Annotated in this window: 50 protein-coding genes, 1 tRNA gene and 1 pseudogene (1 of these 52 running past the window's edge); 26 read left to right on the top strand and 26 right to left on the bottom strand. The window is 40.4% G+C overall.

Translation table 11 applies throughout. The annotated features are described in order from the left end of the window. From PR800_RS17210 to PR800_RS17190, 5 genes are all read right to left on the bottom strand, one after another. On the bottom strand, nt 1-784 hold the 5' portion of the coding sequence (locus PR800_RS17210; RefSeq protein WP_102140595.1) for an outer membrane usher protein. It extends 1748 nt beyond the left edge of the window; 784 of the gene's 2532 nt are visible here — the first part of the coding sequence; its start codon is at nt 782-784; its stop codon lies off the left edge, out of view. A 29-nt stretch (nt 785-813) separates the two neighbouring features. After that, nucleotides 814-1341, bottom strand: a complete 528-nt coding sequence (locus PR800_RS17205) for a fimbrial protein (RefSeq protein WP_229597500.1) — start codon at nt 1339-1341, stop codon at nt 814-816. 84 nt (nt 1342-1425) lie between these two features. After that, nucleotides 1426-1989, bottom strand: a complete 564-nt coding sequence (locus PR800_RS17200; protein ID WP_102140594.1) for a fimbrial protein — start codon at nt 1987-1989, stop codon at nt 1426-1428. An 82-nt stretch (nt 1990-2071) separates the two neighbouring features. Then, nucleotides 2072-2461 (bottom strand): helix-turn-helix domain-containing protein, encoded by a 390-nt coding sequence (locus PR800_RS17195; RefSeq protein WP_102140593.1) that lies wholly within the window; start codon nt 2459-2461, stop codon nt 2072-2074. Between the two features lie 940 nt (nt 2462-3401). Next, the gene (locus PR800_RS17190) at nt 3402-3959 is read right to left on the bottom strand and encodes a tyrosine-type DNA invertase (protein ID WP_102140592.1); all 558 of its coding nucleotides are present in this window, start codon (nt 3957-3959) and stop codon (nt 3402-3404) included. A 336-nt stretch (nt 3960-4295) separates the two neighbouring features. Between PR800_RS17190 and PR800_RS17185 the strand changes: the two genes are divergently transcribed. Continuing rightward, nucleotides 4296-4658 carry a YibL family ribosome-associated protein gene (locus PR800_RS17185; protein WP_102140591.1) on the top strand — a complete coding sequence of 121 codons (363 nt, stop codon included), beginning with the start codon at nt 4296-4298 and terminating at the stop codon, nt 4656-4658. Between the two features lie 231 nt (nt 4659-4889). On the opposite strand, the pseudogene PR800_RS17180 reads toward PR800_RS17185, so the two are convergent. Then, a pseudogene (locus PR800_RS17180) lies at nt 4890-5935 on the bottom strand (alpha/beta hydrolase). Nucleotides 5936-6071: 136 nt separating this feature from the next. Next, the gene (locus PR800_RS17175) at nt 6072-7223 is read right to left on the bottom strand and encodes an MFS transporter (RefSeq protein ID WP_272531186.1); all 1152 of its coding nucleotides are present in this window, start codon (nt 7221-7223) and stop codon (nt 6072-6074) included. A 111-nt stretch (nt 7224-7334) separates the two neighbouring features. Here PR800_RS17175 and PR800_RS17170 point away from each other — a divergent pair, with 111 nt between their 5' ends. After that, nucleotides 7335-8249 (top strand): LysR family transcriptional regulator, encoded by a 915-nt coding sequence (locus tag PR800_RS17170; RefSeq protein WP_206277024.1) that lies wholly within the window; start codon nt 7335-7337, stop codon nt 8247-8249. Nucleotides 8250-8625: 376 nt separating this feature from the next. Here the strand turns inward: PR800_RS17170 and PR800_RS17165 are convergent, their stop codons facing one another. From PR800_RS17165 to PR800_RS17150, 4 genes are all read right to left on the bottom strand, one after another. Continuing rightward, nucleotides 8626-9660, bottom strand: coding sequence for a virulence RhuM family protein (locus PR800_RS17165; protein WP_195697994.1), 1035 nt, complete (start codon nt 9658-9660; stop codon nt 8626-8628). Nucleotides 9661-9818: 158 nt separating this feature from the next. Beyond that, nucleotides 9819-10622 carry a nucleotidyl transferase AbiEii/AbiGii toxin family protein gene (locus PR800_RS17160; protein ID WP_229597499.1) on the bottom strand — a complete coding sequence of 268 codons (804 nt, stop codon included), beginning with the start codon at nt 10620-10622 and terminating at the stop codon, nt 9819-9821. After that, nucleotides 10591-11010, bottom strand: a complete 420-nt coding sequence (locus tag PR800_RS17155; protein ID WP_166266154.1) for a DUF6088 family protein — start codon at nt 11008-11010, stop codon at nt 10591-10593. Before PR800_RS17155 ends, PR800_RS17160 begins: the two co-directional genes overlap by 32 nt. Before the next feature lie 513 nt (nt 11011-11523). Beyond that, nucleotides 11524-11618: transfer RNA gene (locus PR800_RS17150), tRNA-Sec, on the bottom strand. Nucleotides 11619-11927: 309 nt separating this feature from the next. On the opposite strand from PR800_RS17150, the gene prlC reads away from it, so the two are divergent. Both prlC and rsmJ read left to right on the top strand, forming a co-directional pair. Beyond that, nucleotides 11928-13970, top strand: coding sequence for an oligopeptidase A (prlC, locus tag PR800_RS17145; protein WP_272531185.1), 2043 nt, complete (start codon nt 11928-11930; stop codon nt 13968-13970). Continuing rightward, nucleotides 13963-14733, top strand: coding sequence for a 16S rRNA (guanine(1516)-N(2))-methyltransferase RsmJ (rsmJ, locus tag PR800_RS17140; RefSeq protein ID WP_102140154.1), 771 nt, complete (start codon nt 13963-13965; stop codon nt 14731-14733). The genes prlC and rsmJ overlap by 8 nt, the downstream gene beginning before the upstream one ends. 83 nt (nt 14734-14816) lie before the next feature. Here rsmJ and gdhA read toward each other — a convergent pair whose 3' ends face one another. Both gdhA and uspA read right to left on the bottom strand, forming a co-directional pair. Next, nucleotides 14817-16151: an NADP-specific glutamate dehydrogenase gene (gene gdhA / locus PR800_RS17135; RefSeq protein ID WP_004263145.1), complete on the bottom strand. Its 1335-nt coding sequence runs from the start codon at nt 16149-16151 to the stop codon at nt 14817-14819. A 267-nt stretch (nt 16152-16418) separates the two neighbouring features. Then, nucleotides 16419-16853 (bottom strand): universal stress protein UspA, encoded by a 435-nt coding sequence (gene uspA / locus PR800_RS17130; protein ID WP_004263149.1) that lies wholly within the window; start codon nt 16851-16853, stop codon nt 16419-16421. A gap of 451 nt (nt 16854-17304) precedes the next feature. Between uspA and uspB the strand changes: the two genes are divergently transcribed. Continuing rightward, complete coding sequence (gene uspB / locus PR800_RS17125; RefSeq protein WP_102140153.1) at nt 17305-17640, top strand: universal stress protein UspB; 336 nt, start codon at nt 17305-17307, stop codon at nt 17638-17640. Nucleotides 17641-17772: 132 nt separating this feature from the next. Here uspB and pitA read toward each other — a convergent pair whose 3' ends face one another. Then, a complete protein-coding gene (gene pitA, locus PR800_RS17120) occupies nt 17773-19263 on the bottom strand; it encodes an inorganic phosphate transporter PitA (RefSeq protein WP_102140160.1) in 1491 nt (496 codons plus the stop codon). A 375-nt stretch (nt 19264-19638) separates the two neighbouring features. On the opposite strand from pitA, the gene PR800_RS17115 reads away from it, so the two are divergent. Next, nucleotides 19639-20838 (top strand): NAD(P)/FAD-dependent oxidoreductase, encoded by a 1200-nt coding sequence (locus tag PR800_RS17115; protein ID WP_102140152.1) that lies wholly within the window; start codon nt 19639-19641, stop codon nt 20836-20838. A gap of 504 nt (nt 20839-21342) precedes the next feature. After that, nucleotides 21343-22041: a pirin family protein gene (locus PR800_RS17110; protein WP_166268263.1), complete on the top strand. Its 699-nt coding sequence runs from the start codon at nt 21343-21345 to the stop codon at nt 22039-22041. A gap of 68 nt (nt 22042-22109) precedes the next feature. On the opposite strand, the gene pckA is transcribed toward PR800_RS17110, so the two are convergent. From pckA to PR800_RS17090, 4 genes are all read right to left on the bottom strand, one after another. Beyond that, on the bottom strand, nt 22110-23729 hold the full coding sequence (gene pckA / locus PR800_RS17105) for a phosphoenolpyruvate carboxykinase (ATP) (RefSeq protein WP_272531184.1): 1620 nt from the start codon (nt 23727-23729) through the stop codon (nt 22110-22112). Between the two features lie 203 nt (nt 23730-23932). Beyond that, nucleotides 23933-24805 (bottom strand): Hsp33 family molecular chaperone HslO, encoded by an 873-nt coding sequence (hslO, locus tag PR800_RS17100; RefSeq protein ID WP_102140149.1) that lies wholly within the window; start codon nt 24803-24805, stop codon nt 23933-23935. 39 nt (nt 24806-24844) lie between these two features. Beyond that, the gene (hslR, locus tag PR800_RS17095) at nt 24845-25255 is read right to left on the bottom strand and encodes a ribosome-associated heat shock protein Hsp15 (protein ID WP_272531183.1); all 411 of its coding nucleotides are present in this window, start codon (nt 25253-25255) and stop codon (nt 24845-24847) included. Between the two features lie 64 nt (nt 25256-25319). Further along, the gene (locus PR800_RS17090) at nt 25320-27413 is read right to left on the bottom strand and encodes an IgaA/UmoB family intracellular growth attenuator (protein ID WP_272531182.1); all 2094 of its coding nucleotides are present in this window, start codon (nt 27411-27413) and stop codon (nt 25320-25322) included. Between the two features lie 325 nt (nt 27414-27738). Between PR800_RS17090 and nudE the strand changes: the two genes are divergently transcribed. Next, entirely contained in the window at nt 27739-28290 is a 552-nt protein-coding gene (gene nudE, locus PR800_RS17085; RefSeq protein ID WP_102140146.1) for an ADP compounds hydrolase NudE, read from the top strand. Between the two features lie 156 nt (nt 28291-28446). Here the strand turns inward: nudE and mrcA are convergent, their stop codons facing one another. Next, nucleotides 28447-30960: a peptidoglycan glycosyltransferase/peptidoglycan DD-transpeptidase MrcA gene (mrcA, locus tag PR800_RS17080; protein ID WP_166268257.1), complete on the bottom strand. Its 2514-nt coding sequence runs from the start codon at nt 30958-30960 to the stop codon at nt 28447-28449. 116 nt (nt 30961-31076) lie between these two features. Between mrcA and PR800_RS17075 the strand changes: the two genes are divergently transcribed. From PR800_RS17075 to PR800_RS17020, 12 genes are all read left to right on the top strand, one after another. After that, complete coding sequence (locus PR800_RS17075) at nt 31077-31916, top strand: pilus assembly protein PilM (protein WP_102140144.1); 840 nt, start codon at nt 31077-31079, stop codon at nt 31914-31916. 3 nt (nt 31917-31919) lie between these two features. Continuing rightward, nucleotides 31920-32465: a PilN domain-containing protein gene (locus PR800_RS17070; RefSeq protein WP_102140143.1), complete on the top strand. Its 546-nt coding sequence runs from the start codon at nt 31920-31922 to the stop codon at nt 32463-32465. After that, on the top strand, nt 32458-33006 hold the full coding sequence (locus PR800_RS17065) for a hypothetical protein (protein ID WP_272531181.1): 549 nt from the start codon (nt 32458-32460) through the stop codon (nt 33004-33006). The genes PR800_RS17070 and PR800_RS17065 overlap by 8 nt, the downstream gene beginning before the upstream one ends. Further along, nucleotides 32999-34063 carry a secretin N-terminal domain-containing protein gene (locus tag PR800_RS17060; RefSeq protein WP_231068892.1) on the top strand — a complete coding sequence of 355 codons (1065 nt, stop codon included), beginning with the start codon at nt 32999-33001 and terminating at the stop codon, nt 34061-34063. Before PR800_RS17065 ends, PR800_RS17060 begins: the two co-directional genes overlap by 8 nt. A 507-nt stretch (nt 34064-34570) precedes the next feature. Next, entirely contained in the window at nt 34571-35092 is a 522-nt protein-coding gene (gene aroK, locus PR800_RS17055) for a shikimate kinase AroK (RefSeq protein WP_004906592.1), read from the top strand. A 48-nt stretch (nt 35093-35140) separates the two neighbouring features. After that, nucleotides 35141-36229 (top strand): 3-dehydroquinate synthase, encoded by a 1089-nt coding sequence (gene aroB, locus PR800_RS17050; protein WP_166268251.1) that lies wholly within the window; start codon nt 35141-35143, stop codon nt 36227-36229. A gap of 263 nt (nt 36230-36492) precedes the next feature. Continuing rightward, the gene (locus PR800_RS17045; RefSeq protein ID WP_166268249.1) at nt 36493-37401 is read left to right on the top strand and encodes an SPOR domain-containing protein; all 909 of its coding nucleotides are present in this window, start codon (nt 36493-36495) and stop codon (nt 37399-37401) included. An 82-nt stretch (nt 37402-37483) separates the two neighbouring features. Continuing rightward, on the top strand, nt 37484-38386 hold the full coding sequence (dam, locus tag PR800_RS17040) for an adenine-specific DNA-methyltransferase (RefSeq protein WP_102140138.1): 903 nt from the start codon (nt 37484-37486) through the stop codon (nt 38384-38386). Between the two features lie 15 nt (nt 38387-38401). Next, entirely contained in the window at nt 38402-39076 is a 675-nt protein-coding gene (rpe, locus tag PR800_RS17035; protein WP_102140137.1) for a ribulose-phosphate 3-epimerase, read from the top strand. Continuing rightward, on the top strand, nt 39073-39765 hold the full coding sequence (locus PR800_RS17030; RefSeq protein ID WP_195697986.1) for a phosphoglycolate phosphatase: 693 nt from the start codon (nt 39073-39075) through the stop codon (nt 39763-39765). Before rpe ends, PR800_RS17030 begins: the two co-directional genes overlap by 4 nt. A 16-nt stretch (nt 39766-39781) precedes the next feature. Beyond that, entirely contained in the window at nt 39782-40825 is a 1044-nt protein-coding gene (gene trpS, locus PR800_RS17025; protein ID WP_102140135.1) for a tryptophan--tRNA ligase, read from the top strand. A 166-nt stretch (nt 40826-40991) separates the two neighbouring features. After that, entirely contained in the window at nt 40992-41729 is a 738-nt protein-coding gene (locus PR800_RS17020) for a 3-oxoacyl-ACP reductase family protein (protein WP_102140134.1), read from the top strand. 72 nt (nt 41730-41801) lie between these two features. On the opposite strand, the gene PR800_RS17015 is transcribed toward PR800_RS17020, so the two are convergent. The 3 genes from PR800_RS17015 to PR800_RS17005 form a co-directional block, all read right to left on the bottom strand. Further along, nucleotides 41802-43007, bottom strand: a complete 1206-nt coding sequence (locus PR800_RS17015; protein WP_102140133.1) for a lactate oxidase — start codon at nt 43005-43007, stop codon at nt 41802-41804. Between the two features lie 37 nt (nt 43008-43044). Then, nucleotides 43045-43611: a YceI family protein gene (locus PR800_RS17010; protein WP_102140132.1), complete on the bottom strand. Its 567-nt coding sequence runs from the start codon at nt 43609-43611 to the stop codon at nt 43045-43047. 100 nt (nt 43612-43711) lie between these two features. Continuing rightward, the gene (locus PR800_RS17005; protein WP_102140131.1) at nt 43712-44389 is read right to left on the bottom strand and encodes a hydrolase; all 678 of its coding nucleotides are present in this window, start codon (nt 44387-44389) and stop codon (nt 43712-43714) included. A 265-nt stretch (nt 44390-44654) separates the two neighbouring features. Here PR800_RS17005 and PR800_RS17000 point away from each other — a divergent pair, with 265 nt between their 5' ends. Next, nucleotides 44655-45530 carry a pirin family protein gene (locus PR800_RS17000; protein WP_272531180.1) on the top strand — a complete coding sequence of 292 codons (876 nt, stop codon included), beginning with the start codon at nt 44655-44657 and terminating at the stop codon, nt 45528-45530. A 44-nt stretch (nt 45531-45574) separates the two neighbouring features. Here PR800_RS17000 and PR800_RS16995 read toward each other — a convergent pair whose 3' ends face one another. Further along, the gene (locus tag PR800_RS16995; protein ID WP_195697984.1) at nt 45575-46480 is read right to left on the bottom strand and encodes a LysR substrate-binding domain-containing protein; all 906 of its coding nucleotides are present in this window, start codon (nt 46478-46480) and stop codon (nt 45575-45577) included. Between the two features lie 187 nt (nt 46481-46667). Between PR800_RS16995 and PR800_RS16990 the strand changes: the two genes are divergently transcribed. Further along, on the top strand, nt 46668-48353 hold the full coding sequence (locus PR800_RS16990) for an ABC transporter ATP-binding protein (protein WP_272531179.1): 1686 nt from the start codon (nt 46668-46670) through the stop codon (nt 48351-48353). Next, a complete protein-coding gene (locus PR800_RS16985) occupies nt 48346-49980 on the top strand; it encodes an ATP-binding cassette domain-containing protein (RefSeq protein WP_272531178.1) in 1635 nt (544 codons plus the stop codon). Before PR800_RS16990 ends, PR800_RS16985 begins: the two co-directional genes overlap by 8 nt. A 91-nt stretch (nt 49981-50071) precedes the next feature. On the opposite strand, the gene yiiM is transcribed toward PR800_RS16985, so the two are convergent. Further along, the gene (yiiM, locus tag PR800_RS16980) at nt 50072-50749 is read right to left on the bottom strand and encodes a 6-hydroxyaminopurine reductase (protein WP_231068889.1); all 678 of its coding nucleotides are present in this window, start codon (nt 50747-50749) and stop codon (nt 50072-50074) included. 137 nt (nt 50750-50886) lie between these two features. After that, on the bottom strand, nt 50887-51513 hold the full coding sequence (sodA, locus tag PR800_RS16975; RefSeq protein WP_102140159.1) for a superoxide dismutase [Mn]: 627 nt from the start codon (nt 51511-51513) through the stop codon (nt 50887-50889). Between the two features lie 417 nt (nt 51514-51930). On the opposite strand from sodA, the gene acs reads away from it, so the two are divergent. The 3 genes from acs (at nt 51931) to actP (ending at nt 55973) form a co-directional block, all read left to right on the top strand. After that, nucleotides 51931-53886, top strand: coding sequence for an acetate--CoA ligase (gene acs / locus PR800_RS16970; RefSeq protein ID WP_210844453.1), 1956 nt, complete (start codon nt 51931-51933; stop codon nt 53884-53886). 129 nt (nt 53887-54015) lie between these two features. Then, complete coding sequence (locus PR800_RS16965; RefSeq protein WP_004906633.1) at nt 54016-54327, top strand: DUF485 domain-containing protein; 312 nt, start codon at nt 54016-54018, stop codon at nt 54325-54327. Continuing rightward, on the top strand, nt 54324-55973 hold the full coding sequence (gene actP / locus PR800_RS16960; RefSeq protein ID WP_102140124.1) for a cation/acetate symporter ActP: 1650 nt from the start codon (nt 54324-54326) through the stop codon (nt 55971-55973). Before PR800_RS16965 ends, actP begins: the two co-directional genes overlap by 4 nt. Before the next feature lie 267 nt (nt 55974-56240). Here the strand turns inward: actP and PR800_RS16955 are convergent, their stop codons facing one another. Further along, entirely contained in the window at nt 56241-56669 is a 429-nt protein-coding gene (locus PR800_RS16955) for a hypothetical protein (RefSeq protein WP_272531177.1), read from the bottom strand. Nucleotides 56670-57671 lie beyond the last annotated feature (1002 nt).

The raw sequence follows: 57671 nt of genomic DNA, 5'->3' as shown, positions 1-57671 counted from the left end.
ATAAATCGGTGTTAAAATAGTCCTCACCCAAGGTCAATTTTGCTTTAATACTGGTTAACGCTTTGTAGGCGTATAACCGGCTCCATTGAAAGTCATGCTCATTTTTACTATTCGAGCCAGTTTCTCGTTGAGCACGCCCCTGCCAATCCCCCCTAAAGCGCCATGCACCAAGGTTCACACCTGCGACACCATTTGCTGTCACATTATAGTTACTATTGTTATCATGAGGCTTATTCGCTCTTGCGTTGATATTGTAGTCTAAAATAGCCCCTGAGATTCCTTCATCCCACAGAGAAGGCGGATCCCAGTTAGCTGTTCTATATTCAAGGTAGGCTTGAGGTATACTCAGATACAACGTTGAGTCCGATAAATCCCCTCGTGCTTGAAAGCCGGGTAAGCTGCGTAAATCAAGGCACTCATTATTATGCCACCACGTAATTTGCTTCAACGAACTGGCTGTTAATCCTAGCTGCTGGACTTGCTCTGGTGTGATACAAACGAGGCTATCTTCAGGGTCATTTTCTGGCGCATAGAATGAAAACCGTTGCTCAGGTAAAGTTTCTTTATTTACTTGTACTTTAAGAGGATAAGTGCCAGGCATAATATAGCCTGCCCGTGAGAATTGTTTAATATCAATGTTTTTTTTGTCTTCTAAATCAAATAATGCCGTATTAAATTGTATGGTATCGGCAGCATATAACTGAGCGGATAATGCCCCAAATGTAATCATTATCGTTGTCGTTATTATATTTATTTTGTGTTGTTTAAAAAACATAAAAAACATCCCTAAAACACCAATATAATTTCTTAGAATTAATAATAATCGACCTTGAACCTTAATAAGGTTTGGTAATTACCCGCTTTAACAGGATGATAATTGGTGACTAATTGCATTTGATATTTCAGGATCATTGTCCCTGGTGTAATTCCTAATGCAGGTAATGGCTTTCCTGGTGTAATGGAATATCCCGATATATCATGCAATGCCAATTGCACTCCTTTTGCTTCACCCGAGAGTGTGAAAAAATCACCTTCTGATGGACCATCAAAAGTGACTTCGAGTGAATTCCATTCGTTATTATCTTTCGAATATTTTTCCCAACGACAATCAATGAGCTTAATATCGAATTCTTTTATGGGGCCTTTCCCAACTTCACGAATATAGCTTGTTGGAAGTACCCCCATATTAATGGTCTGATCCCTAGACCCAATATCTATTGCGCAGGCAGTATCGACTATTTCGCCATTCATCGTGACTTTTCCCCATCCATGAGATGATGCAGCCATTTGTGGCGAAAGAAATAATGTTAGAAGAAATAGGGAAGATACTTTTCTTCGCAAATAGATAAATCCTTTCACTTTAACCTCTGACTTAATTTGGTGATTAATAGAGGAACACAAAGGTATTCCTCTTAAACTAATCAATTAGTTATAAGTTAAGGTAAAGTTAGTTACGCCTTCGAATTTACCTAATGGAATTTTATCAACCGCAACGTTTGCACCTTGTACATAAGCGCTATAACGTAATGTATTATCACCCGCTTGTAATTGATGTTCTTGAGCTGTTGCAACTCCCATATCTAACGCTGCGCCATTAGTATCCGTTAATTGAATACCCACGTTGCCAGCAATAGTTGTATCTGTTGCGTCTAAGCCTGTTACTCCAAGTAATTTAGAGTTGAAAGCAGCGCTAGAACCAGAGAATGTGATACTCACTTTATCGTTGTACACTTTATCATCTGCATCTTTCGGGAATACACAGTCTTCCAATTCAATATTGAATTGCTTCGCGCTAGAAGTACCGCCATTCGCTAAAACAGAGTTAGCGATTTGGCCTAACCATACTGTTTGGTCAATAGAATCTGAACTAATTGAGCAAGGTGCATCGATGATTTCACCTTTAAATGTGACTTTACCATGCCCTTGATCAGCGAGTGCTGGAGATGCAATAGCGGCAGAAACTAGTGCGGCTAAAAATACTTTTTTCATTTGAACCTCATTTATATATAACAACGTGATGATTACCCAACATAATGTAGGGCATAGTTAGAATTTATTATTTTTAAAATAACTATTTGCTGTATAAAGAATTTAAAATAATTTCTGTTTGTCGATTAAAAATATAATGGTAGTTATCCTTTTCATCGGATAAACATGCACTATTATGAATAAATGAATTAGCACTAGGGTTTTTTTCATTTATTTTCAATGATACACTGTCAAAAAATGCACTTGGGCTAATTTCTAGATAGAATAAAATTGAAAATAGCATTCCACAGTTAATGCTACATATTCCTCTTTCATAACGAGATATTTGTTGTTGTGATATATTTAATTTTTTAGCTAGATCACTACCACTAAGTCCTTTCTCTTTTCTAAGATGCGATAATTCCATGCCAATTTGTTCAGTTAGTATTTTCTGAAAGCTATCTATACTGGTCTTTAATTTATTACTTTTCATATCTCACCAATAAAGCCTTATGTAATGTGGCAAAACAATCAGAACCGCTCGCAAAATAAACAATTTATTTTTTGAAATGCAAAAAAAAACGCAACAAAATAAATCAAAATGTTGCGTTAAATGAGTTTTAGGTAAATTGTTTTATATATAAGAATCGTCAGGATTAAAATCTTTAATTTATACTTTATACTGGATAAATTAGATAATTTAACTAGTGGGTTTTATTTCAAAAAAAATCATAAATGATAACTTTTTGTTGTTAATGACAAATTTTTACATTAATTAATAATTACCTCTAAAATGCATTGCAGCAACAGAGTTTTATGCTGTTTGATTTTAGTTAGTCTGATAATTATACTTATTAGGTAATTTGAACATTTTGATTTATTATGTTGCATTATGCATTGATTTTCATAGGTATTTTATTTATCCAATTGATTATTATTGATAATTGATTAATTTTTTTGTTATATTTTATATTGCTGTATTTTAAAACATCAATTAAAGGTTTTTAACTTACAAAAACCAAAAATATGAATTTATCATCTAAATGATTTCACTTACATCGTGCCGTTTCACAGAGCGGCTTTATTGGATAATCAAAAATAGACTATTATTGTGAAGAAAATGATTAAAATATGATAATAATTAGTTAACCACGAAAGTGATTTGCTGACACTCTTAATTTGAGTAATTAAATCATGATAATTCAAAAAAAAAGAATAAATAAAATTATTAACTAATTTTGTTTTTAGTGACTGGAAAATAAATTATTTGAGTATGCTATTTATGGGTTTAAAAATAATCATTGCCCTTAATATGCATAAGAATACCTCAGTTTTATAAAATCAATCACCTAAATAACCGAGGTATTCTTGATGTTTAGTTCATATTATTATGTTTAGCGTTAGCTTTATGTTGACACAACTCATTAAATTACTTATTGATTCGACCAAATACCACTAAATCTTTTTTCATTACTAGCAGTATAAATTACAGTATGGGCGATATTTCGATGTCCTAAATAATCTTGGATTAATCGAGTGTCCCTACCCAAATCAGCTAAAGCATAGCCGCATGCATGCCTTAGCATATGAGGATGAAGCTTTACAGGAAGCCCTGCAATTTTCCCATACTGCTCAAATAAGCGATAAATTTGATAACGAGAAATTTGGCTTCCCTTTTGTGAAATGAATAAACAATCTGACCCTGCTGTTTTCCAAGAATCTCTTTCAACTAGCCATTTTTCAATCGCATTAAACTCTTCGGGGATTATAGGCTGTACGGTAGACAGCCCTCCTTTTAGTCTCCTAATAAATATCACTTTCTGCGCCAAATCAATATCAGCCATTGTGATATGAGTGAGCTCACTAACTCTTAATCCATGCAGAAAGCTCATTAATAACAAGCAATAGTCTCGATTAGGATAGCGACCTTGCTTTGTAGCATCCAATAAAGAATTAACTTCTGTACGTGTAATAAATTTACGTTTAGTCATTATGATCTCATCTATACCTCATTATATTTCGCTATATACCAACGATAAATTAACTAAAAATAATAATTTTCCAGAAAATTAAATATAATATGTCAGAAAAGTCAGTGATGATACCGAAATGCAACAACTTAATCATGATGTCACTAGGATATAAAAAACGAAATATGATGAATAGTTGAGTGGAAATTGATTTATAAGGTAGTTATATTGTTTTCATTGCATGAACGATGAACGATAAAGGTAACCTCACATGGGCATTAGCCTGTATCCCTTTTCCCCCCTTATCTAGAATAGTGTATACTTGCCAGCAAGAAATTTATCCACGGTTAATGAACAATGAAAGAAATTGAAAAAACACAAATTAAACTTCTTAGCGACCGTTTAGACCTTATTCGTCACCAGATGGCAAGTATGCAGCTGACGAGTGAAGTAGAAAAACATTCAGAGCTAGAGAAAGAAAAAGCGACACTGGAAATTGAAATCGCTCGCCTGAAAGCGCTGCGTAACAAAAAACTAAGCAAAGAAGCGCAAAAGCTTGTAGATATGCCATTCAAGCGCCCCATCACTAAGAAAGAACAAGCCGACCTTGGCAAACTGAAAAAGTCAGTGCGAGGCTTAATAATCGTCCATCCAATGACGGCATTAGGCCGTGAAATGGAACTGGATGTTATGACGGGTTTTGCTAAAACTGATTTTTAGTTAAAAATCATCCCAATTAAAGTCTGCAATACCTAACGAATACTGGAAGGTTCTTAATACACTTTTCGTGATTATGAACCGCTAGCCAGTAATTCAACCGTTAATCATCCCCCCTTTGATCAGATACTGTTTCTGTATTACCTACTGGCGAAATTGAGTGCCACCAACAGATCGAACGCGGTAACTGACAGCAAGCACATTATTTTACTAAAAAATAATGCGCTACTATATTTATAAATTCTGTTGAAAGAAAACAGTGAGTTTATCGAAAGGGATCTTGCTTGGATTATCATATAAATCAACATGATCAGCATTTGGAATAATCAAGAGTTCTTTAGGTTCTGAAGCCACTTTGTACACATCTTCTGAATAATAACGAGAATGTGCATTTTCCCCCGCAATCAGCAAAATTGGTTTTGGTGATATCATTTCAATATTGGTATGCATTGGAAAATTAAAAAAAGATATAGGCGTTGTTGCTGTCCACGCGGTTGTTGAATTAATTGAACGAGGATGAAAACCTCGAGGAGTACGGTAATAATCAAAAAATGCGGCTAATACAGGCGGTGCATTCTCTGGCAAAGTCTCCGGTAAAACACGTTGCCCCTCGATAATATTGCCATCCTCATCGAATGGCACCTCATGGTAACCTAAAGCATAGTGTCCATTTTTGCATCTTTCCAGCGCCGCTGGCTAAGATAATCAATCACTTTATGTCGTTCTTCAATGGTGTAACTATCTTGGTACCCGCGGCTAATACTGCGAGACATATCGTACATTGATGCCGTCGCTACGGCTTTAATACGTGAATCGCTACTCGCTGCGGTTAAAGCCATACCACTTAATCCACAAATAGCTAGCACCCCAATACGATTACGGTCAACATTTGGCTGTAGACCTAAAAAATCAACAGCCGCACTAAAATCTTCCGTATTGATATCCGCAGAAGCAACATTTCGAGGCTCACCACCACTTTCCCCCGTAAAAGAGGGATCAAATGCGAGAGTAATAAAACCACGCTCTGCTAATGTTTGCGCATACAACCCCGAAGACTGCTCTTTTACTGCGCCAAATGGACCACTCAATACAATCGCAGAAAATAATCCACCACTATGTTTAGGTTGATATAAATCTCCGACTAAGGCTAAACCATAACGATTTTTGAATGTGACTTTTTTATGTTCAACCTTATCACTTTTTACAAAGGTTTTATCCCATAGCTCACTGAAATTTGTACTTGGTTGCGCTAATACTGGCGCTGTAATTATCGATGCCATACCTGCAACAGCAATACTTGCCCCCGTTAATTTCAATAAATCTCTACGTTCATGATCCATAATGTACATCCTCTTTTAGTCATTTCTTTGGAAAAGCTCTATCACCACTTGTTTTGGTAATATTCCAGCCCATGGGTTATGTTTCCTTTTCAGCCTTTGCTGTGCACTGAACAAGTATTGCTGCAACTACAAGAAATAACGCACTGATTGCAAAAGTACTTTCATAGCCCATCAAATCAAATACTATGCCTCCCACCGAAGCACCTGAGGCAATGGAAAGTTGGATCACTGCGACCATCAACCCCCCTCCTGCTTCTGTGTTATTTGAAAATATTCGAGGTATCCAGCTCCACCAACCAACAGGCGCGGCAGTCGCGATAAACCCCCAAAGACTCAATAATACGGTGGCAGCAAGAGTGGAATAGCCAAAGAAAATAAGTGATACAGCAATACTGGCCATCAATAATGGAATCGTGATTAATATTTGATAGAACCCTATTTTTAATACACGATTAATCAGTAAAGTTCCGATAAATCCAGTAATACCAATAAGTAACAAGATAAATGTCACCATCGAGATATCGACTTTTACCACGGTCTCAAGAAAAGGGCGCACATAGGTAAATAAGGTAAATTGCCCCATAAAAAATAGACCGATAGCAAGCATACCCAGTGTGACAACCCGGTATTTAAAAAAGCTAAAAATACTGAGAATCTGAGGCGTATTTTGATGACTATTCGGAGCAGTTGGCATTGAGGGTAAACTCACCCATAACCACACAATAGTTGAGCCTAAATAAGCCCCTAAAGGTGCAGCAATAACCGTTGCTAGTGCATTGCCGCTATTGAAAATAGCCAGTGCCTTAGGAACTTGATCTATCGGTACAAGGCGCATTGCTATCGCGGCAGACATAGACCAAAAACCGCCAACAACAACACCGATTAGCGCACGGCCAACCATATAAACATAATAATTAGGAGCCAAAGCAATCATTGCACCTGACAGCCCCATTAAGAACGCGAGCCCGAGCAATAAAGTTTTACGATTTAAATGACGAGTCAGCGCAGAAATAAATAAACTCGTTATGACAGCAAATATTCCTGAGATCGTAATACCTTGTCCTGCCATGCCTTCAGTTACCTGAAAATCAAGCGCTAACGGCGTTAACAAGCTCACTGGCATAAATTCTGAGGCAATCAATACAAAAACACATAGCGTCATGGCAAAAACTGCACTCCAATTCGCTCTTTCAGGAAAATTTCGCTTTTGAAAAATGACATTATCCATCAGTTATATTCGCCTATGTACCTACGATATTTAATGGACATCATCATGTCATACAGGTAATAATTTAATTAGTGGGTATAATCTTTATGAACTTATGAGAAAAATTCATTAATGATGAAAGGTAAAATGAATGACTTGCACGCTTTTCTTATCATTGCTCAAGAGCAAAGTTTTACAAAAGCGGCCGCAAGACTGGGTGTGACGCCTTCGGCATTGAGCCATACAATACGACTTTTGGAAGAACGCTTAGGGATCCGGCTTCTCGCAAGAACAACCCGAAATGTTTCAGTGACAGAGGCTGGCGCACAGCTAATGAATGCCATCCACCCATTATTTGAACAGATTGATATTGAACTTAATGCATTAAGTGAGTTACGAGACAGCCCTAGAGGAACTATTCGCTTAAGTTGTACCGATGACCAAATAGAAATTTATATTCGACCAATATTGAATAATTTTTTACAAAAATATCCTGATATCACAATAGAAATATATGTGGACTATGGTTTTACAAACATTGTTGAAGAGCGTTTCGATGCAGGAATTCGAATTGGCGATGATATCAATAAAGACATGATAGCAGTTCGCATTGGGCCAGATTGGCGCTTAATTGCTGTCGCTTCACCGGACTATTTTAAACAGCACCCTAAGCCTTTATTTCCTAACGACTTATCTGAACATCAATGTATCAATATTCGCCATCGTGCTGCGGGGGCTATTTATGCATGGGAATTTAAACAAGATGGCCGTACAACGAGTATAAAAGTGGATGGGCAACTCGTTTTCAATAGTACACTACACCAGTTAAATGCAGCACTTGATGGAATGGGAATAGCCTATATTCCTGAACATTTAGCAGAGCCTTATATTGCCGACGGTAAGTTACAGGCTGTATTAATCGATTATAGCCCTTACTTTGAAGGTTTCCATCTGTATTACCCAAACCGTCGCCAATCCTCACCCGCTTTTATGGCTTTTGTAGAAGCAATAAGGTATCGGAACAAAGGAGTCGCACTATGTGGGTAATGGCGTTGATATTAAATGAGTTTATGGAGTTGGCTAAATAGCAGTACCCCCATTAATGCCCCCAGATTGGCTTTTGAGTGATAGGTTTTTAGAAACAATCATTTCTTTCCTCTATTCTTCTGTACATCACTATTCTTTTTTTAGTTAAAAAATCGATCCTTTTAGGGAGTCCTGAGTTGAGGCAATCAATAACAAAAATACTGCCAAACTTGGTTCACAATCGAAAATATGAGTTGCCCTTGTTTCATATTTTTGTTCTTCCAACAGCTTGAATGATTCATAAGCTTGTGTGTGACTTACCCACTTCAACCCCTTAGTTATCCTGATAAAAGACTAGGGAGCAAAACATTACGCAAAAACTAGCAAGCGGCTTCTTTTATTTACTTTTTTTCAATAAGTCTTTCAACGCCGCAATATTCGCCCTTGCCCCTTCAGCTTCTTTTAATTGGCGACGCTTTTGAGCATAAATATCAAACATTTCTTTGGCTTTTTCGTCAGCAATTTTCTTACTAATCCCACCAGCACCCTGCAAAACTTCACGCTCATTGAAACTTAAAAACTGATCCAGCTTGGTATCCCAATCCTGTAAGAAAACCTGCTTACGGCGCAGTGCTTGGTCTTCGGCAAAGTCGAGCCACATATTGACGATACGGTTTAATTCTTTGAGCTCATTTTCACGTAGATAATTCTTCGCAATCGTCACATCCGTTTTACGAACTTCGTCCGACTTATAGCTGGTTAAGCCCATATCCGGCTGGCTAGCATCTGCACGACTGGCTATAAGCTCAGCAGCAGTCATGCCAGTACAAGCAAAATGCAGTTTGTTTTGAATGGTTTGGAAGAAACGATTGGTTTCTTTATTGGAAGGCTCGTAATCCGCTGCCATAGTGAATATATCTTTCACCCGTAAATACACACGTCGCTCACTGGCGCGAATATCACGGATGCGTTCGAGCATCTCATCAAAGTAATCAGGCACGACTGACTGACCGACAGGCGGGTTCTTCAGTCGTTCATCATCCATCACAAACCCTTTGACCAGATACTGCTCCAGTGTTTGCGTTGCCCATTGACGAAACTGTGTGCCGCGAACCGAACGGACACGGTAACCGACAGCAAGAATGGCAGGTAAGCTATAATGGTCGATCTCTCTGGAGACCTGACGATTTCCCTCTAATCGAACTATCCGGAATTTCCGGATGGTTGCGTTTTGAGCAAGTTCCCCTTCAGAAAAAATATTAACAAGATGTTCGTTAATTGTACGAACATCTTTTCCATACAGTTCAGCAATGGATGCCTGAGATAACCACAGCGTATCAGACTCAAAGCGGCATTCAACGTGAGTTTGGCCATCTTCACTGCGGAACAAAACAAATTCGCCCTGTGGTGCTTCAGGAAGATTGTCGCTCATCAAATTGCCTCCGCTCTCTATACGTTATGCATAAACTATGTCTATACGTTATGCATAAAATATGAACAACAATATAGCATATTTAACAAAAAAATAAGGCCACCAGCAAATAGGTAGCAAGCACATTATTTTATGAAAAAACAATATACTACTATTATCTATATTCTTTCTTTGCAAGAAAAATATTCATGCATTTTTTCAGTCATTACCCACGGCGCTTTATTCAGTTTAATATCATCACAATACATTGCAAATCGTCTTAAAAGTGATAACACTTTTTCAGCAAGCGTTTCTGCAATATTAATACACTCGATATCAAAATCAGGGTAATTATTGCCTTTTATTAATTGCTGATAGAGATAATTAATCTTTAATTTTTTAGTCTCTAAATTAATGGGGCGATTTATCAGTTCAACCTTAATGCAGCTACGCAAAGGGTTAGCTCCCCCGCTACTGAAGTGCCCTTTATAGCTTAAATCAACATTATAATGGCGATGTTTATCATTAATTTCTGGATTTCCACCAGCTTTATCTGTGAGGTAGAAGCCAAGAACCTCAAGGTTTTTAGTAAGTTGATGATGGATATCTTTTAGCCGTGCTTTATCTGAAGGGAATTCTCTTTTTAATTTATAATTAGAAGGGACTTCTTGAAGAATAACTTTTATATCAATATCTTCTGACATTCGGTTAATTAAATTATAAGCCTTCGATAAGCAAGTACCACCAGCGAAAACAAACCTAACTGGTAAATCAATATTGATGGGTTCATTTGGTACTTTCTTACTTCTAGGATCAAATCCTTTCAACTGAGCTTCATGTACAATATGCAAGCTTGCCAAAACACGCAGAGCATCTGTTACATGGACATCTTTTTCTGCAACAAATGCAGGTAGCCCATTCAATAACCCTGCAGCCTCTGCATCTTGAATATCAGCAATTTGGTCTTCCGTAATTTTTTTCATATTGAACATTTCTACCTGAAACAGTGATGTTTCGAGATATTTTCCTTCCTGGAGTTCGAATTTGTAGCTGCATTGGGATTTGAGTCGTTTTACCTGCGTTATAATCCTTTAAAGCCTGTCCTTGAGTTACTTGAACATTAAGCTTTTGAAAGGTTTCCTCCACAACTGACTCAAATGGTGCTGCTACCGTCCTTTTACCTGCAAACCGATTAAAACGAGTTTTCGCATAAACACCTAAACTCACTCGAATGATAATACCCTCTTCAACAAGTGCCGCTAGCACTTTGCCAATTTGTGATTTACTGCCTAGATGCTCTAATTCTGAACGTAAAATCACAGTACCTTTTCTGTTGGCAATGGAGCGCAACAGCTTCTGTTTTAAAAACATAGTCGACTCCTTTTAAAAATAGGTAAACATAGTTTTATGTTAGCAAGTTTTTCATTAAAAACAATACATTATTTTTATATAATAAGATAATAAATGAGCCTTAATATCCATGTATTTATCAGTTAGCTAGTCAGCGTCTTATCTGATTTTATTCAGCAAAAATACAACTGCTTAAGGCACCTTTCGGTTGTAGTGGTCAACAAAAATTGGTCACCGTTTTAGAGTTTTCCCAATATAATCGTTCTGATCCATTGGTGTTAACCTCGAGATATAACCCCCCTCCATCGGTCATTTTATAGGGGGTTACCATTGGCCTTGAGGCCGCTACCTGGCGGGCGTAAGACTTCATTGTGGGGGCATCCAAAAAATAGGGAAAAATTATGCCCCCAATTTTGCCCCCAAACAGGGGTATAAACCAGTAAACATGGGGAGAATCAGACAGACTCCGAGATGATTAATCTTATTGATTTAAAAGGAAAATATAGACTTTGAGAGAAATTCAGAAACTGCGTTTGGCGGAAGATCACAGGAGTCGAACCTGCCCGGGACTGCTGGCAGCCCCAACTGGATTTGAAATCCAGCCGCCTCACCGGAGACGACGATCTTCCTCTATAGGTTGGAAAACGATTATAGACTGAATTCATTATTTTCCAAAGCATTGAAACTACAACTATTGCCTTTATTGATAAAAGCCAATAAAAACCCCATTTATTGATAAGCGTTAATAAGAAAAAACGTTAGATTGATATTGAGGTTTGTACATTTGCCCCCATATACTTTCTTATATTCGCAATGGCGTGCTAGTTCTATCACCCATAACATTGACCATATTTGGGTTTAAGTTCGCCATTTAACTTTTATTGTCAACACAGTAAGCCTTGGCCTACGAGCACAAGCCTGCAATCACAGGATGTTTTATGACAAATTCATTATTAGCCGATTCCGCACTACCCCGTTTTTCTACTATAGAGCCCGCGGATATTTTCCCCGCAGTCCAACACGTACTCAATGAATATCGCCAAACAGTAGAAAACCTGCTGAGCGCAGCGGATCAATATACTTGGGACAACCTGTGCCAACCTTTAGAAGAAGCCAGTGATAAGCTTTCTCGTGTTTGGTCGCCAGTCAGCCATTTACACTCCGTGAAAAACAGTCCAGAACTGCGCGAAGAGTATGAAAAATGTTTGCCATTACTGTCCGAGTTCAGTACTTGGATGGGGCAACATGAGCCTTTATATCAAGCATATAAATCATTAAAAGAAGGGGCTGAATTTAATTCCCTTAACCAGGCCCAACGTAAATCCATCGAAAATACTTTACGTGATTTTGAATTATCTGGAATTGGCCTACCTGCTGAAAAACAGCAACGTTATGGTGAAATTGTTGCACGTTTGTCGGAAATAGCGTCTAAGTTTAGCAATAACGTCCTTGATGCGACTATGGGTTGGAGTAAGCTCATTAAAGACGAAAAAGAATTAGCAGGCATGCCAGAAAGTGCAATTGCCGCAGCAAAAGCCATGGCTGAGTCAAAAGGTGAAGAAGGCTACTTACTCACCCTCGATATGCCAAGCTACTTACCTGTTATGACCTATGCTGATAACGCAGAATTGCGTCGTGAGATGAGCCATGCATATAGCACCCGTGCGTCTGACCAAGGCCCAAATGCAGGTAAATGGGATAACAGCGAATTAATTGATGAACTGATGGCGTTACGCCACGAACTGGCGCAATTATTAGGTTTTAAAAACTACGCAGAGAAATCCCTTGCCACCAAAATGGCCGAATCACCAGAACAAGTGCTGAATTTCCTCAATGATTTAGCTGACCGAGCTCATCAGCAAGGGGAAAATGAGCTGGCTGAACTGACGGCTTTTGCTAAAGAGCATTATGGTGTCGATACGCTTGAATCATGGGATTTAGCCTATTACAGCGAAAAACAAAAACAGCATAAATTCTCATTAAATGATGAACAATTGCGTCCATATTTCCCTGAACAACGTGTCCTAAATGGGTTATTCGAAGTTGTTCATCGTATCTATGGTTTAACCGCCAAAGAACGCAATGATGTAGAAACATGGCATAAAGATGTGCGTTTCTTCGAACTCTATGACGAAACCAACACTCTGCGTGGTAGCTTCTACCTAGACCTCTACGCCCGCGAACACAAACGCGGCGGTGCTTGGATGGATGACTGTGTTGGCCGCATGGTGCATAAAGACGGTTCATTACAAAATCCTGTAGCCTACTTAACCTGTAACTTCAATAAACCACTTGGCGATAAACCCGCACTGTTTACTCATAATGAAGTCACGACCTTATTCCACGAATTTGGTCACGGCTTACACCATATGTTAACGCAAATTGATGTTGCTGATGTTGCTGGGATTAACGGTGTACCATGGGATGCCGTCGAATTGCCAAGTCAGTTTATGGAAAACTGGTGCTGGGAGCCTGAAGCCCTCGAATTTATTTCTGGCCATTATGAGACAGGCGAACCATTACCAACAGAAATGCTCAATAGCATGTTAGCAGCAAAAAACTACCAATCAGCCATGTTTGTTCTGCGCCAGTTGGAGTTTGGCCTGTTTGATTTCACCTTGCATGCTGAATATGACCCAGCGAAAGGCGCGCAAGTCATGCCAACGTTATATGCAATTAAAGATAAAGTCGCTGTGGTCCCTTCACCAACATGGTCTCGCTTCCCACATGCTTTTAGCCATATTTTCGCAGGTGGCTATGCCGCTGGCTATTACAGCTACTTATGGGCAGATGTGCTTGCGGCAGATGCATACTCACGTTTCAGTGAAGAAGGCATCTTTAACCGCCAAACAGGCCAGTCTTTCCTCGACAATATCTTAAGTCGTGGTGGCTCAGAAGAGCCAATGGCACTGTTTGAGCGTTTCCGTGGTCGCAAACCAGAATTAGATGCCATGTTGAAGAGCTATGGTATTCATGGCTAATCGTATTGAGATCCAATTGATCTGTGAAGAGGGTGCCGATCCCGGCACTCTTTCTCAACTTTCTGAAAAATGGCAGCTTTCTCACACCCCTGATGCCGTTATGGCTGTTGTACTTACGCCTGAAAACTTACAACTACGTAAGCTAGATGAGCCTAAGTTAGGGGGGATCTTTGTCGACTTCGTCTCTGGGGCGATGGCCCATCGTCGTAAATTTGGTGGAGGCCGCGGTGAAGCTGTTGCCAAAGCTGTCGGGATCAAAAAAGATTACCTTCCCGATGTGATTGATGCCACTGCTGGCCTAGGGCGTGATGCCTTTGTTCTAGCCGCTCTCGGTTGCCATGTCCGTATGTTGGAGCGCCACCCTGTGGTTGCTGCCCTATTGGATGATGGTTTACAACGAGGCTACCAAGATGCAGAAATTGGCCCATGGTTACAAGAGCGAATGTCATTGATTCATGCATCCAGTATTACAGCACTGAGCGAGATAACCCACGCGCCTGATGTTATCTATCTTGACCCGATGTACCCTCATCGGCAAAAAAGTGCTTTAGTGAAGAAAGAAATGCGAGTATTTCAGTCATTAGTGGGAGCAGATGATGATGCAGATTCATTGTTAGCCCCTGCGATTGCTTTGGCTAAACGTAGAGTGGTTGTTAAGCGCCCTGATTACGCAGAGCCCCTTGCGGGACAAAAAGCGCCATCAGCGGTTACCACTAAAAACCATCGGTTTGATATCTATCCATGCATTAAAAGTAGCGAATAAACGTAACGGCGAAGGGCGTATGTACAGGTGAAATTATCAGTATGATACAGCCGCCCTTTCGCGTACGTTTTGAGGTCAGAGAATTACAACACACCCTGCCCAAGCATTGCATCAGCGACTTTTACAAAGCCTGCGATGTTAGCACCTTGAACATAGTTTGTTTGTTTCTCTTCGCCACCGAATTCCACACAGTGCTGGTGGATATCCAACATGATGTGGTGCAGACGAGCGTCAACTTTCTCTGCTTTCCAACCTAGGCGAGCCGCATTCTGTGCCATTTCTAGACCAGAGGTCGCAACACCACCTGCGTTAGCCGCTTTACCTGGTGCAAACAGCACTCCCGCTTCAAGGAACAGCTCCGTTGCAGGAATAGTTGTTGGCATATTAGCCCCTTCAGCCACCGCTTTAACACCATTTTTGATTAACACTTTTGCTGCATCCACATCCAGCTCATTTTGTGTTGCACATGGCAGAGCGATATCGACAGGCACATTCCATGGTTGCTGGCCTGCTAAGTAAGTCAAGCCAAACTCTTTTGCATACTCTTCAATGCGACCATAGTTGTTTTTGATCTCTTCCAAACGTGCGAGTTTTTCTGTTGTAAAACCATCTTCATCAACGACAGTACCGCTTGAATCAGATGCAGTAACCACTTTCGCACCTAGTTCCATACATTTTTCAATGGTGTACTGTGCAACGTTACCTGAACCAGAAACTGCGACACGCATTCCTTCAAAACCTAGGCCATGGCGTTTTAACATCGCATTGGTGAAATAAACCAAACCGTAACCAGTTGCTTCAGGGCGAATTAAACTGCCACCAAAGGACAATCCTTTACCAGTAAATACACAAGAAGTGTCATTAGACAGTTTTTTCATCATACCCGTCATAAAGCCCACTTCACGGCCACCCACACCAATATCCCCTGCTGGGACGTCAGTATTAGAACCAATATGGCGATAAAGCTCAGTCATCAATGCTTGGCAGAAACGCATCACTTCACCATGACTTTTACCTTTAGGATCAAAGTCAGAGCCACCTTTACCACCACCCATTGGTAATGTGGTCAGGGCATTTTTCAGTGTTTGTTCGAAGCCTAAGAATTTCAGAATGGATAAATTCACAGACGGATGAAAACGCATACCACCTTTGAATGGACCGATTGCAGAGCTAAATTGTACACGCCATGCGCGGTTGACTTGAACTTTACCTTGGTCGTCTACCCAACACACACGGAATTGAATTACACGCTCAGGTTCAACAAAACGTTCAAGTAATGCTTGGTCACGATACTTAGCATTTTGCTCTAAGAACGGCCAAAGGGAAGTGAATACTTCACGCACCGCTTGTAGAAATTCAGGTTGAGAAGGGTCTCTTTTTTGGACAGACTCCAAGAACGAAGATAGTGATTGTGTCATCTATGTCTTCCTTTTTAACATTGTAGTTGTTGTGATGTGCCTCACTCTTTCTTTTCATTATTTTTAGGAAATGTGAGGTTGATTTGCGTTTGCCTATTGAATATATCATTAGTTTGTATTCTAAATTCAAGGTTTTTTTTCACTCAATAGCAAAATAAATTGCTTGACCTGCCAATAACTCCCTCAAGATACATATTTTGAAACAAAAAAAACGCCTGCATAAGCAAGCGTTTTTAGTGAATAATATTTCAAATATAGTGATATGGATTATTCTTCATCATCATTTAGTGGCACAATCAACATATCCACATGAACGGTATTGATTAACTGGCGAGCAGAAGACATGAGCTTGCTCCAGAAATCTTGGTGGTGTCCACAGACGACTAAATCCATATTGTATTTTTTAATGGCATCGACCAGTACTTGGCCTAGGTCACCACTGCCACTGAGTGTTTCTTGAATTTCATAACCTGCACCCGCAGACAAATCCTTCAGAGCATTACGTGTTTCATCAGTAATACGTTGCTGCATGTCTCCAAGATTGACATCAATAAGACCGGTATAGAGGTCTGAATAGTTAACATCAACATGGATCATAGATACTTTGGCCCCGTAAGGTTTTGCCATAGAGACAGCCTTATCCAGTAATACTTTACTTTCAGGTGATAAATCTACCGCAACAAGAATATGTTTGTAAGCCATAAGTAAACTCCTTCCGAATGCTGATTATCTGGTGGTTATGCCTTCACCACATCTTTATGAATACTATACCTGCTAATTGTGATTATTAAGTGTTGCTTTGATCACATCTAAGCAGATTAACCTTAAAATCATCACTACATATAACATTTTATAAAACAATAACATCATTCATACAATATTAATATATTGCCCTAAAAAATTCGAGTTATGGGAAATATTTTAGCTTAGAAAAACAACAAAGTTGCACCGCAAACTGTGATACTAAAGTTCAACCATTCAGTTTTATTTTCTTCAATGAAAACAAAAAGTCATCACAAATTTGCGCTAACTGCACTTTTTTTAAACAGTAATTTATCCTACAATAAAATAACTGAGTATAAGTACAATTTTTCTGCTGTATTTCCTTTGCGACAATTGCTGTGAGCTTGAGCTAGGTTCTAAGGAGAGGATTATGTTCAGTATGATTGCATTGTTTTGGGCATTATGCATTTTGTGCATCTTAAATATGATGCGGTATTTTTCTTCCGTTCGTGTTTTATTGTCTATTTTAAGGGATTCAGACCCTCTGCTTTATCAATCCGTTGATGGTAATGGCTTTTTTACTACACACGGTCAACTGAACAAACAACTACGGTTAGTTCGATACATAAATAACAAACAGTACCTTGAACATTATGACCCTGAAGTTATTTTGCGTTGTGAGCGGATCCGCAAGCAATTCATGATGATAAGCAGGCTCAGCATTCTTGTTGTCGTGAGTTTAGTCTATTTATTGATAACGGGTTAATTGTAATTAGTGACTGACTAATGAAAAAATAGTGATGACCTTACGATCATCACTATTTTGTATATGTAGATTACTGTGTTCATGTAACTGTTAAAGGCTCCATACTCATGTATGAAGCCCAAATTAGTGCGACTAGATAAACAGCAGCGATAGCCAGTACAAACCACCCGATAACACAATGGACACTGGTAAAGTTAATAACCATGCTAACGCAATGCTTTTAATGGTTTTTGTTTGTACACCGCCACCATCGACAACCATCGTCCCCGCAACGGCAGAAGATAAAACCTGCGTTGTTGAAACGGGCATACCAGTATAACTTGCCACGCCGATAGACACCGCTGCAGTCACCTGAGCAGATACGCCTTGCGCATAAGTCATACCTTTCTTACCAATTTTCTCACCAATGGTCACAGCAACACGCTGCCAACCAAACATGGTGCCTAATGATAATGCTAAAGCAACCGCAATAATGATCCACAGAGGTGCATATTCAACGGTATACAGCAAATCATTACTGAGTTTTTTCAGTAAGCTGGCATCTTTCGAGCTTGTTTCTGGTAATTTCGCAACCGCATTAGCAGTATCAGAGATACACATCAGCAAACGGCGTGCGTGGTTACGTTGGTCTGGCGTCAGCTCTTCATAGCTTTGAATGCCATTTAGCATCGTTTGAGCTTGATTTAAAATAGCGCCAGTACGCGTGCTATCACAATGGAATTCGCCACCTGGTTCATCACTACTTTCTGCAACGACAGGCGCATTTTCTATTGCATGGTTTAACGCTGGTTTATGTGTTTCATAGTATTGTTGCAGGTGGACAACCGCATCATGCGTTTTTGCGATGTCATAACCGTTAGAATTCATATTCATAACGAAACCTGCTGGAGCAACACCAATTAGCACTAACATGATAAGACCGATGCCTTTCTGGCCATCGTTCGCACCATGGGAGAAACTTACCCCAACTGCTGACAAAATCAATGCAGTACGGGTCCAGAATGGTGGCTTACGCTTACCATCTTTTTTCTCACGTTCCGCTGGTGTTAAGTGAATGCGTCGACGTTTCTTTGTGCCACTCCAATAACGGCGCAAAAAGAAAATCATCAAACCGGCAATCACAAAACCGATAGCGGGAGACAAAATTAATGACATGAAAATACTGATCATTTTCGGTATATTCAAGGCATCAACGACAGACGAATCAGTCACAATCGCGTTGGTTAAACCCACCCCGATTATCGCCCCGATCAGCGTGTGCGAACTGGAAGCAGGAATACCGAAGTACCAAGTTCCAAGGTTCCAAATAATTGCAGCCAAGAGCAATGAAAAAACCATTGCAAGGCCGTGAGCTGAGCTCACATTAAGCAAGAGGTCTGTTGGTAAGAGATGGACAATTGCATATGCGACGCTCAACCCTCCCAGCAAGACACCAAAAAAGTTAAAAACCCCTGCCATGACAACTGCGAACTGAGCCCGCATTGCTCTGGTATAAATAACCGTAGCTACCGCGTTAGCGGTGTCATGGAAGCCATTTATAGCCTCATAGACCAGCACAAATAACAGTGCCAGAACTAATAATAGACCTGTATGAAATTCTAAACCTGTAAAAAGATGTAGCATAGACGTTAAGCCATTATATGTTGGACATGAACGCGGCGCATTATCAGTGACAAACGCTGGCGGTGGAAGCAAAATCTAACCTTTTTTTGATTTAACTACTCATCAAAAAAGTACCTCATGGCAATTACCCCATATTTTTCAATAAATTAAAGCAATCAAACTTATTCTGAATTTTTGAAACTTTTTAACGATATTTCCAGAAAATAATCGTTGTTTGCTTTTTTTAGACGAATTTCTCTAATTATAATACGTCCTGTATAGTTTTCATCAGTTCTTCCTCAAAGCTTTACATTACAATCCCGATGAGATGACGTAAAATATCCCGGTCATCAATGTAATTATGCTAAAAATCAAACATATATAGAGATACTTACTGTGAAAAATTTCGACGTTATTATTTTAGGTGCTGGCGCTGCGGGTTTATTTTGTGCCTCACACTCTGGCAAACGCGGTTTAAAGACGCTAGTAGTTGATAACGGGAAAAAATTAGGCAGAAAAATATTGATGTCCGGTGGTGGGCGCTGTAATTTCACTAATATGTACGCAGAACACAGCAATTACATTTCAACAAATCCACACTTTTGTAAGTCAGCACTTGCTCGCTATACACAGTGGGATTTTATCGCCTTAGTCGCTAAATATAATATTCCATACCATGAAAAAACCCTAGGGCAGCTTTTTTGTGATAATAGTGCACAAGATATCGTCGATATGCTGCAAAATGAGTGTAATTTACCGAATATAACAATAAAACTTCGCAGTGAAGTCACTGGTGTCGAAAAAACACCTGAGGGCTTTCTAGTCACGGTGAATGGGAGCCAAGTAAGTGCTCGCTCACTGGTTGTCGCAACGGGTGGGTTATCGATGCCAGGTCTTGGCGCCACACCATTTGGCTACCGCATCGCAGAACAATTTGGCCACTCGATTATTCCAACTCGTGCTGGCCTTGTCCCATTTACACTGCATAAGCCGCTTTTAGAAGCGCTGCAAGTCCTTTCAGGGATCTCGGTCGCGGCAAGCGTGACAGCTGCGGATGGGACGTTGTTTAAAGAAAATATTCTCTTTACCCATCGGGGCCTCTCTGGCCCTGCTATTTTGCAGATTTCTAGCTATTGGAACCCCGGAGAGTATGTGAGCATTAACTTACTTCCTAACCTTTCACTGAGCGACTTTTTAGCGGTAGAAAAGCAAAATCACCCAAATCAATCCTTAAAAAATACCCTTGCAAAATTATTGCCTAAACGACTAATTGAAATCATGCAAGCGCAAGGGCAAATCCCTGAGTGTGCCCTAAAGCAATTGAACCATCCGCAAATTGAAGCACTGCATAGCACGTTACATGCTTGGCAAGTTCAACCCAACGGGACAGAAGGCTACCGCACCGCAGAGGTGACTTTAGGGGGTGTTGATACCCATGAGATATCATCGAAAACAATGGGGTCACTGAAAACTGAGGGGCTATATTTTATTGGTGAAGTCGTCGATGTCACCGGCTGGTTAGGTGGTTATAACTTCCAATGGGCTTGGAGCTCTGCGGCAGCATGTGCAGAAAGCCTGCCTATTAACCCTAATTAATTTAAGGGAATTAATATTCGCGATGCCTTCTTGTTTGCATCCTTTTAACCGAATATCTCTTAATCCATTGAAAAATAATGGTTAATATTTAATTCCATAGAAATCATATAATTGCAGTTTTAATTATAAGATATATTATTTTGGTTAAAAATAATGCTTTACAAACGATAGTGATAACTATTATCATTATCATCACTTCCTCAATACGGTTACTTAGTCACCTATTGTAAGAAGTACGACATTGCTCACATTGCTTCCAGTGTTTACTTTAGCCAGCCTCGCGCTGGCTATTTTTTTATCTGCATCAACGGCTTAATTGGTTAAAATTCCCACATCATCATTTCCTATCCATTTTCTTAACTTATCTCAAACCTACTTATTCAAATTTTTTGGATCCTATGGTTAATGGCAGCTACTTTTCTCTTTTAGCAAAATGGTTAAACTGTCATCAATACATTTAGAGCGAGTTCAACCAAGGTTGGAATCCGTACAGGAGAGAACACGATGATCTATTTACGCAAAGCAAACGAACGTGGTCATGCAAACCATGGATGGCTCGACAGTTGGCATACCTTTTCATTCTCTAGCTACTATGACGAGCAATTTATGGGCTTTTCTGCGCTGAGAGTGATTAACGAAGACTTTATTGCTGCAGGCCAAGGGTTTGGAACACATCCCCATAAAGATATGGAGATATTGACCTATGTGCTCAATGGAGCTGTTGAACATAAAGACAGCATGGGCAATATGGAGCAAATCCCTGCGGGTGAATTCCAAATCATGAGTGCAGGTACGGGTATTCGTCATTCTGAATACAACCCAAGCAATGAAGAAGAGCTACATCTGTACCAAATTTGGATCATTCCTGAAAGAACAGGTATTGAGCCACGTTATGAGCAAAAACGGTTCGATTCCAAAGATGGCAAGCAATTGGTGCTATCACCGGATGCGCGTGATGGCGCATTGAAAGTTTATCAAGATATGGAACTGTGGCGCTGGGCATTGCCTGCTAATAAAACACACACTCATAGGATTGCGGATAAACGTGTCGTGTGGATCCAAGTCGTTAAAGGGGATGTTGAAGTGAATGGCCAAAAAGCAACCACCAGCGATGGTTTAGCCATTTGGCAGGAAACTGAACTCTCCATCAAAGCGAGTGAAGATAGCGAAATTCTATTGTTTGACTTACCAGCCGCAGAATAATCATTTTCACAACAAAAAAGGCTCTACCAACGTAGAGCCTTTCTGCTACTACCTACTCACAAAACCAATTACAGTTTTGGCCCTGCTTTCACCAGTGCCGCGCCTGCTGGAGTGTCCGTGTACTTATCAAAGTTGTTCACGAAACGTTCCGCTAAGTCTTGCGCTTTTTCATCCCACTGTGCTTTGTCTGCATAAGTATTACGTGGGTCAAGGATATTGGTATCCACACCCGGTAATGCTGTTGGGACTTCTAAATCGAATACCGGTAGTTTAATCATGTCTGCTTTTTCGATATCGCCACTTAAGATAGCATCGATGATGGCACGTGTATCTTTGATAGAAATACGTTTACCTGTACCATTCCAACCTGTATTCACTAAGTAAGCTTTCGCGCCCACTGCTTCCATACGCTTAACTAATACTTCAGCGTATTGTGTTGGGTGCAGTGATAAGAATGCAGCACCAAAACATGCAGAGAATGTTGGAGTCGGCTCCGTCACACCACGCTCTGTACCGGCTAATTTCGCAGTAAAGCCCGACAGGAAGTGGTACTGAGTTTGCTCAGGCGTTAAACGAGAAACAGGCGGTAACACACCAAATGCATCTGCGGTTAAGAAGATAACTTTTGTTGCATGGCCTGCTTTAGAAACAGGTTTTACAATGTTGTCAATGTGGTAGATTGGGTAAGAAACACGAGTGTTTTCTGTTTTTGAACCATCATTGAAATCGACTGAACCATCAGCCAATACCACCACGTTTTCCAATAACGCATCACGTTTGATAGCGCCATAGATGTCTGGCTCAGCTTCTTTAGATAGGTTGATCGTTTTTGCGTAGCAACCGCCTTCAAAGTTGAATACGCCGTCATCATCCCAACCGTGTTCATCGTCACCAATTAACTTACGTTTTGGATCGGTAGAAAGCGTGGTTTTACCTGTTCCAGATAAACCAAAGAAAATAGCTACATCGCCTTTCTCACCGACGTTAGCGGAACAGTGCATAGATGCAATGCCTTTTAATGGCAACAGGTAGTTCATCATAGAGAACATACCTTTCTTCATTTCGCCGCCGTACCAAGAGCCACCGATCAGTTGCATGCGTTCTGTTAAGTTGAACGCAACAAAGTTTTCTGAATTCAAACCTTGTGCTTTCCAATTCGGGTTAGTGCATTTCGCACCATTCATAACGATGAAATCAGGTTCAAAACCCACTAACTCTTCATCAGATGGGCGAATGAACATGTTTTTAACGAAATGCGCCTGCCATGCAACTTCAGTGATAAAACGTACTTTTAGACGCGTGTCAGCGTTCGCACCACAGAATGCATCAATGATAAACAAACGTTTACCTGACAGTTGTTCCGTCACTAAATGTTTGAGATCCGCCCAAACTTCTTGTGACATAGGTTTGTTGTCATTTTTACCTTTACCTTGGTCTGCCCACCAAACTGTATCGCGAGTCACGTCATCACGTACAATATATTTATCTTTTGGTGAACGGCCAGTAAAGATACCAGTATCAACCGCAACAGCACCTAAAGTGGTCACTGTTCCACGTTCATAACCTTCAAGTCCTGGCTTAGTTTCTTCCGTGAATAATAGCTCGTAACTTGGGTTATAAACCACTTCAGCTACATCATGAATACCGTACTTTTCAAGTTCCTTCAGGGTAATGCTTTTAGCGCTCATTATATTGCTCCTGGTAAACATAACTAATCTGCGGATGATCATAATTCTTTACGACTAATTAACAGCGATTGCTATCAAAGAATTGAAAATGTATAATTTTTTTTAATTCATAATGAGACTTAGAGCACGTAATAATGCTTTAAAATTATAAAAAAAAGGTGCAGAATTGCACCCTTGTCACATAATTAGGTTGCTAAATCGTATCAGTGAAGTTGCTGATTTAGCTCATTATTTAACCCTTGAAGATCAGATTCAATAAATACGTAGTGTGAGCCACAAAATTCACATTCCATATCAATTTTCCCATCTTTGTGCAAAATATCGATAACATCTTCCTTAGGTAAGGTGGCTAATGTACTTTCACAACGCTCCCTTGAACAAGTACAACGAAACTCGACAGATTGTGGGTCATATAGCGTGACATCTTCTTCATGATAAAGACGATGTAAAACCTCTTTCACATCCAATGTACTCAGTTCTTGGCCCTTAATCGTGGCCGTCAGTTGCACTAAGTGGTCAAAAAAGTCATGGCTTGTGTCATTTGCTGCTGGCAAAACTTGCAACAACATGCCACCTGCACTTGGTTTCCCATCCACTTCACCCACACGGATGAATAAACGGGTTGGTAATTGCTCTGATTGGCGGAAATAGGCATCAATGCTTTCTTCGATAGAATCCCCTTCGATCGCTACAATCCCTTGATAACGTTCACCTTGACTCGGTGTAATAGTAATCACTATAAAGCCGTTACCAACCATCTGTTTCAGGGTGCTACCTGCAACAACCGGGCCATCTACACGTGCAACACCACGCATCTGTTGTAAATTATTACCGTTGATAACCGCCAAATTAACAGGGCCATCACCTTGAATTTGGACAGTAATATCGCCATCGAACTTCAACGTTGCCGTTAATAAACTGGTTGCAACAAGCAACTCTCCTAGCAAACCTTTTACCGCTGTTGGGTAGTCATGGTTTTCTAAAATATGTTCAAAAGTTTCATCAACACTAATCATTTCTCCACGAACGGAATGTTGTTCAAATAAAAAACGGTGGAGTGAGTCTTGGTTTGCCATAATATCTCTCTATTGCTCTGACTGTTGCTCAGGCCGTCATTAAGACGACTCATGAGAATTTGTTTGTTTAAACTTTAACAGAGTACGCCGTTCTTTCTTATCTGGACGTCGCTCTGGATGTGGCATCGTAAGTGCGTTCATCTTACGTGCTTGTGCCATTTTCTCTCGTTGCTCAATACTTTCTACGGTTTCACTGTACAGGGACTGTGCTTCCGGTGCACCTTTGCGCTGGCTGCTGATCTGCATGATTTCAACCGTACGTTCATCATTACCTTGCCGAAGTTTAACGACCCCATGCAGCTCAACAATTTTCCCAGGCTTAGTTCTTTGCCCATTGTAATGGACTTTACCGCCTTCAATCATTTCACGGGCGACGGCACGCGTTTTATAGAATCGCGCAGCCCACAGCCATTTATCAAGGCGAACAGGTTCTATAGTGGATTGATTCATGGGGCCTCCTCGACATAAGTCTGAATCAAACTAAGAAGAGGCTCCCTCTATTTTCGGGATGATACTATCGACGATAGGGAGGGGGATTAGCCTCAAAGCATTTATCATAATATTCTGTGATATTACGCAAACGCTTCTTATTATTCAAAACACGTAGCACAATCAACGAACCATTTAACAGCGCACACACCAACAAAAACAGTATAAAAAGCGCACTACATATATACTGAGATACCACTTTTGCATTGGGTTCTTCATGCAACACAATCTGCAATGTGCCATTGGCATCTACGGATAAACGAGTAATAACCCCTTCAATATTGAACGGTGTATTGATCAGAAGATTTGATAACCTTTGCAGCTCTTGCCAGCGCTGTAATGGCGATTGCTCATTAAAAGAAATTCCCGGTATCGAATCGACTAAAGGCTTATTTTCATCACTAATTAATAAAACACCGCCAGGGGGCGGACTATTAATCTTGCGCACTTCTCTGTCTATTTCTGTACTGATAAAATCATATATGGTGTCTTCCACGATGTTTTCCAAGGCCTCAGCACTGCCTGCACGTAATAAAACATGAGCCCCTTTTAATTTCCCCGCGGACGCTTTTTTTACTAAAGTAGGCCAATCCTCTGTACTTCCTAGGTTAGTCAGCGCATTTTTTAGTTTTAGGCAGTTATCAGAATTATGGCACAGTTGCTCTGTTCCCATAATAATAGCTGAAAAATCAAAGATAATATTCATCCCTGATTTCATAATATCGCGCTGTAATCTTGGGTTAACGCCTACCGAGTTTTTATCTGGATGCAACTGGCTTTTGACGGTATCAAGCAATGTTATTGAGCGCTCAACAACTTCCGATTGAGGCTCGGTCAATAAACTAACATCATTCCAATAAATACCTGAGCAATCAAACGGCACAAATTGTGCTTGGTTTTCTTTATTCAAATTTGGAGGGCGGTAACACATCCCTTTCCCTTGGGCAACTAATGTATCCCCAATTTTTATTGGCCGAGAAACAAGATCATTAGGGCTATCAACCTTAATTTTCTCTGTGCCACCTAACCAAGCAAAACCGAGTTTTATCGGTAACCCCATCAGTTGATAGGCAAATATCAGAGTCATCGTTAACAATGCCCCAACTAACATCAATACATTCTTTTTGAACCGCTTGTATGGGTAATAACGTTCTTCTTCATGCAAAGAAAGGTACTTGCCGTGCTTAACTACCTCACCAGTCGTATAAAAATCAATATTAACAGCTTGATTCTCTTCGTATTTTAAATAATTTGCCCAATGACTGGGGTAGTACAAGTCAATACCTGCAATAGACGTATTCGTGGAATATTTTTTATCAAGCTCACCATAGAGTTCCCAGCGCTTTGGCTGACCGTGAATACATTGAATATCTTGATATTTTCGAGGAAACATCCTAGAGCGAAAGAGAACAAGTAACCCAATAACAAACGTAATCATGGTAATCACTAACCCCGATTCCTGTAATAACGGAATTGAAACGAGGGTTAAATAACCAAATAAAAAACTCAGGCAAATAATTGCGGCGCCAAGCCAACCTGTAGAATGGTGTAACCTATGCTCTTCAAGCGTCTCTTTACGAACTTTCAATCGCTCAATACTATGTTCACCACGTTCTTGAATCGCCGCATCAGACCATGTTGAGTCGCTTGGTACACCTGTTTGCCATTCACCACTGAAATCCTTCAACGAATGGCTGTTCATTGAAATGATCAAGGGTAAGTGGTCAGTTTCTACAATCTCCATGACATTTTGGCGTTGCAAAAAAGGTTCAAGCTGCGAAGGGAGCTGAACCTCAATGGTATCAATGAAATAGCGCCAGCTATTCCCCTGTTCTTGACGTAAGTTAAAACGCGTTAATGAATGACAAACCGTGGCAATTATTGAATTTTTTTTGATTTGCCATGGATATTGAGAAGTATTTATTGATATAGCAGCGCAATAATTCAAATACTGGGAGATGGTTTGGTAATCTGAATCAATCATTTTCCTAAATGATGGTGACGCAACAGAAGGTATTTGATAGACGCCAGAACGCCGCCCCCGCCTAAAAAATAGGAAGGAAGCCATTATAGTTAGGCTAATAACAATTATAGCCGTTATAATGACATGGTTCAGCATTGTTTCCCCAATGAAAAATGAATAAGAAAAGCATATCAGCCCTCACACTTCCTAAAAATAAGCCGATTCCTATTCTATTTGTGGTTTTTGTTTTAAATTACAACACCTTGTAAAAAATGTTTTATTTATTTACCCATATTATTTGTTTGAGCCGATTATACTAACAGCATTTTATCTACTCGATAATATCTATCATTTTATTTTGATATAGGTCATAGTTGTATGATGATTTCAAAATACAGACCGAGCTAGATAAACTGTGTCCTGTAAATCAATGAAATAGGCTTTTAGCAATAGATTTTACTCATCCTGTTCGGAAATCGTTATGACAGAGTTAAAAAAACCTAAAATCTTGAATATTCAAGATGTTGCTCAATCAAAATTATTCAGCATTCAATCAGTTGACCTCGAATTTAGCAATGGTGAAAAACGAGTCTATGAAAGAATGCGGCCCGCAAAACGCGAAGCGGTTCTTATCGTTCCTATCATGGGTGATAACCTCATTCTCATTCGCGAATACGCTGTCGGGATTGAAAGCTATGAATTAGGCTTTCCCAAAGGTGCTATCGACCCCGGTGAAATCGCCATTGAAGCAGCCCAGCGTGAACTCAAAGAAGAAATTGGTTATGGCGCTAATCACATTGTTCAGCTCGCCAAACTGACAATGTCACCCTCATACTTTTCGAGTAAAATGAATATTCTTATCGCTCAAGACTTATACAGCGAAAAACTCGAAGGAGATGAGCCTGAGCCTCTACAGCAAGAACTATGGCCAATATCTCGAATGATGGAATTACTAGAACACCCAGATTTCAACGAAGCTCGGAATATTAGCGCACTTTTCTATCTAGAACGTTACTTAAAAAGTATTAAGTAAAAATACGTTTTATTGTATCAGCGGAATGTTATTTCCATAACCCATCATATGTGTGGCTATGTAACCCACTGATATATTAGTTTTCTCTATAGAAAACACCCCATGTTTAAAATCAACAATGGGGTGCTAATGGTGAAAACTTAGCCAACAATAACGTTAAAATAACTCTTGGCTAACCCCACCTTCCGTAGAAATTGTCGTACCCACCTCTTGAACTGCATGTTCTTTCGGTTCAGTTCCTTCAATAAAATACTCACGGCGGGAAGAACCTAATTGACCTGTTCGGCTATCAATGGATACAGAAATAACCCCCTTAGGCGGCTTCATTGTTTTGACTGGCACCCCGGCCAAAATTGACTTCATAAAGTCGTCCCACATTGGTTGTGCGCTTTTCGCGCCAGCTTCACCGCGGCCTAATGTACGCCTATTATCATCAAAACCTATCCATGCAGAAGCAACAACATCTGGGCCATAACCAGAGAACCAAGCATCTTTCGAGCTATTCGTGGTTCCTGTTTTCCCACCAATATCACGCCGACCACCTAAGTCTCTCGCTGCACGCCAACCAGTACCAGACCAACCGGGCTCACCATAGATATTGGTCATCATCGCATCCCTAATTAAGAATGCGAGTGGGGTATTAATCACATGAGGTGCATATTGGTCAGCGGAGCTCCCATTTAGGTCAGCTGCCGTTGTTAGCTCCATTGTTGGCTCTTGTATCACCGTATTGTCGGACTGTGTCACTTCTTCGGTAGAATCATCATCAATACCTTTGCTCGCAATAGTGCGCTCGGTATCCCCATAAATCACAGGAATATCCGTGCAATCAGGGCATGCTATTTTAGGATTGGCTTCGAAAATAACCTCATCATTATGATTTTCGATCTTCGAAATATAGTATGGGTCAATCAAATACCCGCCATTGGCCATGACGGCATACCCACGAACCATTTGCATTGGTGTAAATGATGGTGCACCTAACGCTAATGCCTCTGTACGGTTAATATTTTCCGCTGGGAAGCCAAAACGTGTCAGATAATCAGCGGCATAATCCACGCCCATGGCTCTCATTGCTCGAACCATCACGACGTTTTTTGATTGACCTAAACCTTGGCGCAACCGAATCGGTCCATCATATCGAGGTGGTGAATTTTTAGGACGCCAATCAGAACCAGCGCCCGCATCCCAACGGCTAATCGGCACATCATTAAGTAATGATGACAAAGTCAGGCCTTTATCCATCGCGGCTGTATACAAGAAAGGTTTAATATTCGAACCCACTTGTCGCAATGATTGGGTGACCCGGTTGAATTCACTCATATTGAAGTCAAACCCACCAACAAGTGCAATAATTGCACCGTCATTTGGGTTTAAGGCAACAAATGCCGCATTCACATCAGGTACTTGCCCTAACCACCAGTTATCTTTAACTTTTCTAACCCAAATTTGCTCACCCACCTGCATGACTGCGTTTACAGCTCTTGGCGCGGCACCTTGTTGAGTATCTGAAATAAATTTACGCGCCCAACGCACTCCGGTCATCGTAATAGGGATTTGCGAACCATCAGCTAACATCACTTGTGCTTCTGAAGCGGTGGCAGATGTGACGACAGCTGGCATTAAAGGACCATAGGTAGGCATTTTTTTCAATTTTTCGACAATCTGCTCTGCTGTCCAAGCGGTTTCATTCTGTTTCCATAAAACCTCAGCAGGGCCGCGATAACCATGACGCGTATCGTAGTCGATCAAATTATTACGAACTGCCGTTGTGGCAGCTTCCTGATCTTTACGGATCACCGTAGTGTAGACTTTATATCCATCGGTATAGGCATCTTCGCCATATTTATCAAACAGGGTTTGACGCGCCATTTCAGCTAAATACGGTGCAGAAAAATCGATTTTCGGCGCATGATACGAAGCCACTATTTTTTCATTTTTTGCTTGTTCATACTGGTCTTGAGTAATGTACTTTTCCTCAAACATACGAGAAAGGACCACATTACGACGGCTTACCGCACGATCATAAGAGTACAGCGGGTTAAATGTAGAAGGTGCTTTTGGTAAACCCGCAATCATCGCAATTTCACTGAGGGTCAACTCATCCACTGTCTTACCAAAATAAACGTATGCAGCCGCCCCGACGCCATAAGCACGGTTACCTAAATAAATTTTATTCAGGTACAGCTCCATAATTTCATCTTTAGTAAAAAGCTGCTCAATGCGAATAGCCAAAAATGCCTCTTTAGCTTTACGCATCAAGGTTTTTTCAGGACTTAAATAAAAGTTTCTCGCGAGCTGCTGCGTGATCGTACTCGCCCCCTGGGAGGCGTGACCAGATGATGCCATTACGGTAACTGCACGGAAAATACCAATAGGATCAATCCCATGGTGGTCATAAAAACGGCTATCTTCAGTGGCGATAAACGCTTTTATCATTAAAGGAGGGATTTCGGCCAGCGGCAAAGGAATACGACGTTTTTCCCCATATTGGGCAATCAATTCGTTATCCGCACTGTATACCTGCATTGGAATTTGCAGACGAATGTCCTTCATTGTTGCTACATCAGGTAACTCACCTTCAACATATTTATACATGCCATAAATCGAGGCGGTTCCCAAAAAAATGCAACAGAAAACAAGAATAAAAAAATATTTTACGAACTTCACCGGAAAATTCCCATGCTCGACTAACAAGAGGGTTTAGATATCACTAACACACAGTATAAAGCTTATACAGCACAATAGAAAACGTAATTTATTTGTTAATGATAAGGAAATTAATTATGTATACATCAAAATGGAACATTGGGATCGACCTATATCAAGATAGAATACAGCTAGTCGCTGCAAAGCGGCGCAGACAATATTGGCACTTATGTGAATGTTGGCAACAACAATTACCATTCGAGCTGACGGATAGTTCTAGCCATGAACAATATAAAATTTTACTGAATATTTTATTACAATGGCGTCAGAAATTACCTAAAAAGTGTTCTGTCTCCTTCGCATTACCCGCTGTTCGCACAATAAAACAACAAATTTCATTACCAAGTGAAATCAATTTACCACAGCCAGAACTCGGTTGGTATTTACAATCTCAAGCTGAAAAACGTTTTGCTATGCACGCCCAAGAGCTAGTTATCGACTATCGTGTCATCAAGCAACAAGTTTATTTTAATGGGGCTCGCCAGTCAGATATTACTTTTTGGCAAAACCTACTTACAGAAAGCGGGTTCAACCTGCTGGCTATTGATGTCGCCCCCATAGCTTTACGCTATGTGGCAAGAAATGCGGGTTTACCCGATGAATGTTGGGTTGTTCATTATCGTCAAGGTGAATGGCTTTGGTCAGGGCCAATTAGCCAGCCAGCGAATTATAACCATTTGCAAGATACCGATATCCCAACAATTTCTCATTTACTGCCCTTTCTTGATCAAGAAAACACCTCTCCCGCCTCACCTATCTACCTCATTACAGACCATCAGCATACTCATCGTACTGCTGAGGCAGCTCATCTCTGGGAATTACGCCAAGCTTTTCAACAGAGTAATATTAAATTACCCCAATTGCTGGGAGATTTTGTGATTGCGGCTGGTCTTGCTTTACGTCATGGAGATATTTAACTGATGGAACTATACCAAGTTAATTTTCTCCCTTGGCGCCAACGGCAAATAAAAAAGAAGATCCGAGCGTTTTTACTTTTTTGTTCTGTGATTTGCTGCTCGGTGATTACAGCATGTGTATTTTTATTTATTTTTCAACATATTGAGATAGAAGACCTAAAAAACAGAAAGCATAATAACCAACTGCAATACGAACAGATACAACAATTAACATTGCAAATCACAGATCAACAAACACAAATTAATCGTTTAATGAACCAAAAAAGAAAGATAGATAACATTATGGTAAATAACCAATTTTTACTTGGTCTCTTACAAAATCTTTCAACTATAACTCCCCCCAGAAGCTGGCTAACAAATCTACAGTTAATGAATAACAAAATAGAAATCAAAGCTAACAGCTATGACTTTCAAGATATCAACTCGCTCGGCCTACAACTTAAAAATCATCCTGGTTTGAGTGACATTCAATTGAAAAAAATCAGCCGAGTGAATCAGTTAAACCGTTTACATCTAACAGCCAAATATCAAGGGGGCCTCGATGAGTGAATCAACACATTCTTTTTGGTATCGCCCATTTTGGCAACAAACTCTACCTGTTTGGTTCTTAATTGCGCTTTGTATCTCAATGGGGTATTTTTTACACTGGAAGGAAAATCAAAATAAAATCATGGAATTAGATACTGAAAACCTGAATTTAATTGAAGCCATCGCAAAAGAAACAAAAATCATCTACCGCTCACCTTCATTACAACAGCTTGAAAAACAAGCTCAATTGTTAAAACAATCCGTTAATATTCAAGAAGCGCCTCTTGAATCCCTTGCGCAGTTAAATACCTTACTCTCACATTCATCTGTCACACTTAACCAGTTACAACCAACTGATATCAATACCTATTTCATGGAACTTCAGGGCACTTTCATTCCTATTTATCACGTTATAGAACAGCTTCTTACCCTTCCTCAAACACAAAAATGGCATTTCCATGATATAAAAATATATTTAAAACAAGGGATTATCGTTACCGCCATCTCATTTTCATTATTCAACAACTCTCTCGCTATCAAGGATGATAACCATAATGAATAGTTCACTAATTAACATTCCCAAAGTGATTGTTGTGGGGCTCTTCTTTCTATTTTCATTTTTAGTCTCTGCCGAAGAGATTCGAGATCCCTTTGCACCACTAACGCCACCTTTTACAACAGAAAATCACCTCAACTCAGAGACAGTAGTCGCACCAATAACACCAAATAAAACATCACTAACCGAAAAAATATTTAAATTAGTCTCAATCAATGTCGAAGAAGTTCATCATCTATTAAAGCATTCAGGTACTTCGTTATTATCAAAAAATGCATCTATCCATCACGATATCACGACAAACAGTCTCATTATTAAAGATAGTCCAGAGCGGTTAGCACTGATTGATGAGTGGATAAAACATAAAGATAAGCCGAATAAACAAGTGCAAATCACCGCACATATCATTAGTAGCAGCCGAACTGCATTACAAGAATTGGGTTTAGAGTGGGGAATGATGACAGGGGGAAATCTGACCACTAATCATTTAAATCGCTACAACCGTTACTCTTCAACATCAGGGCAATTTTCCTTCAACGTTCTTAGCCTTAGTGATGGTTTACTTGAAATGAAACTAAAAGCATTAGAAAAAGAAAATCTGCTTTCTATTATTGCAAGTCCTCGCTTAGTTGCTTCACATCAACAAGCCGCAAGTATTCAGCAAGGTACAGAGATCCCCTACGTCACCAGTAGTGAAAAGAAAACTCACGTACAATTTAAAGACGCTGTACTGGGGATGGATGTCACACCTTCCATTGCACGTGATGAAAAAATTGAGTTAATCCTTAAAATTAGCCATAACTCGCCTGATACGGCACTCACGAGCAGTCAACATCATCACTTGGCCATCAATAAGCAAGAAATCGCCACAACCGTCACCATCAAAAATAACGAAACCCTTATTCTTGGGGGGATTTTTCAGCAAAAACAAGAAAAAACAGAGATGGGGTTACCTTTTTTATCCCATATCCCTTTCTTAGGGGCATTATTTACAAATACGGCAGAGCATACAGATAAGCGTGTCCTTATTGTTTTTATAACACCAAAACTTATCAATATTTAATATGGGGAAAATAACACATATACTTCAACTAGTTGAATACGCAATAAGTCAAAGATGACAAAAAAAAATATTTTTTATGCCATAAACCTACCGGATAAATTTGACGCTGGCGTCGTTTTAGCATACAAGGTTATCCATTGAGTGTTCTAACTATCCGTAGATTAAAGAACAAGCTGTCAGTCGCTTATAAAACAGCCACAATTAATGTTGCTCTACACTTAACAGAAATAGCTAGCTAATACTAATAGCTAAAAACTGTTAAAAACCATGATAAACAAGGCATTAGACAACATAGACGGCTCAAATATCGAAACCTGTAATTTGAAATATGGCACTTTGCATGCTTAGTGCCATATTTATATAGTTGCAATTCAGGTTGATGTATTGAGATAATTTTCTTATCTGATCTCACATCATCACTTATGAGGTTTCAGTTTAGGTCCCGCCGCTAATCTGATTGGCGGGGCGGGTAATCATTAACGAATAATCGTAGTAATACCAAAAAACATGGCAGAGAAACGCAATATCTTTCTGGTTGGACCAATGGGTGCTGGCAAAAGTACTATTGGCCGTCAGTTGGCTCAACAGCTTAATATGGAGTTTTTCGACTCTGATCACGAGATAGAAAAACGCACTGGCGCGGATGTAGGCTGGGTATTCGACCTTGAAGGCGAAGAAGGCTTTCGCGATCGCGAAGAAAAAATCATCAATGAGCTTACAGAGAAACAAGGCATTGTATTAGCAACGGGCGGTGGCTCTGTTAAGTCCAAAGAGACTCGTAACCGCTTATCCGCTCGCGGTGTCGTTGTTTATCTTGAGACCACTATTGAGAAACAACTATCTCGTACACAACGTGACAAAAAACGTCCACTGCTACAAGTTGACGAACCCGCACGTGAGGTACTTGAGAAACTGGCTGACGAACGTAATCCTATGTATGAAGAAATTGCTGATATTACTATTCATACTGATGAGCAAAGCGCAAAAGTTGTTGCCAGCCAAATCATTGAACTATTAGAAAAAAACTAATTATTCATGGTGTTATTTTCAAAAATGAACTCAAGGTGGTAAAGCAAGATGGAAAAAGTCACCGTCACTCTAGGCGAACGTAGTTATCCAATCAATATTGCACCCGGCTTATATCAACAAACGGGGGCGTTTTGGCCATTAACTGCGGGTCAACGAGCAATGGTTGTGACAAATGAAACTCTTGCCCCTATTTATCTCGATAAGATAAAGAATGCCCTTGAATCTTCAGGCGTAAAAGTTGATACCATCATTTTACCCGATGGTGAACAATACAAATCATTATTCATTATGAATGATGTATTTACCGCATTACTTGAAAAACACCATAACCGTGACACCACCCTCATCGCTCTTGGTGGGGGCGTCATTGGCGACCTTACAGGCTTTGCTGCAGCAAGCTATCAGCGTGGCGTGCGTTTTATTCAAGTCCCTACAACCTTATTATCTCAAGTGGATTCTTCTGTCGGTGGTAAAACCGCCGTCAATCATCCATTAGGGAAAAATATGATCGGTGCATTTTATCAACCGGCTTCTGTTGTGGTTGATCTCAACTGCTTGAAAACACTTCCACCAAGAGAACTCGCCTCCGGCTTAGCTGAAGTCATTAAATACGGCATTATCCTCGATAGTGAGTTTTTTAGCTGGCTAGAAGAGAATATTGATGCTCTCCTCTCTCTTGATGACCAAGCGATGGCCTACTGTATTCGCCGTTGTTGTGAACTAAAAGCACAAGTCGTTGCTGCGGATGAAAAAGAAACTAGTGGGTTACGTGCACTATTAAACTTAGGTCATACTTTTGGGCACGCTATCGAGGCGCATATGGGTTATGGCGTCTGGTTACATGGTGAAGCTGTAGCCGCTGGTATGGTCATGGCAGCAAAAACAGCTGAATTGCTTGGTCAATTTACTCCTGAACAAACTCAGCGGGTAGTCACACTTTTAAAGCGTGCATCACTTCCCGTCAAAGGCCCTTCACAAATGAAGCCCGATGATTATCTTCCACATATGATGCGGGATAAAAAAGTGATGGGTGGAAAACTGCATTTAATTTTACCTACCACAATCGGCCATTCGGAAATGCGTTCAGATGTTGATACGCAAACTGTCATTGCGGCAATATCATCCTGTATGCCATAAAACGAAGAAAAAACCGAATATTTACTGACGTTTTAAAATGTTACTGGTAGATGTTCGCTAAAGTCGTTAAATTATACGGTATGCCTACACCTATAGACGAAACTCTGAAAAGCATATTATCAATACCACTTTGGCTAGCGTGGTATTACGAAAGGATATATGCTTTAAAAATAAGCAGCAATGTCCTGCTTGGTCGTTAAGAGGTTGTACTGATAAGAGACATTTTATCTCTACTATAGGCAAATTTTATTCGGGAGAGGAAAATGGACGAATTTAAACCAGATAACCAGCCTCAAGGTCAAAATGACCTTAGGCCAGATACATCAGATAGACCGACAGGGCGTTCACGCCAATCATCTGCTGCAAAACCTAAAATTGCACTCTCACGCCAACATATCATGATCGGCGTGGGTGTCTTAGTTTTATTGCTGCTCATTATTGCTATCAGCTCAGCGTTAAAAGCCCCTACAGAGCATGAAAAGCAACAAACAACGGGTGCAAATAATTCACAAAATATCGACTTATCGGGCTCCTCATCGTTGACAAACTCACAAGGTCAAACGCTATCAGGGCAACCACAAGAAATTACAGGTTCACAAATTACGCCAACGCCAACCCAAGGAGAGCCTCAAACTCAACCAAATGGTCTGGGAGAGCGAATCGAAATACCTGGCGATGTGGTTGATGCCTTAAATCAAGGCCAAGTTTCGGTACCAGGCACTAACCAGCCACAAAATACGACACCGTTAACGCCACCACCGGTTAAACCTGTCGAACAACAACCTGCCGTCAAACCAGTGGCGCCAGAAAAAACACCTGTAAAACCCGTTGAGCAAAAACATCCTGTGCAGACTAAACAGCCAGCGAAATCTACATCAACGGCGAGTAGCCAGGGTAGCAATATCATGTCTGCGCCAGCAGGTAGCTACACATTACAGCTTAGCAGCGCAAGCCGTTCTGATACACTGGAAGCTTTTGCAAAAGAAAACAAGCTGGCCAATTACAAAGTCTATAAAACGATACGTAATGGGCAAACCTGGTATGTTCTTATTCACGGGAATTATAGTTCAGTGACCGATGCCAAAAATGCAATAGGAACCTTACCTGCTGCAGTGCAAGCGAAAAAACCGTGGGTTAGAAATATGAAACAAGTCAAACAGGATCAAAAATAACAACGTTTTTCCCCGGGCGCATTATGTTGTCCTGACAGAGTATAAATGCAGTTACTCTAAACGATTGTAATAATAAGACGGCATGAAAAAAAAACGCGCTTTTTTAAAATGGGCTGGGGGTAAATACCCCCTTGTGGAAGAAATCAAAAAACACCTTCCACAAGGTGATTGCTTAATTGAACCATTTGTTGGTGCGGGGTCAGTGTTTTTAAACACCAGTTACGATTCCTACATACTGGCAGATATTAACAGTGACCTCATCAACCTCTATAATACAGTTAAAGATAATACTGATGCTTTCATTGAAGAAGCCCAGCAAATCTTCACACCTGAATATAATACTTCCGAACAATATTATTTAATGCGTGAAGCCTTTAACCAATCGACCGATACTGAGAAACGCAGTGTCCTTTTTTTATACTTAAACCGCCACTGCTATAATGGGTTATGCCGCTATAATTCTCGTGGTGAATTTAACGTTCCCTTCGGCCGCTATAAAAAACCCTATTTCCCGAAAGAAGAATTACTGTGGTTTGCTGAAAAATCACAAAATGCGACATTTATAACTCAGCATTATGGTGAAACGTTGCTCAATGCAAAAGAGGGGGCTGTTGTCTACTGTGACCCTCCTTACGCACCTTTATCAGATACAGCTAATTTTACGGCGTACCACACGAATTCCTTTAATTCGCTTGAACAACAAAACTTAGCTATTTTGGCACAAAAATTATCAACAGAAAGCAAAATCCCTGTCTTGATCTCAAATCATGATACCCCGATGACAAGAGAGTGGTATTATCAAGCTCAGTTACATATTGTAAAAGTACGTCGCACCATTAGTAGAAATATATTAAACCGGACAAAAGTTAATGAGTTACTGGCATTATATCCGGGTATACCTAATAGCCTTTCTCCTAGACAAACGGATAAGAAAAAAATGCAGCGCCCTGTACCTAGTGCTGAATGGCTCTCAGATAACGATTAATAATCGGAGACAATTATGAAAAACTTTCTCATTGCCCCATCTATTTTATCTGCTGACTTTGCCCGTTTAGGTGAAGATACTGCCAAAGTTCTGGCCGCTGGTGCCGATATCGTGCATTTTGACGTTATGGATAACCATTACGTGCCCAACTTGACGTTTGGGGCGCCTATCTGTAAAGCGCTGCGAGACTATGGAATTACCGCCCCCATCGATGTTCATTTAATGGTCAAACCGGTCGATAGGATCATCCCAGACTTCGCTAAAGCAGGGGCAACTCATATCAGTTTCCACCCAGAGGCCAGTGAACATGTTGATCGCTCATTACAATTAATTCGCGAAAATGGCTGTACTGCAGGGCTAGTATTTAATCCAGCAACTCCACTAAGCTACCTTGATTATGTCATGGATAAAGTTGACATGATCCTGCTAATGTCCGTCAATCCAGGCTTTGGTGGCCAATCCTTTATCCCACAAACTCTCAATAAATTGCGCCAAGTCCGTAAACTCATTGATGAAAGTGGCTATGATATCCGTTTGGAAGTCGATGGCGGGGTTAAAGTTAATAATATTGCAGAAATTGCAGCAGCAGGTGCCGATACTTTTGTTGCAGGTTCCGCAATCTTCGATCAACCAGACTATAAAACCGTCATTGATGCAATGCGTAGCGAATTACAAAAGGTATCTCAATGACTGACATGGTATTAGAGAATATCAAAGCAATAGCTTTCGATTTAGACGGCACTCTTGTAGACAGCGCAGATGGCTTAGCTGAAGCCATCGACAACATGCTAAAAGAACTTGGCTTTTCACCCGCAGGTAAAGAGCGTGTCTCTATTTGGGTTGGTAATGGCGTGGATGTTTTAGTTGAACGCGCGCTTTCTTGGGCTGGTGCCCAAATAACACCCGAGTTACAAAAAGCTGCGCGAGCTAGCTTCGATAAATTCTATGCCATTTCTGTCACAACTGGCAGCGAACTATTCCCTGAAGTGAAAGAAACCTTAGAGCAACTAGCAAAATATGGCCTCCCAATGGGCATTGTGACCAATAAGGCCACACCATTTATTGCACCGCTCTTGAAGAAATTAGGTATTGAACACTACTTTTCTCTTGTCTTGGGTAGCGATGACGTCAAAGCTTTGAAACCACATCCCGCTCCCCTCTACTTAACGATGGGAACATTCGGTTTACGTAAAGAAGAATTGCTTTTTGTCGGCGATTCTCGTAATGATATTATTGCAGCGAAAAACGCTGAATGCCCGTGTGTCGGTCTGACCTACGGTTATAACTATGGTGAATCTATTGCACTGAGTGAACCGAACTGTGTATTAACACATTTTTCTGATTTATTACCTGCAATTGGGTTATCTGAAATAAAATAAGCAAGGACATAACTAAATGAGCACTCCCACTGAAAATTTAAAGCACCCCCAAAAACCAATCGTATTCAGCGGCGCACAGCCTTCCGGTGAATTAACCATCGGTAACTATATGGGTGCATTACGTCAGTGGGTACAAATGCAAGATGACTACGATTGCATTTACTGTATCGTTGACCAGCACGCAATTACCGTTCGCCAAGACCCTATCGAACTGCGTAAAAGAACTCTCGATACACTCGCGCTTTATTTAGCCTGTGGCATTGACCCGAAAAAAAGTACCATTTTTGTACAGTCACATGTGCCGCAACATGCCCAATTGAGCTGGGCGCTTAACTGCTACACCTATTTCGGTGAATTGAGCCGTATGACTCAATTTAAAGATAAATCAGCGCGCCATGCAGAAAATATCAATGCCGGCCTATTTGACTACCCAGTATTAATGGCTGCGGATATTTTAATTTATCAAACAAATCAAGTGCCTGTTGGTATTGACCAGAAACAGCATCTTGAATTGAGCCGAGATATTGCTCAACGCTTCAATGCCATTTATGGTGATATTTTCACAGTACCCGATCCATTCATTCCAACTGGTGGTGGTGCTCGTGTTATGGCATTACAAGATCCAACCAAGAAAATGTCTAAGTCCGATGATAACCGTAACAACGTTATCGCCTTATTAGAAGACCCGAAATCTGTCGTGAAAAAAATCAAACGCGCAATGACTGACTCCGAAGAGCCACCGCGTATTCGTTATGATTTAGAAAATAAGCCGGGTGTTTCTAATTTATTAGACATTATGTCAGGCGTGACTGGCAAAAAAATTGCAGAACTTGAAACAGAATTTGAAGGGCAAATGTACGGTCATCTTAAAGGCGCTGTGGCTGAAGCCGTTTCCGGTATGTTGACCACACTGCAAACTCGTTACCATGAATTCCGTAATGATGAAGCGTTGCTCAACCAAATTATGGATGAAGGCGCAACGAAAGCAGCTGCACGTGCACAAGAAACCCTAGATAAAGTTTACGAAGCAATTGGTTTTGTTAAACGCCCACAACGCTAGCCAAATAAAAAGCGCTCACTCATCAATAGGTGAGCGCTTCCATTAATACATAATCAATTTTTTTCACAAACTCCTTCTATTTTTCTATCTGGAGTCCCCCCATCTTTATCTATTAAATACCTTATCTATTGATTTTAAATTATTTAATTAATAATAAGGGCACCCTATGTTATTCAAAAACAAACATGCTATTGTTCAAGGCGGCTCACGTGGTATTGGTGCGGCTATTGTGAAAAAACTCGCCAGAGACGGGGCCAATGTTACTTTCACCTATGCCTCATCAGATGAAAATGCAAAATTATTGATCACTGAAACAGCGCAATTTCCCGGTAAAGTCATGGCTATCAAAGCCAATAGTGCTAATGAGTATGAAATTACAGCAGCAATCAAACAGTCATTTGATAAGTTTGGATCTATTGATATTTTAATTAACAGTATTGGTATTCTTGAATTTGGTTCAGTAGAAACCCTCTCTCTAGAGTCATTTGATCGTTCCTATTCCCTAAATGTACGCAGCTTATTTATTGCCAGCCAATCCGCATTAGCGGTTATGAATGATAATGGACGAATAATTCACATTGGCAGTGTCAACTCAGAGCGAGTGCCATTTGAAGGCGGGTCTGCCTACGCGATGAGTAAATCAGCCATCATTGGCTTAACAAAAGGCATGGCTAGAGATGTGGCTTCAAGAGGGATAACGGTCAATAACGTTCAGCCAGGCCCCGTAAATACAGATATGAACCCAGAACAAGGCGAGTTTGCAGAGAGTCTGAAACAAATAATGGCCTTAAAACGCTACGCTAGTGCTGATGAAATTGCTGATTTTGTATTGTACTTAGCTAGCCCTGCTGCTGCTTATATCACGGGAGCAAATTTAAATATTGATGGTGGATTCACAGCTTAGTCTTCGCTTTTGCTTATAACAAAAAACGGGATACTTTTCCCGTTTTTCATTAACCAATGAGTTTAACTTTAATTATTGAAAATCTTTGTCGGTATATAACTGAGTTGCTTTTACACCTTCAATATTTTTCGCACCACCTAACATCATATTGATAGATAATTCTTTATTTAATTGCTGAATGACAGAATTAACCCCTTCTGCACCACCTAAATTTAATCCATAAAGAATAGGACGGCCTACAGCCACAACATCAGCACCACTCGCTAAAGCTTTAAATACATGTGAACCACGGCGTACACCACTGTCAAAAACAATAGGAACACGTTTATTCACTACTTTTGCAATTGACGGCAACACATCAAAAGATGCAGGACCACTGTCTAATTGACGACCACCATGATTAGACACCCAAATAGCATCCGCGCCAGCTTTTATCACAACATCAGCATCTTCAGGTGATTGAATACCTTTGACAATAACCGGTAAACCTGACAATTTTTTCACATATTGAATATCTGCTGGCGTAAATGCTTGTTTCGCTTGCGCATAAATTTCACTGATCCCAGCACCTTTACCTGTTTTCGAGCCATCGCTATTTTGCTGAGCAAATAGTTCTAAATTGGCAAAACCTAACGGAAACTGAAAATTATTACGAATATCATCTTCACGATATCCACCAACAGGTGAGTCCACCGTCAAAATGATCGCTTTAGCACCACTTTCTTTAGCCCGTTTCAACGTAAATTCATTGAAAGCCTCGTTTTTACTCATATACAGCTGAAAAAAGAATGGGTTATTTCCCGAAACTTCCGCAACTTCTTCAATAGTTTTATTGCCATAAGTACTGAGAGAAAAAATAGAACCTGCTTTAGCCATACCTTTTGCAGTCGCTATTTCACCCTCTTTATGAGCGAGACCTTGAGCCGCCATCGGCGCCTGAATAATCGGTGTTTTAAGTTTAATACCTAAAAAATCAGTTGATAAATCAATATCTGAAATTTCAATACCTTGCATCACACGTGGCATAATGTATTTTTTATCAAAATGCTGCGTATTTTTATTTAAATTCAGCTCATCTTCAGCACCACCACGGATGTAGCCAAAAGCGCCTTTTTCCATATTTTTTGCCACTTGGCTTTCTAGCTCATCCAAATTGACAATTTTAATTGGGCCTTCTTTATCGCTCGCTTTATATTCAGCAGCTTGAGCCGTCCCTAATGTTAAAGCAACAGCTAATAGTGTTGATGTCACAACGGTATTTTTTTTGAAATTCAACATGATTAATCCTTTACTTTCTTGTACTTATTACCACAAATTATTGTTTAATGGCTTCTGCCTGGATCTTGATAGTGACATTCTGAGTCATACCATCTTTCACTAAGAAATCGATACCCCACTGTGTACGATCAATAGTTGCTTCAAAATCACCACCACAAACATCCGCTTTAAAAATTGGGCTGAAGTAACAACCAAACTTTGTTGTTTTTAATTGAATAGGGTGTGATTCGCCTTTCATTGTCAGTACACCGTCAATAGAAACAGGCTTGTTATCAACGAAATTCCATTTAGACGACTTAAATTCAATCGTTGGGTACTTGGCAACATCTAACATATCTGCACTTTTGATATGATTGTCGAATGCAGGTAAACCTGTATTTAATGTTTCCGCAGGGATGATAACATTCACGCTACCTGTTTGTTTTTCCAGAGAATAAGTCATATCGCCCGTAATATTATGAAATCCACCGCTATTGGTTGAAGTATTAAAATGGTCAATATAGAACACCGCTTTCGTATGCGTTGGGTCTAATTTATAGTCAGCCGCTTGTGCGGTTCCAAAAACAAATAAAGATGCCAATAAAGGTAAAGCTAACTTTTTCATGTACGTTCCTTAAACTTTAAGTGCAAATAAACTGCCCTTATTCGTGATAAAGGCAGCCTTATTTCATTTCGTGAGTTAAATATCGTGAGTATTTCTTTAATTAACGCTCTGAATCTAATTGTTCATTATTTTTTAGAACTTCTTGTGCTTTGCTGTAGCTTTCAATTAATAATTGATAGGCAGGGAAGATTTGCGTGTAAGCCATTGCCCATTCAGCTGCATCTTCACGGTTCCAAGTCCCTTGTAATTCTGAAGCAACCGCAGCAGTATCCATCGGCACCACCCCCGCTTGAACAACTCGAGCCAAGGTAATTTCTTGCGCCATTTTGCTGTAAGTCCCTGATGCATCAATCACCACAAATACTTGGTAGCCATCCATCACCGCACTAATCGCAGGGAACGCCATACAAACACTGGTAATCGTTCCAGCAATAATCAGTTGTTTTTTACCTGTTGCTTTCACGGCCGCCACAAACTCTGGGTTATCCCATGCATTAATTTCACCGCGGCGTGCAATATATTGTGCATGTGGTGCATTTTGATGAATTTCTGGGATCAACGGACCGTTTGGGCCTTGAGGTACAGAAGCCGTTGTTATTACGGGGATTTTTGCAAGAGATGCCATTTTAGCCAGAACAGCGGCGCGAGCACGCAATTCCGTCATTGGCATATCACCTACAGTTTGAAATAAACCACTCTGATGATCGATTAATAACATCACCGCATCTTCTGGGTTAATAGCAGGACGTTGACCATTAAAATTAGCTGGACTACTCATGATGAAACCTCTCAATCGATAAAATATGAAACCTGTTTTTGATTTAAAAATAGAACGATAGCCGCTCCGTTTTTGTGTTATTTAGATTAATTCATCGATTTAAGGCTGAGTAGTCCAGTTTTTGATAAACACTGTTCTATAAATAGAATTATCAGTGCTTATTCTATTGTTCTATTACTGCAACAATGAAACCTATTTTTGCCACTACCCCCTCATTATTAACTCCTTTATTATTCAGTCATCAAAACAATTTAGGAGCAAAACCATGAAAAAAATTATTGGTATCTATCAATCTCCTCGCAGCCATTGGGTAGGAGACGGCTTCCCTGTCCGTTCAATGTTTAGCTATAACGATCATGGGAAATACCTTAATCCGTTTATTTTACTCGACAGAGCGGGGCCTTTTGATTTCCCAAGCTCAAATTCAGCAAACAGAGGCGTTGGTGAGCACCCACACCGTGGGTTTGAAACAGTCACGATTGTGTATGATGGCGAAGTGGCTCACCATGACTCTACGGGTGAAGGCGGTGTGATAGGCCCTGGTGATGTTCAGTGGATGACTGCGGCATCCGGTATTTTGCATCAAGAGTATCAGTCTGATACCTTCATGAAAAAAGGTGGCACACTTGATATGGTGCAACTGTGGGTCAATTTGCCAGCAAAAGACAAATTAGCGGCCCCCGGCTACCAGTTGTTAGAAAGCCAAAGCATACCAAAAGTTGCATTACCCAATGATGCAGGTACATTGCGAGTGATCGCTGGTGACTATTTGGGCAATATAGGTGCAGCAAAAACCTTTAGTCCATTAGATGTATGGGATTTACAGCTGAACAAAGGTAAAACTGTGGGTATCCCAACCAAAGCGGGGCGCCATGTTGGTTTAGTCATGTTACGCGGCTCAATGTTTGTTGATGGTCGTTCCGCTTTAAACGAAGGCGAGTTGATGATCCTCGACGATACAGACAGTAATATTCTGTTGGAAGCTACGGAAGACGCATTAGTACTGCTGCTCAGTGGCGATCCCATTGACGAGCCAGTTGTTGGCTACGGCCCTTTTGTGATGAATACTGTTCAAGAAATCAATGAAGCCATAAATGATTTCAACAGTGGGAAATTTGGGCGCATTCCTGAAACACAATAAATGACGAATATTTCCCTGATAGCCTAATGCGCTATCGGGGAAATTTATTTCACCGACGGTGAAATATTATCGGCCAAATAATTCAAGAGTAATTGAATTGATGGCAACAACCCTTTGCGTGATGGATATACAGCATGAATGATATCTTCAGGAAACTGCCATTTCGGTAATACCTCTACCAGACTCCCTGACCCAATGTCTTTTTCTACCACACCATAAGGCAGCCTTGCTATCCCGACACCTTTCAGTGCCGCATGGTATAACGTTAAGATATCGGTTGTCGCTAACTTGGGGGTAAAATGCTGCGTAAAACTAAGATCATCACTATTTTTAAGGGTTAACGTGTAATTTTGTGAGTGCTCCGTATTCGCTAACATTGGGTAATCCACCAGCTTTTCTGGTTCAGTAAGTTCACCCCGCTCTGTGAATAATTGTGGGCTAGCCACTAATATACGTCGTGAATACCCAAGTACCTTCATCATTAAGCCTGAATCATCCAATGGTAATGAGCGCACGCGAATAGCTAAATCCAACCCTTCACTGATCACATCAACAGGTCGGTTAACTGCTAAAATTTGAATGTCGATATCAGGATATTGCACCATAAAATTAACAAGTAATTCATTGAGATAAACTTGCAATAGCGCGACGGGGCACGATAATTTAATTATCCCTTTAGGGTGAGACTGAACAGAACATATCAATTCATGAGCAATTTCAGCTTCATCAACCACATTTTTACACTGCTGATAAAATACTTGCCCTACTTCTGTGACATGAAACTGGCGAGTAGAACGATAAATCAATGAAACATTTAACTTTTGTTCTAATTCTGCGATGCGACGACTTAATTTAGACTTAGGGATCCCTAGCGCCAGACCCGCTTGTGAAAAACCACCATATTCGACAACTTTCACAAAATAGTAGAGATCGTTTAAATCATATTGCATCTCACGCCCCTTAACATTCCCAATCGCAATATCACCATCTTACTAAAAACCCCAAAAAAGCGCTTTAAAAATGAATACGGCCAATTAAAGCCTGCAAACAAAACAAATAGTCTGGCAAGCAAAACAACTAATTCACGATAACAAAGCGAAATAAATTAAAGTGATGGATTCGCAATGGAGGTTTCGCATGTACCGCGCACTTTGGGAACAACTTTGTCCCTATCGCTTCACATTATTATTTGCACTTATTTTACAAGCTATTGCAGGCCTCTGTTCACTCATTCCATTAATAGCAATTAGCCAAGTTGCTGCCACACCCGTTCATCAATATTATGAGTGGGTCGTTATTGCGTCCATTGGTGGTGTAAGTTGGCTAATTTGCCAAACTCTTGCTTTGTATTTAACACATCAAACGGATAACCACCTCTGCTACCACGTTAGACTACAACTTCTTGATAAAATAGAAAAACTCCCACTAAATCACTTTGCCCAACACGGTAGAGACGGTTTTTTGCAAATTGCGGAGCGTGATGTGCGTGGGTTGCATCAATTAACCGCTCACGCCCCCGCAGATATCACAAAACTAATTATCGTCCCCACAGCAGCCACTCTTATTCTATTATGGCAAAATGTACTGCTCACCCTTTTTTGCTTAATGCCATTAATTGCCTCTATTTTTTTATTTAGACAAATGCGTTCTGTACGCTATCAGGCACTCTACACCTCACGTAACCAGGCAATGGGCTTCCTATATGAACAATACGCGGAACTCGCAGATAACCCGCTACAAGCTAGGCAATACCCCAACCAATCAATTCAAAAAAAAGCATCACAAGCTTTATCTCAATTTGAAATCGCCTTTCATCGATGGATAAGCAAAATAGGCGCCTTGAGCTCACTGACCCAAGTCGGTATCAGCAGCACATTGCTTTCATTATGGGTAATTGTAGGGGTTTCATTACTACCTGAGCCCGTACCTCTTGCTCAAGTGATTTTATTCATTTTATTAATTAGCAGTATCGCTGCACCTGTTGCAGCAATGGGGCATGGCGCAGACGCCTTAAACCTTGCTGTCAATGCATCAGAGCGTATTCACCAACTTCTCGCTGAACCAGATATGCATTACGGAGAAAAAGACGTTAGCACGTCCCAAGGTGAGCTCAAACTTGTTCAAGTTGACGTTAAAATAGGTAATAACCCAATATTATCGAATATTAACATCACCGTTGCTCCCAACGAATTTATGGCTATTGTCGGGGCATCAGGTGCGGGAAAAAGTACTTTATTACAGCTTATGGCTCGCTTTTTAGACCCAACAGTAGGAAATGTGCTCTTTAACTCGGTTCCATTACCACAGCTATCATTAACCAGTTTGAACCGTACGGTTTCCATCGTCATGCAAAACACCCCGCCCTTACCTTGTTCTGTTCGTGAAAATCTACAGTTGTTTGCCCCAAATGCCACTGAAGATGAAATGTACCGTTATCTTGATGCTCTCAACTTATTATCGCTTGTGAAACAACAATCTAAAGGGCTGGATGCCGTAATAGGACAAGATATGCAGCTGTCCGGTGGGGAAGCTCAACGCCTTGCCATTGCACGTGCGCTGCTATCACCAGCGCCTTTATTACTGCTTGATGAGCCAACATCCGCGCTTGACCCACAAAATGCACAACGGGTTCTGAATTTATTGCATACCGAGCCACGAACCTGTGTATTAATTACCCATGACTTAAGCGGCTTGGGCCTAGTAGATCGCGTATTACTGTTAGACAGAGGGAAATTAATCGCACAAGGCTCGCATCAACAACTTTCAATGCAGTCAGAACCCTATCAGCAACTTTTACGCGCTCTGGAGGATGACTGTGCTTAAGCGTTTACTGTACACAGTACGTAATGCCATATTTTGGATGGCGCTAAGCGCTGTTTTAGAAGGCGTTAGCGGGTTATTTTTATTTGTTGTTATTTTAGATTGGCACCTTCATACCACAGTACCATTAACGCTTTTCGCTCTTTCTAGTTTATCTGCATTAGCCGTAACATTTATCGCCACTCAAAAAGGCTATTTTGCTGGGGGATTAGTGATGCGTTATCTTGCTACGGCACTTATTCGCCATCTACCGCTTTCATTACAACCCATATCAAACAGTAATCAGCTAATTTCAGGGCCTGTTTCACAGGTTATGTCTGTGCCCGCACATTTATTACACCCAATTATCAGTGGGTTAGTAACACCCTGCACTATCGTAATTGGCGCTTTAATTTATCAAATTAGTTTTGGTGCCATTTTACTATTTATAATCAGTATTTTATTAATATCCTTACGTTTTTCCGCCACTAAAGTTGCCTTTTTTGAGCAAGCCGTTCATGAGTCAGAACAACAAGCAGTGAGTGCACTCAATCAATATGCCCTCCACCAGCCATTAATTCGTCGCTCAAGCGCTCACCATGAGCAACTGCACCCTAAACTTGCCTTAGCGTCCCAATATCAAACTCAAAAACAGCTACAACGAAGAAGTTTGCCATTTCACTTATTATTTTCATTGATGGTGCAAACTGCGTTTATTACGCTCTTTGGATTCGGTATTTATTTAGTTGATCATGCAAAGATGCCACTAAACATGTGGCTAGCAGGGTTAGTTTTATTAGCTCGCTTAATTGAACCTATGTGGCTGCTTTCTCATTTAGACCAATCAATTAGGCAGATGAAAAAAGCAGTTCAACAAATCGAGAAAGCCTTGCAGACTCCAGTGTTGGTGTTTCCTTATCGTACATCAGCGCCCACCATCAATAGCGTTAGCTGTGAACAATTATCATTTTACAGTGATAATAAAAAATGCATTCTGCAAAATATAAACCTTACTTTTAAGGAACATACGCTTACCGTCATTGTAGGCCCATCAGGAGCAGGGAAAAGTACATTATTAGGCTTGCTTGCTCGCTTACAAGACCCAACACAGGGCTGTGTGAATTATGGTAGTCAAAATATTAAAACCCTATCACAAGCAGTGTTGTGCGCTAGCCGGGGGATCTTATTACAAGACAGCCGTTTATTTTACGGTAGCGTACGCCAAAACTTGATACTTGATGATGATAATATTGATGACCGGGCTATCAGCACATTACTGACACAACTTAATTTTACAGCCAATCATGAGTTCTTAGAGAAAGAGGTTGGTGCCGGTGGTATGCAACTTTCTGGCGGCCAAAGGCAACGACTGTGTATTGCGAGGCTAATGCTACAGCACCCTGACATCATTTTAATGGATGAACCAACGGCAAGCCTTGATAACGTCAATACCGCCTCAGTGATTGACCTTATAACTCAAGCCAAACAGCAAACACGGGTCATCGTCACCCACCTGCCCAATCTTGCACGCCAAGCAGACTCTATTGTGTATATGGAGAACGGGAACGTGATCGCTCAGGGGACACATCCCGAATTAATGGCGAATATCCCGTGGTACCAACAGTTTATACAACAAACGCCTAAGACATAGGCATTCTTAGTATCGCACGTTATATTGCTAGCAAGCGATTATGGCTAAATACTCCCTTTGCTATAAGCGCACAATGGCTTTTCACTGGTGATTAACGCTTACCAAACAGACGGTGCTTAAACTCTTCAATGCGGTGGTTATCTAAACGGTTTTGCATGGTTAAGCTCCAACTTGCAGATAACCCTGCTGCGCTTAAAAGGCGCTGATATAACTCTTCATCATAAGGGGCGTGAAATGCAATCATAATGGCTTCTTGTACCGAGATATCACTATTGCGGCTCAATAATGTTAATGGCGCATTTTCACTAACATTGCCCGTTTTAATGACACGGTACAGCCAACCACAGCGCCCATTGTCTTGCATCATCTGTGCAAAATTTTCAATTCCTGTTAACCCATTGAGCTTATAACAAGGGGAACGAGGTTGCGTGACCTGAATGCGCGCATCACCCCAAGCAAAAATATCCCCAATAAATACGTTTTCTTCTGTCATACCCATCGTTGATATATTTTCTCCAAATGCGGAGGCAATAAATAAATCCGTTAAATCTGGATACGCATTAGCCCAAAAGTCATAATGGTCACGTGGATAATGGCAAAGAGCTCTATCAGGCCCGCCATGGAAGCGTTTTTCAGCTTGTTCGTCTCCCTCAAGCCCTAATTGCCCTAACATCAATAACCCATCGGCAGCTTGCTTATGAATAGCACTGTGCCCACAGGACTGTGTTGCTTGGACTTTACCGATAAAGACTTGGGGTAGGAATAACATGGGCGGCGCTCTCCACATAAATTGGTGACGGAACCTTCATCATAAAGAATGCCAATAGAGATAACAATCGGGTGGGGTATAAATAAAAAAGCGCAGCATTAACGCTACGCTTATGGTAAATAAATTATCTTATAAAATTATTTAGCTTTTGCTGCAAAACGTGCCGCAGCTTCATCCCAGTTCACAACTGACCAGAATGCTTTAATATAATCAGGGCGGCGGTTTTGGAATTTCAGATAATAAGCGTGTTCCCATACATCTAAACCGATGATTGGGTAACCAGATGCACCTGAAATAGCCTCACCCATTAATGGATTGTCTTGGTTCGCTGTTGAAACAACAGCTAATTTACCGTCATCTTTCAGAACCAGCCACGCCCAGCCAGAACCGAAACGGGTTGCAGCGGCTTTTTCAAACAGTTCTTTAAATGCATCAACGCTACCGAAATCACGTTCAATCGCAGCTTTCAGTTCGCCTTTTAATTCAGTATTTAATTTCAAACCTTTCCAGAACATGCTGTGATTTGAATGTCCACCCGCGTTATTACGGACAAACGTACGTTGATCAGCAGGGATTTGGTCTAATTTTTGGATCAGAACATCGATATCTAAACCCGCTAATTCAGGCAGTTTTTCTAACGCTGTATTGGTGTTAGTCACATAGGTTTGATGATGCTTAGTATGGTGGATTTCCATGGTTTGCTTGTCAAAGTGTGGTTCCAATGCATCATAAGCATAAGGTAAAGCAGGTAATGTATAACTCATATTATTGTCTCCAGTGACGTAAATACCGCTATGTTTCTCATTTTTACCACAAGGCTCATAGGGTAAACACTTGCGTAACTTCGCACCTTGTGAATTACTATCTATTATAGTTATTTTACTGTTAATGAAAATCATTATCAAACCCACAGTAAATATATGGATATTTATATTCGCTATGAGAGCTCGTTTATTCAGTAACTAATACCAATAACCCCACCTTTTATTTTTCTTTAAATCTACCTTTTGTTATATTTTTAGTCTTATATTTCAATTTGATATTTAGCATCAAATGATAATCCTGCAAATCTCATTACAATTAATACGTGATCTTCCGCGCAAAAGAAAAACAAATTTAAAATTCGTGCTTTAGTTAACCATTTTTTGACATAGTATTAACATCTGCAAGGAGATAATAATATGACTCAAATAACTAAACATCCCGTTCCTGCTGAAATTGCAAAAAATGCCCTGATAAACGAACAACAGTATAACGATGAGTACCAACGCTCGATTCAAGACCCTGAAGGATTTTGGGGCGAAAAAGGAAAAATCGTTGATTGGATTAAACCTTACACTCGTGTCAAGAACACCTCTTTCGACCCCGGCCATATTGATATCCGCTGGTTTGAAGACGGTACATTAAATTTAAGTGCTAACTGTTTAGATCGCCATCTGGCTGAAAAAGGTGACCAAACAGCGATTATTTGGGAAGGCGATGACCCTTTATCGTCAAAAAATGTTACTTACCGCGAACTGCACCATGATGTATGTCAGTTTGCTAATGTCCTGAAACAACAAGGTATTCGTAAAGGCGATGTTGTCGCCATTTACATGCCTATGGTTGTTGAAGCTGCTGTCGCGATGCTAGCCTGTGCCCGTATTGGCGCGATACATACGGTCATTTTTGCTGGTTTCTCCCCTGAAGCTGTCTCTGGTCGCGTTATTGACTGTAAAGCGAAGCTCATCATCACCGCAGATGAAGGCTTACGTGCTGGCCGTGCAATTCCATTAAAGAAAAATGTGGATGACGCACTCGCTAATCCGCAAGTCACTACGGTTTCTCATGTGATTGTTTACCAACGCACAGGTAACGCACCGAGCTGGGTAGAAGGCCGTGATCTCTGGTGGCACGACGTCATCAAAGGGGTCAGTGCAAACTGCCCTCCTGAAGAAATCAACGCAGAAGACCCGCTCTTTATCCTGTACACCTCGGGTTCTACAGGTAAGCCAAAAGGCGTTCTGCATACCACTGGCGGTTATTTAGTCTATGCCACACTGACATTCAAGTACACCTTCGACTACCATCCGGGTGAAGTCTATTGGTGTACTGCTGATGTCGGCTGGGTAACAGGCCATAGTTATTTGTTATATGGGCCATTATCCAATGGCGCTAAAACATTAATGTTCGAAGGGGTACCTAATTACCCATCAGTTAACCGAATGAGCCAGGTGGTTGATAAACACCAAGTCAATATCCTTTATACTGCGCCAACCGCCATCCGCGCATTAATGGCTGAAGGCGATAAAGCCATTGAAGGTACTGACCGCAGCTCATTACGAATTCTCGGCTCCGTGGGGGAACCCATTAACCCTGAAGCTTGGGAATGGTTCTATAAAAAAATTGGTAATAGCCGTTGTCCAGTGGTTGATACCTGGTGGCAAACGGAAACGGGTGGTTTCATGATCACACCGCTCCCGGGAGCAACTATGTTAAAACCGGGGTCTGCAACATTGCCATTCTTCGGTGTTCGCCCTGCGTTAGTTGATAACCTTGGTGAACCTATAGAAGGCGCCACAGAAGGCAATTTAGTTATTGTCGATTCATGGCCGGGTCAAGCCCGAACCTTATTTGGCGATCACGAACGCTTCGAGCAAACCTATTTCTCAACCTTTAAAGGCATGTACTTTAGCGGTGATGGTGCTCGTCGTGATGAAGATGGTTACTATTGGATTACCGGCCGTGTTGACGATGTACTGAATATTTCGGGCCACCGTCTAGGTACGGCAGAAATAGAATCCGCCCTCGTAGCACATCCGAAAGTGGCTGAAGCGGCTGTGGTCGGTATTCCTCATAATATTAAAGGCCAAGCAATCTACGCTTATGTCACATTAATATCTGGGGTTGAGCCATCACCAGAGCTATACACCGAAGTTCGTAATTGGGTTCGTAAAGAAATTGGCCCAATTGCTACACCAGATGTTCTTCACTGGACGGATTCACTACCCAAAACCCGTTCCGGTAAAATCATGCGTCGTATCCTACGTAAAATTGCATCAGGGGACACCAGTAATTTTGGAGATACCTCCACTCTGGCCGATCCAGGTGTTGTCGAAAAACTACTCGAAGAAAAACAGTCTATGAGTATGTCATAACGCTAAAAGGCCAACTCATTGAGGCGGCCTTACATACATCCCAACAAGATGGTTTACTCTAAATAATTCGAGGTGCAGTCAACAATGCTGCAGCTTGAAGTATGACGAGTATAACAGAGGAGAACTCTGATGAATGCTACTGCTTACGAAAAGGTAGAGGATAACCCTCGCTTTAAAGAACTGGTTAGGAAACGTAGTCGCTTTTCATGGTTGTTATCAATAATAACGCTCGTGCTGTATGTTGGATTTATTTTTCTTATCGCTTTTGACCCAAGCTGGCTAGGAACACCGATATCCGAAGGTTCATACATCACAAGAGGGATCCCTGTTGGTGTCGGCCTAATTGTCATTTCATTTGTACTCACTGGGCTTTACGTTATCCGAGCCAACGGTGAATACGACCGTTTAACCGCAGAAATTTTAAAAGAGGTAGAAAAATGAAAATATTGCTCTCACTCATTCTCTTTTTTACCTCATCAATGGCGTTTTCTGATGCATTGACAGGGGATGTTGAACGCCAGCCTGTGAATATTCAGGCAATTGTGATGTTCTTACTGTTTGTCGGCTTCACTTTGTATATTACCTACTGGGCGTCAAAAAGAACGCGTTCTCGCTCTGATTACTACACTGCGGGTGGGAAAATTACCGGTTTCCAAAACGGGATGGCTATCGCTGGCGACTTTATGTCTGCTGCCTCCTTCTTAGGGATCTCTGCTCTGGTTTATACTTCTGGCTATGATGGCCTGATTTATTCAATTGGCTTCTTAATTGGCTGGCCGATCATTCTATTCTTAATTGCCGAGCGCTTACGTAATTTAGGTCGTTATACCTTCGCTGATGTCGCTTCTTATCGATTAAAACAAAGACCCATTCGTATTCTATCTGCGGTTGGCTCTCTAGTTGTTGTTGCACTGTACCTTATCGCTCAAATGGTTGGCGCGGGTAAATTGATTGAATTGTTATTTGGTCTCAATTACCACGTCGCGGTTGTTATCGTGGGTATCTTGATGGTGCTATATGTCCTATTTGGTGGAATGTTAGCCACAACTTGGGTGCAAATTATTAAAGCCATCTTGTTATTAGCAGGTGCAACATTCATGGCCGTTATGGTTATGAAGCATGTTGGCTTTAATTTTAACACTCTGTTTAAAGAAGCGGTTGAAGTTCATAAAAATGGTATTGCCATTATGAGCCCGGGAGGACTGGTTTCCGACCCAATATCCGCCTTATCCCTTGGTCTTGCTTTGATGTTTGGTACTGCAGGTCTCCCTCACATAATTATGCGATTCTTCACAGTCAGTGATGCAAAAGAAGCACGTAAAAGTGTGTTCTATGCCACTGGCTTTATTGGTTATTTTTACATATTAACCTTTATTATTGGTTTTGGTGCCATCGTTCTAGTCAGTTCCAATCCTGCATTTAAAGATGCAACTGGAGCACTTATCGGTGGAACAAATATGGCAGCTGTTCACCTTGCAGATGCCGTCGGTGGTAACTTCTTCTTAGGCTTTATTTCTGCGGTTGCCTTTGCCACCATCCTTGCTGTTGTTGCCGGTTTAACACTAGCGGGTGCCTCTGCGGTTTCCCATGACTTGTATGCGATGGCAATGAAAAATGGTAAAGCAGATGAAAAAGATGAATTACGTGTCTCTAAAATTACCGTTGTTATCTTAGGTTTTGTTGCGATTGGTTTAGGTATTTTGTTTGAAAAACAAAATATTGCCTTCATGGTTGGTTTAGCCTTCTCTATCGCTGCCAGCTGTAATTTCCCGATCATTTTACTGTCGATGTACTGGCGTAAGCTGACAACTCGCGGTGCATTGGCTGGTGGATGGTTCGGTTTAATTACCGCAGTTGTCCTGATGATTTTAGGACCAACCATCTGGGTTAGCATTCTTCATCATGAAAAACCTATATATCCATATGAATATCCAGCACTTTTCTCCATGGCTGTTGCATTTATTGCTTCATGGTTATTCTCGGTGACGGATAATTCAGAACAAGGAAAAATGGAAAGAGAGCGCTTTAAAGAGCAATTTGTTCGTTCACAAATTGGACTAGGTATTGAACAGGGTAAATCACACTAAACCTAACTTTATTGCCACACCAAACGGCTCAGTATATCGAGCCGTTTTTTATTAATAGTTTATTTAAGCCTACACTAGTTTCACCATTAATTTTCTTAATTTTATCTAATAAATCAACAGGCTAAATGAACTCACATAAATGAAATGATAGTATAATTTGCCCCTATTACTCATAAGTTTTGTGTAAAAAAAATCCTTCTTTCTATGTAGAGAAAAGAAGGATATTAATAATATTAAAAAACTTATTTTTGTTTTCGTTATTCGATACTATCTTGCATAGTGTTGTCTTTCTACATCAGCCCAATTTTCTACTAGTGAATAAAACTCTGCTGAACTTGTTTTTCTTTCTTCTTGTAATTTTTTAAATTCTTGCTTGTTTTTCGGCGTGTAACGAGAAAGTAGCTGGTCTAATACAATATTTTTATCTGCGAATTGGGAACCCAGTTTTAATTTTTTATACAGCACTGCGGTAATAAACCCACTGATAGCGAGCATTCCAATGACAGTGGCAAAGCTATAGTCAATGCCAAGGGTATTTCTCAGCGCATTTAACAGTAAAAAAGGAACAAAAAACATCACTAATAAAGAAAGAATCGTTGCGCCATCTTGGCCATTATTAAACTCATTTTCTTTCTGTTTGTTTACAGAAATAATTTGGTCGAAAATTCGATGATTAGCGCTTTCTGATTTATTCATATGACCCACCTTTGCTATACAAATATTGTTTACACGAAATACCATCCATTAAAAGGTATAACTTGCTTAGCCGGCCTATCTTTCATATCGGGATGTAAGTTTCTTTCCTTTGAAAATTTCACTTATAAGCAAACTTCATCGGTAACATGATAGCTGGATATACCATTAACTACTTAACACAGTATAAATGTAAGAAATTGAAACATCAATTTAACAATTTTTATATAAAAAAATAAACAATCGAGCACTTATTTATTAAAAATAAACTAACAAAATAGTAAACTTACATATGAGTAAAATTGATTAATTTACTTTTATCTATTGATATTAATGAGTTTATTGTTCAAGAAATGACTTCTTTGGGTTACTTAATTAACACCATAAAAACCATTAAGATTATAAACATTACAGATCAGGTTAAGGCCAATTCTGTCAGATAGTTTCATTAAGTCATTATTTTTTTTAATAGATCATAAATTACCTATCATCCAGAGAGTCAAATCACACAGCAATTGTACTCGGAGAGATAAACTCACCTAACCCACCCCCTATTGCCCTTACTGTAAAGCTGAGTTTGATTTTATTGACTTACCTGCACTTAATTAAGAAATAAGTGAGCTGTTACTTACTACTTTGGCTCAAGCAGTTACATTCTCTGGAGTAATAGATAATTATCAACAAACTATATCCATTTGATTTTATTGACTTACCTGCACTTAATTAAAAAATACGTGAGCTATTACTTACTAATTTGGCTCAAGTGATGTCATTCTCTGCATTAATAGATAACTATCAACAAACTATATCCATTTAATTTTATTGACTTACTTTCTCTTAATTAAGAAATACGTGAGCTGTTACTTACTACTTTATATCCAGAATTTTCATTCACAGAGCCAATGCCACTAAGAGTCACCTATCGATTGCCTAACCTAACTCTCTCAACTCTTTTTACCCCACAGCCATCACTTATATCTCCGCGCGCTCTTCAACACGTGAGTT

The organism is Providencia sp. PROV205, from assembly GCF_028479505.1.
Lineage (GTDB): Bacteria > Pseudomonadota > Gammaproteobacteria > Enterobacterales > Enterobacteriaceae > Providencia > Providencia huaxiensis.
This window is presented reverse-complemented; position numbering and strand designations above follow the sequence as displayed.

What these genes read in the sequence shown, in the direction of transcription:
- sodA (WP_102140159.1), bottom strand. Translation starts at nt 51,513, where the DNA reads ATGAGTTATACATTACCTGCTTTACCTTATGCTTATGATGCATTGGAA.
- hslO (WP_102140149.1), bottom strand. Translation starts at nt 24,805, where the DNA reads ATGGCAAACCAAGACTCACTCCACCGTTTTTTATTTGAACAACATTCC.
- pitA (WP_102140160.1), bottom strand. Translation starts at nt 19,263, where the DNA reads ATGCTACATCTTTTTACAGGTTTAGAATTTCATACAGGTCTATTATTA.
- nudE (WP_102140146.1), top strand. Translation starts at nt 27,739, where the DNA reads ATGACAGAGTTAAAAAAACCTAAAATCTTGAATATTCAAGATGTTGCT.
- PR800_RS17045 (WP_166268249.1), top strand. Translation starts at nt 36,493, where the DNA reads ATGGACGAATTTAAACCAGATAACCAGCCTCAAGGTCAAAATGACCTT.
- PR800_RS17090 (WP_272531182.1), bottom strand. Translation starts at nt 27,413, where the DNA reads ATGCTGAACCATGTCATTATAACGGCTATAATTGTTATTAGCCTAACT.
- uspA (WP_004263149.1), bottom strand. Translation starts at nt 16,853, where the DNA reads ATGGCTTACAAACATATTCTTGTTGCGGTAGATTTATCACCTGAAAGT.
- hslR (WP_272531183.1), bottom strand. Translation starts at nt 25,255, where the DNA reads ATGAATCAATCCACTATAGAACCTGTTCGCCTTGATAAATGGCTGTGG.
- gdhA (WP_004263145.1), bottom strand. Translation starts at nt 16,151, where the DNA reads ATGACACAATCACTATCTTCGTTCTTGGAGTCTGTCCAAAAAAGAGAC.
- PR800_RS17160 (WP_229597499.1), bottom strand. Translation starts at nt 10,622, where the DNA reads ATGAAAAAAATTACGGAAGACCAAATTGCTGATATTCAAGATGCAGAG.
- pckA (WP_272531184.1), bottom strand. Translation starts at nt 23,729, where the DNA reads ATGAGCGCTAAAAGCATTACCCTGAAGGAACTTGAAAAGTACGGTATT.
- PR800_RS17075 (WP_102140144.1), top strand. Translation starts at nt 31,077, where the DNA reads ATGTATACATCAAAATGGAACATTGGGATCGACCTATATCAAGATAGA.
- PR800_RS16955 (WP_272531177.1), bottom strand. Translation starts at nt 56,669, where the DNA reads ATGAATAAATCAGAAAGCGCTAATCATCGAATTTTCGACCAAATTATT.
- PR800_RS16995 (WP_195697984.1), bottom strand. Translation starts at nt 46,480, where the DNA reads ATGCAATATGATTTAAACGATCTCTACTATTTTGTGAAAGTTGTCGAA.
- rpe (WP_102140137.1), top strand. Translation starts at nt 38,402, where the DNA reads ATGAAAAACTTTCTCATTGCCCCATCTATTTTATCTGCTGACTTTGCC.
- aroB (WP_166268251.1), top strand. Translation starts at nt 35,141, where the DNA reads ATGGAAAAAGTCACCGTCACTCTAGGCGAACGTAGTTATCCAATCAAT.
- PR800_RS17060 (WP_231068892.1), top strand. Translation starts at nt 32,999, where the DNA reads ATGAATAGTTCACTAATTAACATTCCCAAAGTGATTGTTGTGGGGCTC.
- PR800_RS17070 (WP_102140143.1), top strand. Translation starts at nt 31,920, where the DNA reads ATGGAACTATACCAAGTTAATTTTCTCCCTTGGCGCCAACGGCAAATA.
- PR800_RS16990 (WP_272531179.1), top strand. Translation starts at nt 46,668, where the DNA reads ATGTACCGCGCACTTTGGGAACAACTTTGTCCCTATCGCTTCACATTA.
- prlC (WP_272531185.1), top strand. Translation starts at nt 11,928, where the DNA reads ATGACAAATTCATTATTAGCCGATTCCGCACTACCCCGTTTTTCTACT.
- PR800_RS17000 (WP_272531180.1), top strand. Translation starts at nt 44,655, where the DNA reads ATGAAAAAAATTATTGGTATCTATCAATCTCCTCGCAGCCATTGGGTA.
- actP (WP_102140124.1), top strand. Translation starts at nt 54,324, where the DNA reads ATGAAAATATTGCTCTCACTCATTCTCTTTTTTACCTCATCAATGGCG.
- PR800_RS17065 (WP_272531181.1), top strand. Translation starts at nt 32,458, where the DNA reads ATGAGTGAATCAACACATTCTTTTTGGTATCGCCCATTTTGGCAACAA.
- PR800_RS17170 (WP_206277024.1), top strand. Translation starts at nt 7,335, where the DNA reads ATGATGAAAGGTAAAATGAATGACTTGCACGCTTTTCTTATCATTGCT.
- PR800_RS17005 (WP_102140131.1), bottom strand. Translation starts at nt 44,389, where the DNA reads ATGAGTAGTCCAGCTAATTTTAATGGTCAACGTCCTGCTATTAACCCA.
- trpS (WP_102140135.1), top strand. Translation starts at nt 39,782, where the DNA reads ATGAGCACTCCCACTGAAAATTTAAAGCACCCCCAAAAACCAATCGTA.
- PR800_RS17185 (WP_102140591.1), top strand. Translation starts at nt 4,296, where the DNA reads ATGAAAGAAATTGAAAAAACACAAATTAAACTTCTTAGCGACCGTTTA.
- PR800_RS16965 (WP_004906633.1), top strand. Translation starts at nt 54,016, where the DNA reads ATGAATGCTACTGCTTACGAAAAGGTAGAGGATAACCCTCGCTTTAAA.
- PR800_RS17190 (WP_102140592.1), bottom strand. Translation starts at nt 3,959, where the DNA reads ATGACTAAACGTAAATTTATTACACGTACAGAAGTTAATTCTTTATTG.
- PR800_RS17165 (WP_195697994.1), bottom strand. Translation starts at nt 9,660, where the DNA reads ATGAGCGACAATCTTCCTGAAGCACCACAGGGCGAATTTGTTTTGTTC.
- PR800_RS17030 (WP_195697986.1), top strand. Translation starts at nt 39,073, where the DNA reads ATGACTGACATGGTATTAGAGAATATCAAAGCAATAGCTTTCGATTTA.
- PR800_RS17175 (WP_272531186.1), bottom strand. Translation starts at nt 7,223, where the DNA reads ATGGATAATGTCATTTTTCAAAAGCGAAATTTTCCTGAAAGAGCGAAT.
- PR800_RS17020 (WP_102140134.1), top strand. Translation starts at nt 40,992, where the DNA reads ATGTTATTCAAAAACAAACATGCTATTGTTCAAGGCGGCTCACGTGGT.
- PR800_RS17110 (WP_166268263.1), top strand. Translation starts at nt 21,343, where the DNA reads ATGATCTATTTACGCAAAGCAAACGAACGTGGTCATGCAAACCATGGA.
- PR800_RS17155 (WP_166266154.1), bottom strand. Translation starts at nt 11,010, where the DNA reads ATGTTTTTAAAACAGAAGCTGTTGCGCTCCATTGCCAACAGAAAAGGT.
- dam (WP_102140138.1), top strand. Translation starts at nt 37,484, where the DNA reads ATGAAAAAAAAACGCGCTTTTTTAAAATGGGCTGGGGGTAAATACCCC.
- PR800_RS17200 (WP_102140594.1), bottom strand. Translation starts at nt 1,989, where the DNA reads ATGAAAAAAGTATTTTTAGCCGCACTAGTTTCTGCCGCTATTGCATCT.
- aroK (WP_004906592.1), top strand. Translation starts at nt 34,571, where the DNA reads ATGGCAGAGAAACGCAATATCTTTCTGGTTGGACCAATGGGTGCTGGC.
- PR800_RS17010 (WP_102140132.1), bottom strand. Translation starts at nt 43,611, where the DNA reads ATGAAAAAGTTAGCTTTACCTTTATTGGCATCTTTATTTGTTTTTGGA.
- acs (WP_210844453.1), top strand. Translation starts at nt 51,931, where the DNA reads ATGACTCAAATAACTAAACATCCCGTTCCTGCTGAAATTGCAAAAAAT.
- yiiM (WP_231068889.1), bottom strand. Translation starts at nt 50,749, where the DNA reads ATGTTATTCCTACCCCAAGTCTTTATCGGTAAAGTCCAAGCAACACAG.
- PR800_RS17195 (WP_102140593.1), bottom strand. Translation starts at nt 2,461, where the DNA reads ATGAAAAGTAATAAATTAAAGACCAGTATAGATAGCTTTCAGAAAATA.
- rsmJ (WP_102140154.1), top strand. Translation starts at nt 13,963, where the DNA reads ATGGCTAATCGTATTGAGATCCAATTGATCTGTGAAGAGGGTGCCGAT.
- PR800_RS17015 (WP_102140133.1), bottom strand. Translation starts at nt 43,007, where the DNA reads ATGTTGAATTTCAAAAAAAATACCGTTGTGACATCAACACTATTAGCT.
- uspB (WP_102140153.1), top strand. Translation starts at nt 17,305, where the DNA reads ATGTTCAGTATGATTGCATTGTTTTGGGCATTATGCATTTTGTGCATC.